At 59.9% G+C, this 54,838-nt stretch carries 60 protein-coding genes (1 of these 60 cut by a window edge); 44 read left to right on the top strand and 16 right to left on the bottom strand.

The genetic code is table 11. The features are described from left to right. From QK296_RS19285 to recX, 13 genes are all read left to right on the top strand, one after another. Nucleotides 1-515: the end of a tail protein gene (locus tag QK296_RS19285; protein ID WP_032877508.1), read on the top strand. It extends 652 nt beyond the left edge of the window; the window shows 515 of its 1,167 coding nt (coding positions 653-1,167); the start codon falls outside the window, past its left edge; the stop codon is at nt 513-515. Continuing rightward, nucleotides 515-1,021 (top strand): phage major tail tube protein, encoded by a 507-nt coding sequence (locus tag QK296_RS19280; protein WP_003189025.1) that lies wholly within the window; start codon nt 515-517, stop codon nt 1,019-1,021. The genes QK296_RS19285 and QK296_RS19280 overlap by 1 nt, the downstream gene beginning before the upstream one ends. A gap of 181 nt (nt 1,022-1,202) precedes the next feature. Then, nucleotides 1,203-1,775, top strand: a complete 573-nt coding sequence (locus QK296_RS19275) for a phage tail assembly protein (protein WP_282391191.1) — start codon at nt 1,203-1,205, stop codon at nt 1,773-1,775. Nucleotides 1,776-1,902: 127 nt separating this feature from the next. Further along, nucleotides 1,903-3,732, top strand: a complete 1,830-nt coding sequence (locus QK296_RS19270) for a phage tail tape measure protein (protein WP_282391190.1) — start codon at nt 1,903-1,905, stop codon at nt 3,730-3,732. Then, complete coding sequence (locus tag QK296_RS19265) at nt 3,732-4,115, top strand: phage tail protein (protein WP_003189031.1); 384 nt, start codon at nt 3,732-3,734, stop codon at nt 4,113-4,115. Before QK296_RS19270 ends, QK296_RS19265 begins: the two co-directional genes overlap by 1 nt. After that, the gene (locus QK296_RS19260) at nt 4,108-4,320 is read left to right on the top strand and encodes a tail protein X (RefSeq protein WP_032893283.1); all 213 of its coding nucleotides are present in this window, start codon (nt 4,108-4,110) and stop codon (nt 4,318-4,320) included. The genes QK296_RS19265 and QK296_RS19260 overlap by 8 nt, the downstream gene beginning before the upstream one ends. Nucleotides 4,321-4,329: 9 nt before the next feature. Beyond that, on the top strand, nt 4,330-5,346 hold the full coding sequence (locus tag QK296_RS19255; protein ID WP_282391189.1) for a contractile injection system protein, VgrG/Pvc8 family: 1,017 nt from the start codon (nt 4,330-4,332) through the stop codon (nt 5,344-5,346). 63 nt (nt 5,347-5,409) lie between these two features. Next, entirely contained in the window at nt 5,410-6,171 is a 762-nt protein-coding gene (locus QK296_RS19250) for an N-acetylmuramoyl-L-alanine amidase (protein ID WP_282391188.1), read from the top strand. Between the two features lie 42 nt (nt 6,172-6,213). Beyond that, complete coding sequence (locus QK296_RS19245) at nt 6,214-6,771, top strand: glycoside hydrolase family 19 protein (RefSeq protein ID WP_003189037.1); 558 nt, start codon at nt 6,214-6,216, stop codon at nt 6,769-6,771. Next, a complete protein-coding gene (locus QK296_RS19240) occupies nt 6,759-7,253 on the top strand; it encodes a lysis system i-spanin subunit Rz (RefSeq protein WP_003189039.1) in 495 nt (164 codons plus the stop codon). The genes QK296_RS19245 and QK296_RS19240 overlap by 13 nt, the downstream gene beginning before the upstream one ends. An 81-nt stretch (nt 7,254-7,334) precedes the next feature. After that, nucleotides 7,335-7,835, top strand: a complete 501-nt coding sequence (locus QK296_RS19235; protein WP_003189041.1) for a CinA family protein — start codon at nt 7,335-7,337, stop codon at nt 7,833-7,835. 83 nt (nt 7,836-7,918) lie between these two features. Continuing rightward, the gene (gene recA / locus QK296_RS19230; RefSeq protein WP_003189042.1) at nt 7,919-8,977 is read left to right on the top strand and encodes a recombinase RecA; all 1,059 of its coding nucleotides are present in this window, start codon (nt 7,919-7,921) and stop codon (nt 8,975-8,977) included. A gap of 8 nt (nt 8,978-8,985) precedes the next feature. Further along, the gene (gene recX, locus QK296_RS19225) at nt 8,986-9,453 is read left to right on the top strand and encodes a recombination regulator RecX (protein WP_003189043.1); all 468 of its coding nucleotides are present in this window, start codon (nt 8,986-8,988) and stop codon (nt 9,451-9,453) included. Nucleotides 9,454-9,514: 61 nt separating this feature from the next. Here the strand turns inward: recX and QK296_RS19220 are convergent, their stop codons facing one another. Together QK296_RS19220 and QK296_RS19215 are read right to left on the bottom strand one after the other, a co-directional pair. Then, nucleotides 9,515-10,627, bottom strand: a complete 1,113-nt coding sequence (locus QK296_RS19220; protein ID WP_003189046.1) for a TIGR00730 family Rossman fold protein — start codon at nt 10,625-10,627, stop codon at nt 9,515-9,517. A 294-nt stretch (nt 10,628-10,921) separates the two neighbouring features. Beyond that, entirely contained in the window at nt 10,922-11,356 is a 435-nt protein-coding gene (locus QK296_RS19215; RefSeq protein ID WP_003189047.1) for a PA3611 family quorum-sensing-regulated virulence factor, read from the bottom strand. A gap of 178 nt (nt 11,357-11,534) precedes the next feature. On the opposite strand from QK296_RS19215, the gene QK296_RS19210 reads away from it, so the two are divergent. The 3 genes from QK296_RS19210 to QK296_RS19200 all read left to right on the top strand — a co-directional run bounded on the left by QK296_RS19210 (nt 11,535) and on the right by QK296_RS19200 (nt 13,594). Next, on the top strand, nt 11,535-12,254 hold the full coding sequence (locus QK296_RS19210; RefSeq protein ID WP_034135794.1) for a tRNA-uridine aminocarboxypropyltransferase: 720 nt from the start codon (nt 11,535-11,537) through the stop codon (nt 12,252-12,254). A gap of 251 nt (nt 12,255-12,505) precedes the next feature. After that, nucleotides 12,506-13,156, top strand: a complete 651-nt coding sequence (gene erdR, locus QK296_RS19205) for a response regulator transcription factor ErdR (protein WP_003189050.1) — start codon at nt 12,506-12,508, stop codon at nt 13,154-13,156. A gap of 75 nt (nt 13,157-13,231) precedes the next feature. After that, entirely contained in the window at nt 13,232-13,594 is a 363-nt protein-coding gene (locus QK296_RS19200) for a diacylglycerol kinase (RefSeq protein ID WP_003189051.1), read from the top strand. A gap of 3 nt (nt 13,595-13,597) precedes the next feature. Here the strand turns inward: QK296_RS19200 and QK296_RS19195 are convergent, their stop codons facing one another. Beyond that, complete coding sequence (locus tag QK296_RS19195; protein WP_003189054.1) at nt 13,598-14,524, bottom strand: LysR family transcriptional regulator; 927 nt, start codon at nt 14,522-14,524, stop codon at nt 13,598-13,600. A 125-nt stretch (nt 14,525-14,649) separates the two neighbouring features. Here QK296_RS19195 and fpr point away from each other — a divergent pair, with 125 nt between their 5' ends. After that, entirely contained in the window at nt 14,650-15,429 is a 780-nt protein-coding gene (gene fpr, locus QK296_RS19190) for a ferredoxin-NADP reductase (protein WP_003189055.1), read from the top strand. A 182-nt stretch (nt 15,430-15,611) separates the two neighbouring features. Here fpr and tsaA read toward each other — a convergent pair whose 3' ends face one another. From tsaA to QK296_RS19155, 7 genes are all read right to left on the bottom strand, one after another. After that, nucleotides 15,612-16,307 carry a tRNA (N6-threonylcarbamoyladenosine(37)-N6)-methyltransferase TrmO gene (gene tsaA, locus QK296_RS19185; RefSeq protein WP_282391187.1) on the bottom strand — a complete coding sequence of 232 codons (696 nt, stop codon included), beginning with the start codon at nt 16,305-16,307 and terminating at the stop codon, nt 15,612-15,614. Between the two features lie 3 nt (nt 16,308-16,310). Next, nucleotides 16,311-16,772 carry a DUF1456 family protein gene (locus QK296_RS19180; protein ID WP_003189058.1) on the bottom strand — a complete coding sequence of 154 codons (462 nt, stop codon included), beginning with the start codon at nt 16,770-16,772 and terminating at the stop codon, nt 16,311-16,313. Between the two features lie 68 nt (nt 16,773-16,840). Continuing rightward, nucleotides 16,841-17,551: an rRNA pseudouridine synthase gene (locus QK296_RS19175; RefSeq protein ID WP_003189059.1), complete on the bottom strand. Its 711-nt coding sequence runs from the start codon at nt 17,549-17,551 to the stop codon at nt 16,841-16,843. A gap of 222 nt (nt 17,552-17,773) precedes the next feature. After that, nucleotides 17,774-18,244, bottom strand: coding sequence for a GNAT family N-acetyltransferase (locus QK296_RS19170; protein WP_057711497.1), 471 nt, complete (start codon nt 18,242-18,244; stop codon nt 17,774-17,776). Between the two features lie 100 nt (nt 18,245-18,344). Further along, nucleotides 18,345-19,673, bottom strand: a complete 1,329-nt coding sequence (gene rimO / locus QK296_RS19165; protein WP_169855583.1) for a 30S ribosomal protein S12 methylthiotransferase RimO — start codon at nt 19,671-19,673, stop codon at nt 18,345-18,347. 193 nt (nt 19,674-19,866) lie between these two features. Continuing rightward, entirely contained in the window at nt 19,867-20,202 is a 336-nt protein-coding gene (locus tag QK296_RS19160) for an addiction module antidote protein (protein ID WP_003189062.1), read from the bottom strand. After that, the gene (locus tag QK296_RS19155; protein WP_003189063.1) at nt 20,199-20,522 is read right to left on the bottom strand and encodes a type II toxin-antitoxin system RelE/ParE family toxin; all 324 of its coding nucleotides are present in this window, start codon (nt 20,520-20,522) and stop codon (nt 20,199-20,201) included. Before QK296_RS19155 ends, QK296_RS19160 begins: the two co-directional genes overlap by 4 nt. 33 nt (nt 20,523-20,555) lie before the next feature. On the opposite strand from QK296_RS19155, the gene QK296_RS19150 reads away from it, so the two are divergent. From QK296_RS19150 to QK296_RS19135, 4 genes are all read left to right on the top strand, one after another. Continuing rightward, a complete protein-coding gene (locus QK296_RS19150; RefSeq protein WP_133298353.1) occupies nt 20,556-20,738 on the top strand; it encodes a hypothetical protein in 183 nt (60 codons plus the stop codon). Between the two features lie 193 nt (nt 20,739-20,931). Then, on the top strand, nt 20,932-22,833 hold the full coding sequence (locus tag QK296_RS19145) for a potassium transporter Kup (protein WP_034135790.1): 1,902 nt from the start codon (nt 20,932-20,934) through the stop codon (nt 22,831-22,833). A gap of 135 nt (nt 22,834-22,968) precedes the next feature. Further along, complete coding sequence (locus QK296_RS19140) at nt 22,969-24,075, top strand: NADH:flavin oxidoreductase/NADH oxidase (RefSeq protein ID WP_003189065.1); 1,107 nt, start codon at nt 22,969-22,971, stop codon at nt 24,073-24,075. 303 nt (nt 24,076-24,378) lie between these two features. Continuing rightward, nucleotides 24,379-24,564, top strand: a complete 186-nt coding sequence (locus QK296_RS19135) for a hypothetical protein (protein WP_003189066.1) — start codon at nt 24,379-24,381, stop codon at nt 24,562-24,564. A 54-nt stretch (nt 24,565-24,618) separates the two neighbouring features. Here the strand turns inward: QK296_RS19135 and QK296_RS19130 are convergent, their stop codons facing one another. After that, nucleotides 24,619-26,244 (bottom strand): glucan biosynthesis protein D, encoded by a 1,626-nt coding sequence (locus QK296_RS19130; RefSeq protein WP_003189068.1) that lies wholly within the window; start codon nt 26,242-26,244, stop codon nt 24,619-24,621. A gap of 304 nt (nt 26,245-26,548) precedes the next feature. Here QK296_RS19130 and QK296_RS19125 point away from each other — a divergent pair, with 304 nt between their 5' ends. The 15 genes from QK296_RS19125 to QK296_RS19055 all read left to right on the top strand — a co-directional run bounded on the left by QK296_RS19125 (nt 26,549) and on the right by QK296_RS19055 (nt 42,915). Then, the gene (locus tag QK296_RS19125) at nt 26,549-27,256 is read left to right on the top strand and encodes a tellurite resistance TerB family protein (RefSeq protein ID WP_014717192.1); all 708 of its coding nucleotides are present in this window, start codon (nt 26,549-26,551) and stop codon (nt 27,254-27,256) included. 210 nt (nt 27,257-27,466) lie between these two features. Beyond that, nucleotides 27,467-29,089, top strand: coding sequence for a methyl-accepting chemotaxis protein (locus QK296_RS19120; protein ID WP_003189070.1), 1,623 nt, complete (start codon nt 27,467-27,469; stop codon nt 29,087-29,089). Next, complete coding sequence (locus QK296_RS19115) at nt 29,089-29,601, top strand: chemotaxis protein CheW (protein WP_003189072.1); 513 nt, start codon at nt 29,089-29,091, stop codon at nt 29,599-29,601. Before QK296_RS19120 ends, QK296_RS19115 begins: the two co-directional genes overlap by 1 nt. Then, nucleotides 29,598-30,860, top strand: coding sequence for a CheR family methyltransferase (locus QK296_RS19110; RefSeq protein WP_282391186.1), 1,263 nt, complete (start codon nt 29,598-29,600; stop codon nt 30,858-30,860). Before QK296_RS19115 ends, QK296_RS19110 begins: the two co-directional genes overlap by 4 nt. Further along, on the top strand, nt 30,857-31,558 hold the full coding sequence (locus QK296_RS19105) for a chemotaxis protein CheW (protein WP_003189074.1): 702 nt from the start codon (nt 30,857-30,859) through the stop codon (nt 31,556-31,558). The genes QK296_RS19110 and QK296_RS19105 overlap by 4 nt, the downstream gene beginning before the upstream one ends. Further along, nucleotides 31,555-33,834, top strand: coding sequence for a hybrid sensor histidine kinase/response regulator (locus QK296_RS19100; RefSeq protein WP_094774785.1), 2,280 nt, complete (start codon nt 31,555-31,557; stop codon nt 33,832-33,834). The genes QK296_RS19105 and QK296_RS19100 overlap by 4 nt, the downstream gene beginning before the upstream one ends. Continuing rightward, the gene (locus tag QK296_RS19095; RefSeq protein ID WP_003189079.1) at nt 33,831-34,841 is read left to right on the top strand and encodes a chemotaxis response regulator protein-glutamate methylesterase; all 1,011 of its coding nucleotides are present in this window, start codon (nt 33,831-33,833) and stop codon (nt 34,839-34,841) included. The genes QK296_RS19100 and QK296_RS19095 overlap by 4 nt, the downstream gene beginning before the upstream one ends. A gap of 52 nt (nt 34,842-34,893) precedes the next feature. Further along, a complete protein-coding gene (locus QK296_RS19090) occupies nt 34,894-35,895 on the top strand; it encodes a PleD family two-component system response regulator (RefSeq protein ID WP_034135786.1) in 1,002 nt (333 codons plus the stop codon). 237 nt (nt 35,896-36,132) lie between these two features. Continuing rightward, nucleotides 36,133-37,228, top strand: a protein-coding gene (prfB, locus tag QK296_RS19085) for a peptide chain release factor 2 (RefSeq protein ID WP_096001736.1) whose coding sequence is annotated in 2 segments (ribosomal slippage) — nt 36,133-36,204 and nt 36,206-37,228 — 1,095 coding nt in all. Because the reading frame shifts where the segments join, the coding sequence is not laid out codon by codon here. Nucleotides 37,229-37,307: 79 nt separating this feature from the next. Then, nucleotides 37,308-38,810, top strand: coding sequence for a lysine--tRNA ligase (lysS, locus tag QK296_RS19080; protein ID WP_003189082.1), 1,503 nt, complete (start codon nt 37,308-37,310; stop codon nt 38,808-38,810). A 143-nt stretch (nt 38,811-38,953) separates the two neighbouring features. Then, complete coding sequence (locus QK296_RS19075; RefSeq protein ID WP_003189083.1) at nt 38,954-39,670, top strand: TetR family transcriptional regulator; 717 nt, start codon at nt 38,954-38,956, stop codon at nt 39,668-39,670. Nucleotides 39,671-39,722: 52 nt separating this feature from the next. Continuing rightward, on the top strand, nt 39,723-41,000 hold the full coding sequence (locus QK296_RS19070; protein WP_003189084.1) for a flavohemoglobin expression-modulating QEGLA motif protein: 1,278 nt from the start codon (nt 39,723-39,725) through the stop codon (nt 40,998-41,000). Between the two features lie 147 nt (nt 41,001-41,147). Continuing rightward, on the top strand, nt 41,148-42,053 hold the full coding sequence (locus tag QK296_RS19065; RefSeq protein WP_034135785.1) for an alpha/beta hydrolase: 906 nt from the start codon (nt 41,148-41,150) through the stop codon (nt 42,051-42,053). After that, on the top strand, nt 42,050-42,376 hold the full coding sequence (locus QK296_RS19060; protein ID WP_003189087.1) for a hypothetical protein: 327 nt from the start codon (nt 42,050-42,052) through the stop codon (nt 42,374-42,376). The genes QK296_RS19065 and QK296_RS19060 overlap by 4 nt, the downstream gene beginning before the upstream one ends. Before the next feature lie 125 nt (nt 42,377-42,501). Beyond that, nucleotides 42,502-42,915 carry a hypothetical protein gene (locus QK296_RS19055; protein WP_169855394.1) on the top strand — a complete coding sequence of 138 codons (414 nt, stop codon included), beginning with the start codon at nt 42,502-42,504 and terminating at the stop codon, nt 42,913-42,915. A 778-nt stretch (nt 42,916-43,693) separates the two neighbouring features. Here the strand turns inward: QK296_RS19055 and QK296_RS19050 are convergent. Continuing rightward, entirely contained in the window at nt 43,694-43,936 is a 243-nt protein-coding gene (locus QK296_RS19050; RefSeq protein ID WP_281913302.1) for a hypothetical protein, read from the bottom strand. An 80-nt stretch (nt 43,937-44,016) separates the two neighbouring features. Between QK296_RS19050 and QK296_RS19045 the strand changes: the two genes are divergently transcribed. Next, the gene (locus tag QK296_RS19045; RefSeq protein WP_137204987.1) at nt 44,017-44,496 is read left to right on the top strand and encodes a hypothetical protein; all 480 of its coding nucleotides are present in this window, start codon (nt 44,017-44,019) and stop codon (nt 44,494-44,496) included. A gap of 74 nt (nt 44,497-44,570) precedes the next feature. Here the strand turns inward: QK296_RS19045 and QK296_RS19040 are convergent, their stop codons facing one another. The 3 genes from QK296_RS19040 to QK296_RS19030 all read right to left on the bottom strand — a co-directional run bounded on the left by QK296_RS19040 (nt 44,571) and on the right by QK296_RS19030 (nt 46,466). Next, nucleotides 44,571-45,356, bottom strand: a complete 786-nt coding sequence (locus QK296_RS19040; protein ID WP_003189093.1) for an OmpA family protein — start codon at nt 45,354-45,356, stop codon at nt 44,571-44,573. A gap of 56 nt (nt 45,357-45,412) precedes the next feature. Then, nucleotides 45,413-45,838 carry a DUF4398 domain-containing protein gene (locus QK296_RS19035; protein WP_003189094.1) on the bottom strand — a complete coding sequence of 142 codons (426 nt, stop codon included), beginning with the start codon at nt 45,836-45,838 and terminating at the stop codon, nt 45,413-45,415. 283 nt (nt 45,839-46,121) lie between these two features. Continuing rightward, nucleotides 46,122-46,466 (bottom strand): pilin assembly protein, encoded by a 345-nt coding sequence (locus tag QK296_RS19030; protein ID WP_120247592.1) that lies wholly within the window; start codon nt 46,464-46,466, stop codon nt 46,122-46,124. A gap of 196 nt (nt 46,467-46,662) precedes the next feature. Here QK296_RS19030 and ppc point away from each other — a divergent pair, with 196 nt between their 5' ends. The 6 genes from ppc (at nt 46,663) to QK296_RS19000 (ending at nt 53,045) form a co-directional block, all read left to right on the top strand. Further along, nucleotides 46,663-49,308 (top strand): phosphoenolpyruvate carboxylase, encoded by a 2,646-nt coding sequence (gene ppc / locus QK296_RS19025; protein WP_282391185.1) that lies wholly within the window; start codon nt 46,663-46,665, stop codon nt 49,306-49,308. Nucleotides 49,309-49,588: 280 nt separating this feature from the next. After that, entirely contained in the window at nt 49,589-50,236 is a 648-nt protein-coding gene (adk, locus tag QK296_RS19020) for an adenylate kinase (protein WP_003189104.1), read from the top strand. Nucleotides 50,237-50,326: 90 nt separating this feature from the next. Beyond that, nucleotides 50,327-51,013 (top strand): tRNA (adenosine(37)-N6)-threonylcarbamoyltransferase complex dimerization subunit type 1 TsaB, encoded by a 687-nt coding sequence (gene tsaB, locus QK296_RS19015; protein ID WP_003189106.1) that lies wholly within the window; start codon nt 50,327-50,329, stop codon nt 51,011-51,013. Nucleotides 51,014-51,173: 160 nt separating this feature from the next. After that, nucleotides 51,174-51,476, top strand: a complete 303-nt coding sequence (locus QK296_RS19010) for a hypothetical protein (RefSeq protein ID WP_032893222.1) — start codon at nt 51,174-51,176, stop codon at nt 51,474-51,476. Continuing rightward, a complete protein-coding gene (locus QK296_RS19005; RefSeq protein WP_003189109.1) occupies nt 51,476-52,336 on the top strand; it encodes a DUF72 domain-containing protein in 861 nt (286 codons plus the stop codon). The genes QK296_RS19010 and QK296_RS19005 overlap by 1 nt, the downstream gene beginning before the upstream one ends. Nucleotides 52,337-52,346: 10 nt before the next feature. Next, complete coding sequence (locus QK296_RS19000; protein ID WP_169855397.1) at nt 52,347-53,045, top strand: extensin family protein; 699 nt, start codon at nt 52,347-52,349, stop codon at nt 53,043-53,045. Between the two features lie 3 nt (nt 53,046-53,048). Here QK296_RS19000 and QK296_RS18995 read toward each other — a convergent pair whose 3' ends face one another. Continuing rightward, a complete protein-coding gene (locus tag QK296_RS18995) occupies nt 53,049-53,669 on the bottom strand; it encodes a hypothetical protein (RefSeq protein WP_003189113.1) in 621 nt (206 codons plus the stop codon). A 96-nt stretch (nt 53,670-53,765) separates the two neighbouring features. Here QK296_RS18995 and QK296_RS18990 point away from each other — a divergent pair, with 96 nt between their 5' ends. Continuing rightward, nucleotides 53,766-54,548 (top strand): class I SAM-dependent methyltransferase, encoded by a 783-nt coding sequence (locus tag QK296_RS18990; RefSeq protein WP_044272264.1) that lies wholly within the window; start codon nt 53,766-53,768, stop codon nt 54,546-54,548. Nucleotides 54,549-54,838: the final 290 nt, after the last annotated feature.

Genomic DNA, 54,838 nt, shown 5'->3' with positions numbered 1-54,838 from the left:
AGGTCAAGCAGTGGGAAAGCCCGGGTAATCAGGTGACCTTCGCCGAGGACGTTTCCCGCGTGGTCGAGTACAACATCCTCGACACCTCCACCGAAGGCGACCTGCTCAACCGATACGGCGTGAGCTACTACGCCCGCACCATCCTCGGCGGCTTCTCGCTGCTGGGTAACCGCTCCATCACCGGCAAGTTCATCAGCTACGTCGGCCTGGAAGATGCCATCAGCCGCAAGCTGGTCAAGGCCGGCCAGAAAGCCATGGCCAAGAACCTCACCAAGTCCTTCATGGACCAGGAGGTCAAGCGCATCAACGATTGGCTGCAAACCCTGGTGGCCGACGAAACCATTCCCGGCGGCAGCGTGTACCTGCACCCGGAACTGAACAGCGTCGAGAAGTACAAGAACGGTACCTGGTTCATCGTCATCGACTACGGCCGCTACGCGCCGAACGAACACATGGTTTATCAACTCAACGCCCGCGATGAAATCATCGAGCAGTTCCTGGAGGACGTTCTCTAATGTTTACCAACCGAGTCAGACAGGCCATTGCGGCCACCCTTCAAGGCCTGCCGTTGTCCGCAACCGTAGAAGAGTTCACCCCGCCGAAGATCGAGTTCGACATGGAAGCCATGTCCGGCGGGCGCTTTATTGCCGAGGAAATGGCCAAGAGCGGCAAGGTGCTCAATGCCAAGCTGGTGCTGCAAGGTGCCGGCCCGGAAATCATGCTGGCCCTGGGCGTGCGCATGGGCGACGACATTTTGCTGAACGTGCGTGAAGCCGGTCAGGACCAGGACGGCAAGACCTACTTCACCTACCACACCGTCGGCGGCAAGCTCAAATCCCTGGAGGAGGCGAAGCTGAAAATGGGCGACAAGGCCACCACCACGCTGGAGCTGTCCTGCCGTACCTACAACCGTCTGGAAAATGGCATTTCGGTGATCGACATCGATGTACGCACCCAGAAGTTTGTGCTCAACGGCGTCGACATTCTTGGCGATGCGCGCCGTGCCGTGCTGATGCCTTAAAGATGACTGCTATCTAAGGCGGGCACGATCAATGTGGGAGCTGGCTTGCCTGCGATGCAGGCGACTCGGTGTATCTGGTGTATCGAGTGGATGCTATCGCAGGCAAGCCAGCTCCCACACGGACCGCGCGCAGATTTAGATTTGCGGTGCTTTTCAACACTGCTCAACAAGGAATTGCCCCATGGCCTGGATGCCACCGTTGCACATCCTGCTGTCCCCGATCACCGCCGATACCGGTGCGACGATCCAGCAGGTTCAGCTCAAACCGTTGTTCTACGCCGCGCAAAAAGACGCGCTGGCCCGGGCCGGTGATGACGAGGACGACCAGTTCTTCGAACTGGCGAAACTCGCCACCGACCTGTCGGAAAAAGAGCTCGACCAACTCAAGCGCCCGGACTACGTAAGCATTGCTCAATACGTACACGAAATGTCGACGCGGCCGGCTTCGTTCTTTTTGAATGAGCACGAAGCGACGCCCCACGATCAGCCTGTCCCTCTGCTCTTGCCCCTGGAAGCCGCTGGCCGAACCCTCACCGAACTGCCCCTGGAAATGCCGGCCCTGCGCGCCACCAAGGTGATGAAAAAACTCGCCACCAACAAAGAGCGCGCCGAGTTCATCACCGCCCATTGCACCGGCCTGATGATCCCCGACCTGGCCGGTTTGACCGTGCCCGACTGGACCGAACTGCAGGAGCGTATCGACGATTTTTTAAATCAACCGGCGGCCTTCTTTCGCAGCGCGACATCGAAGTAATCCTCGATGTGGTGCCGCTGATCTACTCGGTCAATGAGGCGGAGATCCTCGACTGGGACGCCGGAAAAGCATTGCGCCGCTACGACATTGCGATCACTCGCCTTGGCGTCAAACAGGAGTAAGCGAGATGCAGGACAATTATTCGCTCGCCTATGCCGTCGCCAGGAATGGCCGGGATGCGTTCGGCAGTACAGACGGCGCACATGACGCCGATATCCTCAGCCCTGGCGCGTTATCGGTTGGCAGCTCAACCCCGTCAACAGATTTGGCTGCCTTGTCCGGAACCGTTGCCGCACTCACCAGCGCAACGCTCAAACTTGATGAGCTCGCACTGTCGCTCGGCTCATTGCGTGAGGGTGTGGATTCTCTCGACACGGCGCTGTCGTCGCTGAGGGCAATTGAGGTGCGTTCATCCAAGCTGGGTGAGCAGGCAGAATCGAAGACAGTGTCTGAATCCGCTTCGACTACCTCAGAGAATTTGCGCCATACCCGCGAGGCCATGACGCTGGGCACCGCGCAGATAATCGACCTGGCAAGTGCGCTGCAGCACTCAGGCAGCCAACTGAAGTTTGATAAAACCGCAACGTCGGAAAAGTCGATCAAGGTGCTGCGCGAGGAGTCCAGCGAAAGCGGCAAACGTTTCTCTACGACCCTGGATGCCACGCCGGTATTGGGCGAAGCGCTTTGGCTGAAAGCCAAGACGGGCCTGATGGACAGCGCCAGTGACGTGGCTAAAGATTCACCGGCTCTGGCGGGCGCGATTAAAACGGCTGGAGCTATTACGCCGGTGTTTTCCAGCTTTTTTTCAAGTGTGGGAGACACGATAAAAAACCGCGTTGCTGGCAACGTGGTTGATGCGACGCTGGGTAAGCTTCCCGGCGTTGGCAAGCTGTTCAAGGATGGCGGTTCTGCGAAAGATAAATCGTGCTGTTGTGCGACGGCCACTCAGCACCCCATCGAAAGTCCTCGTTCGCGCTCGCAGGGCTCGCGCGGGAAAAAGAGCCCTCGTCAGTCGAAGTCGCAAAAAAAGCAGAGCGCTCAAAACACTCAGCGCGCGCAGATCAGGCAGCGAAAACAGCCGCTAGTGCCCAGAACAGCCTCGACCAAACGATCGCCTGCCAGCAAAAAAGGCGGTGTATTTTCCAGGCTGCTAACTAGCCTCGAACGTGATGCAAAGGCATTGTTACCTGCGCCGTTCTTAGGCTTCGATGCGGGGCGGGCGGTTCAAAGGTTGCAACCGCGTGCGGTCGTGGCGAACCGTCCAAGCAAGAGCAGGTCTTCAGGCCAGTCGACAGCGAGCAGAGGCCCTGTGCTGATCGAGGCAGTAGAGCGCAAGCTTATCCCCATGTCTTCCGAAGGCCGGGTAACTACTGCTGCGCCCCATACTAGCCATTTCAGTCGTGAGGCTTTGCCTGGCCCGCTGAAGATGCCTTCCAACCCGCTAGGCACAGTGAACAAATTGGGAGTGGCCGGTGCTCGCCGCCTTGGCCCGATGAGGTACGCCGACACTGCTTTGGATGTGATTCAGGGCGTACGCAACGGGGATGCCAAGGCAGTCGGGACTGGCCTGAGCAGCGCCGGTGGCGCCTGGGCCGGAGCGTCCGCTGGCGCCGCGCTCGGTACCCTGGTTTTCCCCGGTGTCGGCACCGCAATCGGCGGCGCCATCGGTGGCCTGCTGGGCAGCGAGGCGGGCAGTTGGCTGGGTGACAAGGTGTTTGGCGCAAATGATCGCCTACCTGCGCCCAACGCGCTGAGCAAGGAACTCAACAGTGCCCGTACCGACAATGTCCAGGTCACGCTCTCACCGAGCATCCAGATTACCGGCGTTAACCCCGCGGACGCTCAGCAGGTGGTCAATCAGGTGATCCAGGCCCTGCAATTTCAGTGTGTGCCGATGGTCACTGATTCCCTGGGCATTCGACGCAACGCGGCATTGGCCGATCCAGGAGGTGATTGATGCGACAACAAATGGTACTGGGCGACTTTATTTTCGGGTTATCCCGAGGGTTCGCCTATTCCACACTGACCCGCAACAGCGATGGCGGTTGGAGCGACCTGGCGATTATCGCCAGCAAACCCCAGTCGCGGCAGAACGGCCAGAAGCTGGAAAAACTCACGTTCAGCGGCACAGCCATGCGCGCCACTGGCATGCAGCGCCTGGACGAATTGCGCGCTTTGCAAAATGCGCGAGCGCCGTTGCCGCTGGTGGATGGCATCGGCCGCAACTGGGGCCTGTGGCGTATCAACTCGGTAGTGGAAGCCCAAAGCAATGTGATCGATGACGGCACCGCCATGGTCATGAACTGGACCCTTGAGCTGGAGGAATTCGTCAATGCGTAGAGTGCGAAGTATTGCCGGTGACTCGGTCAACCTGTTGCTCTACCGCGAGTTGGGCCGTTGCGATGACGCCGCCGAAGAAACCCTTTGGCGCTTGAACCCCGAACTCGGCGAATACGGCCCGGTACTGCCAGCCGGTGTCTGGGTGATTGTGCCTGAGATACAAGCACGACCGGCTGCCATGCGGCCCGTTCTGGCCTGGGATTGAGGAGGCTGCATGGCACAGGAATTTACGCCGATCGTGGAGTTCTACGGCGCCAACGCGGCGCTGCTCAATCAACGCTTGATGCACTGGAGCCACACCGACGCTGCAGGCATCGAGACCGATCGACTGGAACTGACCCTTAATATCGAAGGGTTGGAAGGCTTGCCCAGCCTCAGTGGCAAGATCGGCCTGCGCGTCGGATATAAGGAAACGGGGCTGGTGGAAAAAGGCGAATTTGTGATCACTCAGCGAACCCCGGTGCTGTTTCCGATGCGCCTGATGATCGTCGCCACCGCCGCGCCCTTCAGCGTGGTGGATAAAAGCGGCTACCGCCAGCGCCGTTCCGCCAGCCATGGGCCGACCACCTTGGGCGCCTTGTTTCGCCAACTGGTCAGCCGTCATGGTTTTTCACCGCGTGTGGCACCGACGTTGGACGGTATTGCGATTGAGCATATCGACCAGTCAAACGAAAGCGACATGGCCTTCATCACCCGCCTGGCCAAGCGTTACAACGCGGTCACCAAGCCGTTCAACGAGCTTTATGTGCTGGCCGAAGCGGGGCAGGCCAAATCACTCACCGGCCAGCTATTGCCCGAAGTGAAGTTATCCGTGACACGCGACAACCGCCCGGGAGAGCAGGCCTTTATCACCGCCAAACTTGATGAAAAATCACGCTCCAAATACATGGGCAGCCGCGTCAGCTGGTGGGACGCCGCCGCCGGCAAGCAGCGCGTGGTCCAGGTCGGGATTGCCCCGTTCAAGACCTTGCGCCAGCCCTGCCAGAACGAAGCCGAAGCCCGTGCCGTGGCCGAAGGCGAACTGCGTCGCGTGGGCCGTGAAGGCTTGAAGTTACAGATCGATTGCCCAGGTAACCCGTTGCTGGCGGCCGAAGGGTTGCTGATGCTGGATGACACCTGGCCTGTGTACATGCAGGGGCGCTGGTCGATCACCAAGGTGACCCACGTTGGTGATCCAGCGACGGGATATCGCAGTTCGATCATCGCTGGTGGTTTGGCGGAACAGGCCTGACGCGCATTGTTCAGACCCGCTTAAGCCCCCCAACAACGTACTTATAGGAAAGAGGTCTGTTCCATGTATACGATTGACTACAACGCGTATCGCACTCTTAAACCCTACGGCAAACGCGTACGCTTCTTAGTGTTGCATTACACTGCCCAGGATTTTTCTGAGTCGATAAAGTCTCTGGCCACCGGCGCTGCAAGTGCTCATTATCTGATCCCGGATCCAACAGATTCGAGCTACATTGCCGCGGGTCACAAAGGGCAGAAAATTTTCAACTTGGTGGCGGAAGAGGACCGTGCGTGGCATGCGGGCGTTAGCCAGTGGGCCGGACGCTCAGGCTTGAATGATACCTCTATCGGTATCGAGATCGTCAATCAGGCCACGGATGTCGACGGTGTATTCACGTTCCCCGACTACGAGGCTTCACAAATCCTAGCCCTCAAGCAATTGGCGATTAATATTCTGCAACGTTACCCGGACATGACGCCGAAAAACGTGATCGCCCATTCAGATATTGCAGTCGGTCGCAAATCAGACCCGGGTCCGAAGCTTCCCTGGAAAGAACTTGCTGAGGCCGGTATTGGCGCTTGGTACGACGACTCAATCAAACACAAATACCTTCGGCGGTTCAATTGCCAAATGCCTGGGCGCGAGCAAGTGGTCGAGGCTTTTGCCAGCTATGGCTACGGCATTGATGCGCCCGCCTCTGATGTGTTCTTTAGTGCGTTGGTACGTGCTTTTCAACTGCACTTTCGCCCTGAAAACTATAACGGTGTGCTTGATGCAGAAACGTGCGCGATTTTGTATGCACTGAATGAAAAATACGCTTGAGTCGTGTTTCATTTAACACTCGACTTCAGGGAGGAGGGCTGCATGGTTGTGTCTGAGCAACAGCTAATTAAAGTGTTACCAAGCTCCCGCCTTAAAGCGGGAGTTTTCATTTCGGTCTTAAACACGGCCATGTCTCGTTACCAAATCACCACACCCCAGCGCACTGCCGCATTCCTTGCCCAAGTGGGCCATGAGTCGGGTCAGTTGTTCTATGTCCGCGAACTGGGCAGTGATCAATACCTGAGCAAATACGACACAGGCACCTTGGCGGCGCGCCTGGGCAACACCCCAGAAGCGGACGGTGATGGGCAAATGTATCGGGGCAGGGGGCTGATCCAGATAACCGGGCGTCGCAATTACATGGCGTGCAGCCAAGCGCTGTTCGGTGACGATCGCCTGCTGCGACAACCAAAATTGTTGGAGCAGCCACAATGGGCCTGCGAATCCGCAGCCTGGTTCTGGCAAAGCAACGGCCTCAACGAGCTCGCCGACAAAGGCCAGTTCACCACCATCACCCGCCGCATCAACGGCGGCCTCAATGGCCTGGACGCCCGTTTGCAATTGTGGGCGCGGGCGAAGGCGGTGCTATGCGTTTCCTAGGCGCGTTTGGCTTGATCGGTGTGTGTCTGCTCATGGCGCTTGTGTGGCAGGTGCAGGCATGGCGATACGGGGCGCAGTTGGAGCTGCAATCAGTCCGACATGCACAGGCGCTCAGCCAGCAAAACCAGGCAATCCTCCACCAGCAACAGGCCGAACAGACCAAACGCCAGGCCCTTGAACAACAGCTCTCTACTAGTGACCATCAATACATTCAGGAATTGAACGATGCCCAACGCAACCAAGCTGCTCTGCGCGACCGCCTGTCCACTGCTGATGTGCGGCTGTCAGTCCTTCTCGCCACCGTCGCCAGTGGCTGCACAGTGCCTGCCGCCCCCAGCGCCGGCGGCGTGGTTCATGCAGCCTCGCGAGCCCGACTTGACCCGGCGCATGCTCAGCGAATTATCCGCATCACCGACGACGGCGATAACGCCCTGATCGCCTTGCGTGCTTGCCAGGCCTACGTGCAGGCCGTCGCGCATTAGTCTCTTGATGCACTCTGTGTCTTGCATGGTCGATGGGCTCCTGTAGGGTAGGCAAACCCCCGCCCATTCTTGGAGACGACCGTGAAGGAAATCACTCAACTGGCTGCCGAACTGGGGCGCCGTTTGCAGGTGCTCAGTGCCCACGTCACCACTGCCGAGTCCTGTACCGGCGGCGGTATTGCCGAAGCCATCACGCGGATCCCGGGCAGTTCGGCCTGGTTCGAGGCGGGCTATGTCACTTATTCCAACCGGCAGAAGACCCGGCAACTGAATGTGCCGGAAAAGCTGTTTGCCAAAGTCGGGGCCGTCAGCCAGGAAGTGGTGGAAGCGATGGCCCGCGGCGCGCAGGAAAAAAGCCTGGCGCGGTTTGCCGTGGCGGTCAGTGGGGTCGCGGGCCCCGATGGCGGTTCGCCGGACAAGCCGGTGGGTACCGTTTGGCTGGCCTTTGCCGTGGGCGACGAAATTACGGCCGAGCTTGCGCACTTCCCCGGCAACCGCGACGAGGTCCGCCGACAAACGGTAAAAGCCGCGCTGGAGGGCTTGTTGCGACGAGCTGCAGCAGAAATAGACAATCAGGGGTAGGCGATCACCGATCTTTGTGGAACAATACTGTCTACTTATACAGGTGTTGGCCGTCAGGCCTTATTGATTACGTGAGGACTTTAATGGACGACAACAAGAAGAAAGCCTTGGCTGCGGCCCTGGGTCAGATCGAACGTCAATTCGGCAAGGGTGCCGTAATGCGTATGGGCGATCACGACCGTCAGGCGATCCCGGCTATTTCCACTGGCTCTCTGGGTCTGGACATCGCACTCGGCATTGGCGGCCTGCCAAAAGGCCGTATCGTTGAAATCTACGGTCCTGAATCTTCCGGTAAAACCACCCTGACCCTGTCGGTGATTGCCCAGGCGCAGAAAATGGGCGCCACCTGTGCGTTCGTTGATGCCGAGCACGCCCTGGATCCTGAGTACGCCGGCAAGCTGGGCGTCAACGTCGATGACCTGCTGGTTTCCCAGCCGGACACCGGCGAGCAAGCCCTGGAAATCACCGACATGCTGGTGCGCTCCAACGCCATCGACGTGATCGTGGTCGACTCCGTGGCGGCCCTGGTGCCCAAGGCTGAAATCGAAGGCGAAATGGGCGACATGCACGTGGGCCTGCAAGCCCGCCTGATGTCCCAGGCGCTGCGTAAAATCACCGGTAACATCAAGAACGCCAATTGCCTGGTGATCTTCATCAACCAGATCCGTATGAAGATCGGCGTGATGTTCGGCAGCCCGGAAACCACCACCGGTGGTAACGCGCTGAAGTTCTACGCCTCTGTCCGTCTGGATATCCGCCGTACCGGCGCGGTGAAGGAAGGCGACGAGGTTGTTGGTAGCGAAACCCGCGTCAAGGTTGTGAAGAACAAGGTAGCGCCGCCATTCCGTCAGGCAGAGTTCCAGATTCTCTACGGTAAGGGTATTTACCTGAACGGCGAGATGATCGACCTGGGCGTACTGCACGGTTTCGTCGAGAAGTCCGGTGCCTGGTATGCCTACAACGGCAGCAAGATCGGTCAGGGTAAGGCCAACTCGGCCAAGTTCCTGGCGGATAACCCGGATATCGCTGCCACGCTTGAGAAGCAGATCCGCGACAAGCTGCTGACTGCCGCGCCAGATGTAAAAGCGGCTGCCAACCGTGAGCCGGTTGAAGAAGTGGAAGAAGCCGACACTGACATCTGAAGCAAACGATGACTGTTGTACTTGATACACTCGTCGCCGTTCGGCGCACTGCGATGGACCTGCTCGCTCGCCGCGAGCATGGTCGAGTCGAGCTGACACGTAAGCTGCGTCAGCGCGGCGCAGAGCCTGAGATGATAGAAACAGCCCTCGACCGGTTGACGGAAGAAGGGCTGTTGTCGGAAGCCCGTTACCTTGAAAGTTTTGTGTCTTACCGCGCACGTTCCGGTTACGGCCCTGCGCGGATTCGTGAAGAACTGAGCCAACGTGGCCTGCAACGTGCCGATATCGACCTCGCGCTACGTGAGTGCGGTATCAGTTGGCAGTCGCAATTGGAGGAAACCTGGCGTCGCAAGTTTGCGGGCCACCTTCCAATTGATGCCAGGGAGCGTGCGAAGCAAGGTCGTTTCTTGAGTTATCGCGGGTTTTCGATGGACATGATCAGCCGCTTATTGAGCGGTCGGGATATGGACGACTGAACGCCAAAAAAACAAAGGCCCACTATGAAAATAGTGGGCCTTTTTTTTCGCCTGTAAAAAATCACGCTGTCTCTGGCGTCATCCGTTGCTGCGCCTTGCCCTGAGCCTGTGCCCAGTTCTCCGGCAGGTTGATGTAATCCACCAACTCCCGCAGCCGCCCCTGATCGCGACCGTTGAAATTGAACACCAGGCGCGTCAAATGGCTGAATCTCGGTTCGTCATGGTCTTCGCCGGTATAGGCGAGTTGCTGGAACTCGCCACTGAGCCGCAGGCTGGCAAACGCTTGTTGCATATGGGCCAGGGCGCGCTCACTCAGCGGATGATTCATGCGCACTACGAACTCACGCTTAAGCCAACGGGTGGAGTGGAAGTTGGCGTAGAACTGGTTGATTTCGTCCACGGCCTCTTCGGCGCTGTACACCAGGCGGACCAGTTTGAGGTCGGTGGGCAGGATATAGCGATTGGCTTCCAACTGGCCGCGGATGAAGTCCAAGGCGCCTTGCCAGAACCCACCGCCCGGCGCATCCAGTAGCACGACCGGCACCAGCGGGCTTTTGCCGGTTTGGATCAGGGTCAGCACTTCCAATGCCTCGTCGAGGGTGCCGAAACCGCCAGGGCACAACACCAGCGCGTCGGCTTCTTTGACGAAGAACAGCTTGCGGGTGAAGAAGAAGTGGAATGACAGCAGGTTTTCGGTGCCATCAATGGTCGGGTTGGCGTGCTGTTCAAAGGGCAGGGTGATATTGAACCCCAGGCTGTGCTCCAGGCCCGCGCCTTCGTGGGCTGCGGCCATGATGCCGCCACCGCCGCCGGTGATGACCATCAGGTCGGAACGTGCGAGCGCGGCACCCACTTCTCGGGCCAGCGCATACAAGGGGCTTTCCACTGGTGTACGCGCCGAGCCGAATACCGTGACTTTGCGCCGGCCCTTGAACTGTTCGAGAACGCGAAAGGCATGGTCCAATTCGCGGATGGCGCGCAGGGTGATTTTGGCGTTCCAGCGGTCACGGTCGTCCTGGGCCATGCGCAGGACGGTGAGGATCATGTCTCGATAAAGAGGGATATTCGGACTGTTGGGAGCGATCAACTGAATTTGTGCGTCGACCTGCTGAGTAAGGTCGGTCCCGTTTTCTTCAAAATGACGAAGCAGCAAATCATTCGATTCATAAGGCATTCAATTTCTCCTTTCTTTACAGGGCCTGGTAGTCGACGAGAACGTCGCTTGGGCCACGACACTGCTTGTGTCGCGGCATGCCGCAGGAGGGCAGGCCTTTTTTGTCCTGAAAATATGACAGAGCAGCATTAAAAACTGTGGTGGGCGGGTAGCCGGGCTAAACGGATGATGGGCCGAAAAACCCTTGGCTGGCAACCGCTTATTGGTGGCTCATTACGCAGTTCAGTCGCAGGCAGCAAACGCAGCACGGGCGTGCGCGCCGCTGGACAGCGGCGCCGGAGGGGCAAGCAGAGGTTACTTTTTCTTCTTCGCCGGAGCCGGGCAATCGGACTCTGCAAACTTGACCGAAGCCACCGGGCGATTGGTCTTGTTCTCGGTGATTTCATAGCGCATCACTGCGCCCTTGGCCATCAGCTCGCGATAGCCTGGGTTGGTGCACACACTGCGCCCCAGCTGGAAATACACAGCCTTGGGGTTGGCGCGCATCTGTTCGGCACGGTCAGGCAGCACGCTGAGGTGATCGATCAACTGCATGCCTTCAACGGTGTAGGCGACTTCCAGGGTTTTTTCATCGATTTCCCGGGGCAGGTCCTTGTTGCTTTCGGCCGCGACGCTTTGCAGCTTCTTGTTCATTTGAGCCTCCAGCAGCGAGGCCGCATGGGCGCCCATAGGCAAGACCAGCGCAAGGGCGACGGATGGGGCAACAAGGCGCAGCATGGAACGCAGCATGAAACTCTCCTGATTCGGTTACTGGTGCATAGACCAGCCACTGGGCTGTGCGTTCAGTGGCGCGCAATTATAGGTGAGCCCTTGCCACTACAGCCAGGCGTATCGCTGGTAAACTGCGGGACTTCTGTTTTTCACGAGTTTGTTCCGTGTCGATTTCCTTTTCTTCGCCGCGTGCCCGATGAGCCACGCCGTCTCCCGTTTGCGTACCCAGCGTCTGGCGCGTGCCGTCAGGCCGTTTCTCAATCGGGGTTCGCGTGCTGAACGCTGTCCCGGCTGTCGGGTCATTCCTGAATACTGCCTATGTGCCTGGCGGCCGCAGGTAGAAGCCAAGTCGGCCATGTGCCTGTTGATGCATGACGTAGAGCCGATGAAACCCAGCAACACGGGCTGGCTGATCGCCGATGTCATACACGACACCACCGCGTTCGCCTGGTCGCGTACCGAAGTCGACCCCGAGCTGCTCAGGTTGCTGGCCGACTCGCAGTGGCAACCGTATATCGTATTTCCCGGCGAATTCGTGGCGCCGCAACGGGTGGTCAGTGAAGTGTGCGTGGATGTGGGCAAGCGCCCGCTGTTCATTCTGCTGGACGGTACCTGGAGCGAAGCGCGCAAGATGTTTCGCAAAAGCCCCTACCTGGAACATTTACCAGTGCTGAGCCTGGCGCCCGAGCAGCTGTCGCGTTACAAGCTACGGCGCTCTAAGCGTGATGACCATTTCTGCACCGCCGAGGTGGCGGCGCTGTGCCTGGAGCTGGCTGATGACCTGGGCGCCAGCGAAGTGCTGGATGCCTACCTCGATGTGTTCAGCACCCACTACCTGGCTGCCAAGTTCCAACTGCCATTGGATGCTGCGGACGCCGTGCATACGCGCCTCGCACCCTACATCCCGGCGGGATAACCAGACGACGTTTGCATGATGGCACTGTAAGCCCGCAACCCGCTAAAATCCCCACGGGCGTAGTGCTTGACCCTCCAGGCTACGCTGGGCATGCTGTGCGCCGATTGGGTGCAACCGTGAATTATCGACGTCGTTTCATGTGTTTTTGACGTTGAGCGGGCCCTGTGGCGATCGCTGCCTGGCCGTCGCCTCGTGTATTGGTGAACCCTGAACCCATCAAGGCTCCCATAAAAAACAGGATCATTTAACCAATGGCCACATACGAAATCCTGATTGCCGATGACCACCCGCTGTTTCGCAGCGCGCTGCATCAGGCCGTAACCCTGGGCCTTGGCCCCGATGTACGTCTGGTCGAAGTGGCCAGCATTGCCGAACTGGAAGCCCGCCTCACCGAAAAATCCGACTGGGACCTGGTATTGCTCGACCTGAACATGCCGGGTGCCTACGGTTTCTCCGGGTTGGTGCTGTTGCGTGGGCAATATCCGCAAATACCGGTGGTGATGGTGTCGGCCCAGGAAGAAGCCGATGTGGTGGTGCGTTCCAAAGAGTTTGGCGCCAGCGGTTTCATTCCCAAGTCCAGCGCGATGGAAGATATCCAGAAAGCCGTGCGTACGGTGTTGGACGGCGATGTGTCCTGGCCACCCCAGGCGTTTGAAGAAATCAATGTGTCCGATGAAGCCAAGGCCGCCCGCGATGGCCTGGCCAGCTTGACGCCCCAGCAGTTCCGGGTATTGACCATGGTTTGCGAAGGGTTGTTGAACAAGCAGATTGCCTACGAGTTGAGTGTGTCCGAAGCGACCATCAAGGCCCACGTTACGGCGATTTTCCGTAAGTTAGGCGTGCGTACGCGCACCCAGGCGGCGTTGCTGCTGCAGCAACTTGAGTCTATCTCGCAACATTAAGTTACAGCCGCTTCACGCTTTTTTGACTTTGCGTGATCTAGCTTCCCCACTTCTTTGGTTCAGTTGCCTACATCTATGTCGCCTTTCAAGGGTCAAACCGGTATCAAACGTATCTTCAACGCAGGGGGCTATTCCCTGGATGGCCTGCGTGCAGCTTTCACTGGCGAGGCGGCATTCCGCCAGTTGGTATTGTTGAACGTCATCCTGATCCCCCTGAGCTTTTTCCTGCAGGTCAGCCGGGTTGAACGGGCGCTGCTGATTGCAGTGTGTTTGTTGGCGCTGATCGTTGAATTGCTCAACTCAGCGGTAGAAGCGGCCATTGACCGTATCTCCCTGGACCGCCACCCGCTGTCGAAGAACGCCAAGGACATGGGTAGTGCCGCGCAGTTCGTGGCACTGACCATGATCACCCTGGTATGGGCCGTGATCCTGATCTGACGATCACGCGATACTCGGCAGCACGATCTCGTCGCTGCGCTGCACCCCAGCGGTGAAGGCGCGGCACAGTTCGAGAAACTCGCGCATCGCCGAGGTCTGGTACTTCTGCTTGTGCCAGATGAAGTAGAACTGCCGGGCCAGGTCCAGGTCCGGGGTTTCCACCGGCACCAGGCTGCCACGGCGGAAGGCATCGCGCAGCGCCAGCCGCGAAATGCAGCCAATCCCCAAGCCTGACTCCACGGCCCGCTTGATTGCCTCCGTGTGTTCCAGTTCCAGGCGGATATTGAGTGCGCTGCGGTGATGACGCATGGCCTGGTCGAAGGTCAGGCGCGTGCCCGAGCCTTGTTCCCGCAGGATCCACGCTTCGTGGGTCAATTCGTCCATGGTTGCCACGCCGCGCTTGGCCAAATGATGCTGAGGGGCGCAAAACACCACCAGCTCATCTTCTACCCAGGTTTGCACCTCGATATCCGGATGGCTGCAGTCGCCTTCGATTAGACCCAGGTCAATTTCGTAATGGGCAACCTGATGCACGATATGCGCAGTGTTCTGCACATGCAGCTTTACCTGGCTCTCGGGGTGTTGCTGCATGAAGCTGCCAATCAACAGCGTCGCCAGGTAATTGCCGATGGTCAGCGTGGCGCCGACCGCAAGGGAGCCGAAGCCGGACTTGCCGTTGAGCAGGTCTTCGATCTCCTTGGCCTGGTCCAGCAGCGCAACGGCCTGGGGCAACAGTTGGTGACCGAGGGCGTTGAGGCTCAGGCGTTTACCGGCGCGGTCGAATAATTGGCAGCTAGATTGACGCTCCAGCTCGGTAATCGAGGTGCTGGCGGCGGATTGAGATAAGGCCAGAAGGCCAGCAGCGCGCGAGACGCTTTCTTGCTGGGCGACGGCGACGAAAACTTGCAGTTGACGGAGAGTAAATCGCATATCGATATAACCGATAACCCTTATCTTAATAATCCAGTTAACAGATATTGTCGCCGCCATTAGAATGCTGTGCAATTGCGCATCCTTACCTTTGGCGCAGACCCATTTCCAGGAGTTCCCCGTACATGAGCAACATGAACCACGAGCGTGTCCTCAGTGTTCATCACTGGAACGACACTCTGTTCAGCTTCAAGTGCACCCGCGATCCGGGCCTGCGCTTCGAGAACGGTCAGTTCGTGATGATCGGCCTGCAACAGCCCAACGGCCGCCCGCTCATGCGCGCTTACTCCATTGCCAGCCCGAACTGGGAAGAGCATCTGGAGTTCTTCAGCATCAAGGTGCCCGATGGCCCGCTGACTTCCCAGTTGCAGCATCTGAAGGAAGGCGACGAGATCATCATCAGCAAAAAACCGACAGGCACCCTGGTACTTGACGATTTGAAGCCGGGCAAGCATCTGTATCTGCTCAGCACCGGCACTGGCCTCGCCCCATTCATGAGCGTGATCCAGGACCCAGAGACCTACGAGCGTTTCGAAAAAGTCATCCTGTGCCACGGCGTGCGCTACGTCAACGAAGTCGCCTACCGCGAATTCATCACCGAGCACCTGCCGCAGAACGAGTTCTTCGGCGAGGCCCTGCGTGACAAGTTGATCTACTACCCGACCGTGACCCGCGAGCCGTTCGAAAACGAAGGCCGCCTGACCGACCTGATGCGCAGTGGCAAGCTGTTCAGCGACATCGGCCTGCCGCCGATCAACCCCGAGGACGACCGCGCCATGCTGTGCGGCAGCCCAAGCATGTTGGACGAGACCAGCGAAGTGTTGAACAGCTTCGGTCTCAAGGTTTCGCCACGGATGCGTGAGCCGGGTGACTACCTGATCGAGCGTGCGTTCGTCGAAAAGTGACCTCGGGTCACCTGTAGGAGCGAGCTTGCTCGCGAAGAACGTCAACGATAACGCTGGCATCTTGACTGAACGCGGTGCCTGTTCGTTTTTCGCGAGCAAGCTCGCTCCTACAGTTGAATGCGTTTGCAAAGAAAAGCCCGCGTTGCCTGTGAAGGCAACGCGGGCTTTTTCGTTTGTGCGATTTACTGCGCCGAAACCACTTCCAGCACACAAATCATCCCCGGCTCCGGGTAGTGCCAGCGCACATCCACGTCCCAGAAGCGCACACCGTATTCACGCTCAGGGCCGGGCGTTTGGTAGGCCGGTCGCGGATCTTGCGCCAGGCATTGATCAATCAACTCTACCAACGGTTCACCAAGGCGCTGCGCATGGCCTTGCGCCTGTTGCAGTGCAGCCTTGAGCCATTGCACGCCGATCAGTTCGGGCGCATCGCTGGCGATGTGGTTGGTGGCCGCATCAACGCTATCGGCATAGGGCACATACGGTTTGATATCCAGCACCGGCGTGCCATCGAGCAAATCTATACCGGATATCCACAGCCGCCCCGGCTCCACCTTGTCCAGTTTCACCACCGACTGGCCGATGCCATTGGGACGATGGGTCGCACGGGTAGCAAATACACCCATGGAGGTATTGCCCCCCAGGCGTGGCGGGCGCACTTTCAGGCGTGGCTTGTCTTCCAGGGTTTGGTGGAACAGGAACAGCAGCCACACATGGCTGACCTGCTCCAGCCCCTGCACCGCCTCACCCTGGTCGAACGGCGCCACCAACTCCAGCACGCCGCGGGCAGCCGGCGCCAACTGCGGTTGGCGCGGGATGGCGAACTTCTCCTTGAAGCAAGAGCGCACGAAGCCGACCGGGGAGACCTGATAGCTCATGGCTTAAGCACGAACCCGCAGGGTCAAGCCCTTGAGGAAGTTGCGCAGCAACTGGTCGCCACAGGTGCGGTAGTTGGTGTGGCCGAACTTGCGGAACAACGCGCTCAGCTCTGGCTTGGACACCGGGAACTCCGCCGCCTTGAGGATTGCATGCATGTCGTCTTCCTTCAGTTCGAAGGCCACACGCAGCTTTTTTAGGATGATGTTGTTGGTCACCGGGGTTTCGATTGGTTGCGGCGGGCGGCTTTCGTCCTTGCCGCGCTTGAAGATCACCAGGCCGTCAAGGAAGTGCGCCATGACGTCATCCGGGCAGAACACGAAGCCTTCTTCCTCATCTTTTTTGAGGTAGGTCAGCAGGTCTTCCTTGGTCACGTCCATGCCGCCGAGCTTGATGATCTCGACCATCTTGTTGTCGCTGATGTCGAGCATGTAGCGCACGCTGCGCAGTACGTCGTTGTGAATCATGGTGGGCAATCCTGGTATTCAACGGATGACACCGCCGGAATCAGGCGGTGTCGGGAAAAGGGAACGGCTTAAAACTTTTCTTTGCCGGACAGGTAACGCCATTGGCCCACCGGCACCTTGCCGATGGACACGCCGCCGATACGGATACGGCGGATGGCGATGACTTTCAGGCCAACGGCTTCGCAGAACAGCGCGATCACGCCGGGTTGCGGGTTTTTCATCGCAAAGCGTAGGCGGTTTTCGTTCTGCCAGCTGGCTTTGACGGCAGGCAGCTCTTTGCCTTTGTAGGTCAGGCCGTGGTTCAGGCGGTTGAGGCCGTGGGCAACCATGTCGCCTTCGACTTCCACCACGTATTCCTGCTCGATCTTGGCGGCATCGGCGGTCAACTTGCGCAGAATCTTCCAGTCCTGGGTGAACACCAGCAGGCCACTGGCCTTGGCTTGCAGGTCGGCGCTGGCGCTCAGGCGCAGAAAGTGCCCCTTGAGCGGGCGCTTGCCGAAGCGGTGTTCTTCAGAGAGGGTATCGGCGCTGATCGAGGCCATGGCGGTTTCAGCATCCACGCCTGCGGGGGCGTGCAGCAGGATGGTCACCGGCTCTGGCGCGGTGGCTTTGGCCTCTGGGTCCAGCTCGACTTTCTCGTCAGTGACCTTGAACTGCGGCTCGTCGATCACTTCGCCGTCCACCGAGACCCAGCCGCCTTCGATAAACAGCTCAGCCTCCCGACGGGAGCAACCGACCAGTTCGATAAGGCGTTTGGAGAGGCGTATGGGGTCAGTCATGACAAGGGCCGTAACAAAAGGGGGCCACTATTGTACCTGCCTGGCGCCGGTTAATCCCGGCTCCATTTCAGCGCATGTGCCCTAACAATTATTTAACTGACGCAACACGGGCCAAATGTGGGAGCTGGCTTGCCTGCGATGGCGGTATACCAGCACCGGATGGGTAGACTGACCCGACGCCTTCGCAGGCAAGCCAGCTCCCACAGTTTGTACGGGATGATTTCAGGCATTACGGGCCTGTTGCTGCTGGCGCAGACGCAGGTGCAACAACGGATAAGGCTGCCCAAGCCCATCATGTTCTGTTCGCCCGATCACCTCGAAGCCTTGCTTGAGATAAAATCCCAAGGCCTGGGGGTTCTGTTCGTTGACGTCCAGTTCATCGGCATTCATGTGTTCGATCGCGTAACCCAGCAATTGCCGGCCCAGCCCCTGGCCACGGTAGTGCGGGTCGATAAACAGCATTTCCACCTTGCCCGCCGACACGCCGGCGAATCCGTTGATGCGTTGGCGCGAGTCCTTGGTGCAGATCAGCATCACCGCATCGAGGTAGCGGGTCAGCACCAGGTTTTTCAACATGTCGATATAGCTGTCCGGGAGGAAGTCGTGGGTGGCGCGTACCGAGTCCTCCCAGATCTGCACCAGGCGCGCGTAGTCGCTGGTTCTAGGTGTGTGAATCACCGAATGCTGACGCATACCCGCTGTCCCTTGCTGTATTCGGGGTTGATGGGCAATACGATAGACCTAAAAAAGCCCCGCATCTTCTCAGAGGCGGGGCTTTTTTATCATCGGGCGATCAGTCGCGCTTTTCGGCCCACAAGTCGTACTCGTCGGCGTCGGTCACGGTGCACCACACTTTGTCACCCGGCTTCAGGCCGCTGGCATCGTCGATAAACACGTTACCGTCGATTTCAGGGGCGTCAAAGAAGCAGCGGCCCACCGCGCCTTGCTCGTCGACTTCATCGATGAGCACTTCGATTTCCTTGCCGATGCGCAGTTGCAGGCGTGCCGAGCTGATGGCCTGCTGATGCGCCATGAAGCGCTCCCAGCGGTCTTGCTTGACGTCGTCCGGCACCACGGCCAGGTCCAGCAGGTTGGCCGGAGCACCTTCCACCGGCGAGTACTGGAAGCAACCGACGCGGTCCAGCTGCGCTTCGGTCAGCCAGTCCAGCAGGTACTGGAAGTCTTCTTCGGTCTCGCCGGGGAAGCCGACGATGAAAGTGGAGCGGATGATCAGCTCCGGGCAGATCTCGCGCCAGTTCTTGATGCGTGCCAGGGTCTTGTCTTCGAACGCCGGGCGTTTCATCGCCTTGAGCACTTTCGGGCTGGCGTGCTGGAACGGGATGTCCAGGTACGGCAGGATCTTGCCGGCGGCCATCAACGGGATCAACTCGTCCACGTGCGGGTAAGGGTAAACATAGTGCAGGCGCACCCACACGCCCAGGCTGCTAAGGGCTTCGCACAACTCGGTCATGCGGGTTTTCACCGGCGCGCCATTCCAGAAACCGGTGCGGTATTTCACATCGACGCCGTAGGCGCTGGTGTCCTGGGAGATCACCAGCAGCTCCTTGACGCCAGACTTGACCAGGCGCTGGGCCTCGTCGAGCACGTCACCCACCGGGCGGCTCACCAGTTTGCCGCGCATCGACGGGATGATGCAGAAGCTGCAGCTGTGGTTGCAGCCTTCCGAAATCTTCAGGTACGCGTAGTGGCGCGGGGTCAGCTTGATGCCTTGAGGCGGCACCAAGTCGATCAGCGGGTTGTGATCCTGGCGTGGCGGCACCACCTCGTGCACAGCGTTGACCACCTGCTCGTACTGCTGCGGGCCGGTCACGGCCAGCACGCTCGGGTGCACGTTGCGGATATTGCCTTCTTCCACCCCCATGCAGCCGGTCACGATGACCTTGCCGTTTTCCTTGATGGCTTCGCCGATCACTTCCAGGGATTCGGCTTTGGCCGAGTCGATGAAGCCGCAGGTGTTGACCACCACCACATCGGCGTCCTGGTAAGTGGACACGACGTCGTAGCCTTCCATACGCAATTGCGTGAGGATGCGCTCGGAGTCGACAAGCGCCTTCGGGCAACCCAGGGAAACAAAGCCAACCTTGGGGTTGGCTTTTGCGATGGTGGTGGACATGTCTAACCTCGGTATTGAATGACGCTGCCGGTCGTGCACGACAAGGCAACGGATGGGCGCTTGGTGCGCCTCTGATCAAAAAGTGCGCAATTCTATCGGCGGGCAGCGCACTTGACCAGCTTTATGCAGGGAAATGCGACGAGTGCTGTATCGGGGCATTCTTACAGCCGTTACCACTCTCTTAAGCCCGGACGTCTTGCTCTGCGCGGTGCGATACAACTTTAGACATGCCCACACCTAACGCCTGAAGCACTTTCAGGAGAGTGGAGAGCTTCGGGTCGCCGCCGACGGCGATGGATCTGTAGAGATTTGCTCTATTGAGGCCCGTATTCTGCGACAAGCTGAGCATTCCGCCACGGGCTTCCGCGACTCGGCGGACAGCGACAAGGAAGGCGTCCTCACCACCCGCTTCATCAATTTCCTCAAGTGCGACAGAAAGATATTCGAGAGCAAACGCTTCGTCGTCTCGGAGCATTTCAAGAACGCTATCTTCATGAGAGCGAGTACGAATGGTCATTTTTGCTGCACCTTGTAAGATTTCCAGAGAGCCTTGGCCTGATCGATGTCGTTTTGCTGTCTGGCCTTTGAACCACCACCCAACAGGAAAACAATTTTTCGATCTTGGATTGCGTAATACACGCGAAAGCCAGGTCCGAAGTCGAGCTTCATCTCAAAGACCCCATCACCCACCGGCTCGGTAATTCCAAAGTGACCAAGGGATGCTCGGTCCACTCTGGTGGTGATTCGTGCCTTTGAACGCGTGTCTTGCACGGTATCTAGCCAAGCTTGATAGATATCCACGCCATTGACTGACAGTACATGTTTCACTTCGTACATGCGGAATGTACCTTAAAAGAGACAGGTCGATGATTGAGTTTTTATATCGACCGCGAGCGCCAGACAGTCGGCACGCTTTTTATTGATCAGCAAGCTGGAGTCCCGGCTTACGCCGCTAAGGCAGCTCTACCGAGTCGGGCCAAAAATATACGGCTGACGGTAAATGTGATCAATGCAGGCAAAAAGGCTCCAAAACGCCTTGTCATCTATTACTGACTGCCTAAAACGACACCCAAATCACTTGAGCAGGGAAATGCGACGAGTGCTGCGCTATGCTTCGCGCCGTTGCACACGGGTAAAGCCCTTGGGTCAATAAAACGTCTGTTACGAGAAGTAAAACAGCGCATGCTAGGGTCAGCTTAGAAGCGCTGTTTATAAAAGACCTCAGGTCAAAGGGCAGGAGTGGTTGATGGGTCAGGCAAGTAGTCAGGCAGCAGGTGCCGAGCATTCAAAAGCCAAGCCGATTGGCATGCTGGTGGCGGCGGTCGGGGTGGTTTATGGCGATATCGGGACCAGCCCGCTCTACACCCTTAAAGAGGTGTTCAACGGCGGTTATGGGGTGCAGGTCAACCATGACGGCGTCTTGGGGATCCTGGCGCTGATCTTCTGGTCGCTGATCTGGGTGGTGTCGATCAAGTATGTGCTGTTCGTGCTGCGTGCCGACAACCAGGGCGAGGGCGGCATCATGGCCCTCACCGCGTTGGCCCGGCGAGCTGCCGGGAAGCACACGAAATTGCGCAGTTTCCTGGTGGTATGTGGCCTGTGTGGCGCGGCGCTGTTCTACGGCGACAGTATGATCACCCCGGCGATTTCGGTGTTGTCGGCCATCGAAGGCTTGGAACTGGCGTTCGACGGCCTGGAAAAATGGGTGGTGCCCATTGCCTTGGTGGTGCTGGTGGCGCTGTTCCTGATCCAGAAACACGGCACCGACCGCATCGGCAAGCTGTTCGGCCCGGTGATGGTCACCTGGTTCCTGGTGTTGGGCGGCCTGGGGGTGTATGGCATTCTGCAGCAACCCGAAGTGCTCAATGCTCTGAACCCGGCATGGGGCGTGCGCTTCTTTATGGTGCACCCCGGTATTGGCGTGGCGATCCTCGGCGCGGTGGTATTGGCATTGACCGGCGCCGAAGCGTTGTACGCCGACATGGGCCACTTCGGCCGCAAACCCATTGCCCGTGCGTGGTTTCTGCTGGTGCTGCCGGCGCTGGTGCTCAACTATTTCGGCCAGGGCGCGATGCTGCTGGGCGATCCGGAGGCGGCGCGCAACCCGTTCTACCTGCTGGCGCCAAGCTGGGCGCTGGTGCCGTTGGTGGGCTTGTCCACCATGGCCACGGTGATTGCTTCCCAGGCGGTGATTTCCGGCGCGTTCTCGTTGACCCGCCAAGCGATCCAGTTGGGTTACATACCGCGCATGCATATCCAGCACACCTCCAGTGCCGAGCAGGGCCAGATCTACATCGGTGCGGTGAACTGGTCGTTGATGGTCGGCGTGATCCTGCTTGTGTTGGGCTTCGAATCCTCCGGTGCCCTGGCCTCGGCCTATGGTGTCGCCGTGACGGGCACCATGCTGATGACCACCATCCTGGTATCGGCGGTCATGCTGCTGCTGTGGAAATGGCCACCGGTGCTGGCCGTGCCGCTGTTGCTCTGCTGCCTGTTGGTGGACGGTCTGTTCTTCGCCGCCAACGCGCCGAAGATCCTCCAGGGCGGCGCCTTCCCGGTATTGGCGGGGATCGTGCTGTTTGTGCTGATGACCACCTGGAAGCGCGGCAAGCAATTGCTGGTCGGCCGTCTCGACGAGGGTGGCTTGCCATTGCCGATCTTCATCAGCAGTATCCGCGTACAGCCGCCCCATCGCGTGCAGGGCACGGCGGTGTTCCTCACCGCGCGGCCCGACGCCGTGCCCCATGCGCTGTTGCACAACCTGCTGCATAACCAGGTGCTGCATGAGCAAGTGGTGCTGTTGACCGTGGTTTACGAAGACATTCCACGGGTGCCTTCAGCGCGGCGCTTCGAGGTGGATGCCTACGGCGAAGGCTTCTTCCGAGTGATCCTGCACTTCGGGTTTACCGATGAACCAGACGTGCCCGAAGCGTTGAAGCTGTGCCACTTGGATGAGCTGGACTTCAGCCCGATGCGCACCACCTACTTCCTTAGCCGTGAAACGGTGATCGCCTCGCGCATCAAAGGCATGGCCCGTTGGCGCGAAGTGTTGTTTGCCTTCATGTTGAAAAACGCCAACGGCAACCTGCGGTTCTTCAAACTGCCGGTCAACCGTGTGATCGAGCTGGGCACCCAGGTCGAGATGTAAGGCGCTGCCTACCGGGAGCCGGCAATCGGCTCCCGCTTTCCTTCTGAACCCTGTGCAAACGACGGTTGTCGACTAGGCTGGTAGGAGCGAGCTCGCTCCTACAAAAATGCCTATGAAGCCCAGAAGAGGTGCGCCATGAGTCAGCTGCTCGAACCTTACACCCTGCGCCAATTGACCCTGCTCAACCGCATCGCGGTTTCACCCATGTGCCAATACTCCAGCGACGATGGCCTGGCCAATGACTGGCACCTGGTGCATCTCGGCAGCCGGGCCGTGGGTGGCGCCGGGCTGATTTTTACCGAGGCCACGGCGGTGACCGCCGATGGCCGTATCACCGCCCAGGACCTGGGCCTGTGGAACGACGCCCAGATCGAACCGTTGCGGCGCATCACCCGTTTTATCGCGGCCCAGGGCGCGGTGGCTGGGATCCAGCTGGCCCATGCCGGGCGCAAGGCCAGCACCCATCGGCCATGGATCGGCAAACATGGTAGCGTCAAGCCGGAGGAGGGCGGCTGGGTGCCGGTGGGGCCCTCGCCGATTGCCTTCGACCCCAATCACACGCAGCCCAAGCCACTGGACGAAGGGCAGATCCAGCAAGTGATCGCCGACTTTGTCGCCGCCGCCAAGCGCGCCTTGACCGCAGGCTTTGAAGTGGTGGAAATCCACGCCGCCCACGGGTACCTGCTGCACCAGTTCCTCTCGCCGATCAGCAACCAGCGTCAGGACCACTACGGCGGCTCTTTTGAAAACCGCATCCGCCTGGTGCTGGAAGTGACCAAGGCCGTGCGCGCCGTGTGGCCTGATGAGTTGCCGCTGTTTGTGCGCGTGTCGGCCACTGACTGGGTGGAAGACGGCTGGAACCCGGATGAAACCGTGGAGTTGGCGCGCCGCCTGAAAGATCTGGGGGTGGATCTGATCGACGTGTCGTCCGGTGGCACCGCCGCGAATGCCGAGATTCCTACCGGCCCCGGATACCAAACGCGCTTCGCCGAGCGCGTGCGCAAGGAATCGGGCATGGCCACCGGCACCGTCGGCATGATTACCGAACCCGCTCAAGCCGAGCACATCCTGCGTACCTGCCAGGCCGACATTATTTTCCTGGCCCGCGAACTGCTGCGTGACCCCTACTGGCCACTGCACGCCGACGATGACCTGGGTGGGCGCAAGGCAATCTGGCCGGCGCAATACCAACGGGCGACCCACCGGGATCAGCCGATCCATGAGTCAGACCTGCGGGATTGACCCTGTTCACCTCTGTGCCAAACCCACCCTGACACGGTGGGTTTTTTCTTGCGCGCGTTGTAGGCGTTGCGCAGCCGATATCGACCACCCTGTGAGCAATCGCTGTAGGCTTTTATTACCGACGTTATTTTTTAAGTTAATACTCTAAAAAAATCCCACGAATGATGAGATAGTTTCTACGCTAAGGGTAAGCCCGACTTCTGGCCCAGGGAGACAGGCGGTGGGTCCGCGAAGCCGTTGCGCTTCTCGGGAGTTGGGAAATGGGCACCAGGAGTATTTGACTGATATCAGGAGTAGCGGTCCATGGCCAAGTCCTATGGCGTAGCGGGTGCGGTGGCGTCTTTTCTGAGCCGCCGGATGTCTTTACGGGGTCGAAGGTTGAGTTCAGATGAAATGGAGTTGCTGGCGCAATATCGGGCGCTGACCGAGAGCGATCAGGTGGCGATGCGCTATTTGATTGGCGCGATGAAAAGCGTGTCGCGGTTCTGAGCCAAATCCGATCATTCCCACGTTATTGCGTGGGAATGATCGTGCAGTGTGGCATCAGGTGTACTTGCGCTGTTCTGGCGCAGGCGGGAAGTACTGATACAGCCAGGTTTCACTCAGGGTGCGGTCCTGGGTGCGAATAAACAGGCGTAGCTCGACCGGCTCCACGCTGTCGCTGGTGGGGTACCAGTCGAACAGGATGCGGTACCCTTTGATGTTGTCTAGCACCAGCACGCTGAAGTCCTTCACCTCACCGTGGGAACAGGTCACCACAGGCTCGATGCCAGTGCCCGCCGGCAGGCGATCCAGGCCGCCGCCCTTGAAGTCCACGGCAAAACGCCTGGCCCATACTTTCGGATAATGCTCGCCGGGTGCCCAGCCTTCGGTAAAACCGCCCATGCCCGAACGGGTCGCGTCGACCTGTGCCAGCGGCGTGCTCACTGGCGGCAGTGCGCTCCAGTACAGCTTGTAGCCGTAGTTGAGCGAATCACCGGCGGCCACCGGTTTTTTCGGAGTCCAGAAGGCCACGATGTTGTCCAGGGTTTCACCAGTGGTGGGGATTTCCAGCAGGTCGATCGAGCCTTCGCCCCAGGCCGTGGTCGGTTCAACCCACAGGCTTGGGCGTTTGCTGTACCAGTCGACGGTGTCTTGGTAGCTGGCGAACTCATGGTCGGTCTGCACCAGGCCGAAGCCTTTGGGGTCGGTGTCGGCGAACGCGTTGAATTGCAGCTTGGCCGGGTTGTTCAGGGGCCGGCAGACCCATTCGCCGTTGCCGCGCCACATGGCCAGGCGGTCTGAGTCGTGGATTTGCGGGTGAATGGTGTCGCACATGCGGCGCTCATGGGTGCCGCAGCTGAACATACTGGTCATGGGCGCGATGCCCAGTTGTTCGATGGCGGTGCGCGCATTGATGTGCGCGTCAATCGCCATCACCACTTGGTTGGCCTGGCAGTCGATGTCGAAGCGATAGGCGCCAGTGGCGCTTGGCGAGTCGAGCAGGGCGTAGACCACAAAGCGCGTGGCGTTCTTGTCCGGGGTTTCGAACCAGAACTGCGTGAAATCAGGGAATTCCTCGCGTTTTTTCGCGTAGGTATCAATCGCCAGGCCACGCGCCGAGAGGCCGTACTGGCCGGTGGAATCCACTGCGCGAAAGTAGCTGGCGCCCAGAAACGAGAGCACGTCATGGCGGTCCAGTTCCGGCGCCTTGAACAGCTTGAAGCCGGAGAAACCCAGGTCTCCGGTCAGTTGCTGGGTGTCCACCGTGGTTTTTTCATAGTTGAACAGCGAAGGGCGAAAGTGCACTTCGCGGGCTTCACGGGTCTTGGGGTCGACGCTGTGCATGCGCACCGGCGTCTTGAAGCCCATGCCGACGTGGAAGAACTGCACGTCCAGTTGGCCGTTCAACTCCTTCCACAGCGAATGGTTACGGTCATAGCCGATGGCGTTGAAATTCTGCGGGGTCATGGTGGCCAGGGTCGGCGGCAGCACCTGCTTAGTGTCCTGGTAGTCACGGGTGGCCAATTGCTTGGCCTGGGCCTTGAGCGATTCGAAATCGAACGCCACGGCCTTGCCATCGGCAGCCCGATTACCGGCCCAGGCCTGCGCGGCCAGCAGGCCACTGGCCGACAAACCGGTGTAAGCCGCAATGGCCATGGATGCTTTGAGCAAATTCCTGCGGTGCATAGAGACAACCTGTCGTGAGCAAATCCCGCGCCGTTCCTGGCACGTAGCGGATCAGAAATAACGGTTCGGACATGCCTTCGGCCAAACGCAACGGACAATAAACAGACGCCGGATAGCTTAAGCGGTTCGATGAACAAGGCAAATTGATTGATGGCGGGATGATGGCGTTGTATATGCAACAAGACATTTCCAGCATCGCAGCAGAACGTTACATCTGGAAGCACTCTAGATCGCGGCTTTTTGGCACTTAGTTTTACGCTGGAGGCCTATTGGTCCTACGAACCCAAGTGTCTGGAGGCTACGAATGAATACCCGTGGATTGCTCGATCAACTGCTTAAGTCTGGCCAGGATATGTTGCAAAACAAGGCTGGTGGGCAGCCTAAGTCGAATGACAAGGGCGCCCTCGGCGGCTTGCTCAGCGGTGGCGGGCTCGGCAGCATGCTCGGCGGTGCAGGCGGCGGGGCCCTGGCGGCGGGAGCCATGGGCTTGCTGCTGGGCAACAAGAAGGCGCGTAAATTCGGTGGCAAAGCGCTCACCTACGGCGGCCTGGCCGCACTGGGTGTGATTGCCTACAAGGCTTACGGCAACTGGCAGTCCCAGCAGGCCAGCGCGCCCCAAGGCGAGCCGCAAACCATCGACCGTCTGCCAGCGGCCCAGGTCGAACAACACAGCCAAGGCATTCTCAAGGCACTGGTAGCCGCGGCCAAGGCTGACGGGCATGTGGATGAGCGCGAGCGCGCCTTGATCGAAGGCGAATTTACCAAGCTGGACAATGATCAGGAGTTGCAACACTGGCTACACGCCGAACTCAACAAACCCCTGGACCCCACCGACGTCGCCCGCGCCGCCAGCACCCCGGAAATGGCCGCCGAAATGTACATCGCCAGCGTGATGCTGGTGGACGAAGAAAACTTCATGGAAAAAGCCTACCTGGACGAACTGGCCCGCCAACTGAAACTTGAGCCAGGCTTGAAGCTGGAGTTGGAAAAACAAGTGCGGCTTAACGCATAAACAAGGCCTCACGCCCATCAAAAATGTGGGAGCGGGCTTGCTCGCGAATGCGGTAGACCAGCCACTCTATTTCTGGCTGACTCACCGCATCCGCGAGCAAGCCCGTTCCCACTTTTGCATTCTGTGCACTGCACATCAAAAGCCTTGATAAAAGCGCGCAGCCGCTCAGCTATACTCCCCTCCATTTGAATGGCCCTGCGAGGAATTACTGTGAAGAACTGGACCCTGCGCCAAAGGATTTTGGCGAGCTTTGCGGTAATTATCGCGATCATGCTGCTGATGGTCGTGGTCTCGTATTCGCGCTTGCTGAAAATCGAAATCAGCGAAAACTCAGTGCGGGACGATGCGGTGCCCGGGGTGTTTTTCAGCTCGATGATTCGCAGCGCCTGGGTCGACAGCTACCTGCAAACCCAGGAGTTGGTTGGGATCCACGAGAACCAGGGCATTTCCGAAACCGACAAACAGGACTACAAGTCTTTTGAGGCTCGGCTTGAGCAACATATGGCCAGCTACGCCGGGACGATCAATATCACTCAGGATCGCACCGAATTCGATGCCTTCGAAAAACTGCACCAGAACTACAACCAGATTCTCGCCCAGGTCTTGGCAGCCCATCAGAGCAATAACGCCGCCGAAGCACTGAGGTTGTTTAACGAGCAACTGACCCCCGCCTGGACCGCAGGCCGCATGAAGCTCAATGACATTATCAATGAGAACAAGCAAGTCGCCGACAACGCCACCGCCGCCATCGATGATGCGGTAGCGGCCGCGAAGATCAGCATGGGCGTTTCGCTATTGCTGGCGATTCTCGCCGCCGCGCTGTGTGGCCTGTTGCTGATGCGCGCGATCATGGCGCCGATGCAGCGCATCGTTCAAATCCTCGAAGTCATGCGCACCGGTGACCTGAGCAAGCGCCTGAATCTGGAGCGCAAGGACGAATTCAACGCGGTTGAAACCGGCTTCAACGACATGATGACCGAGCTGACTGCCCTGGTGTCCCAGGCGCAGCGTTCATCGGTGCAGGTCACCACCTCGGTCACCGAGATTGCCGCGACCTCCAAGCAGCAACAGGCGACCGCGACAGAAACCGCAGCCACCACCACCGAAATCGGCGCCACTTCCCGCGAGATTGCCGCCACGTCCAAGGACTTGGTCCGCACCATGACCGAAGTGTCCACCGCCGCCGACCAGGCCTCGGTGGCTGCCGGTTCCGGCCAGCAGGGCCTGGCCCGCATGGAAGAAACCATGCACTCGGTGATGGGCGCCGCCGACCTGGTCAACGCCAAGCTGGCGATCCTCAATGAGAAGGCCGGCAATATCAACCAAGTGGTGGTGACCATCGTCAAGGTGGCCGACCAGACCAACCTGTTGTCCCTGAATGCGGCCATCGAGGCTGAGAAAGCCGGTGAGTACGGGCGCGGCTTTGCCGTGGTTGCCACCGAAGTGCGCCGCCTGGCCGACCAGACCGCTGTGGCGACCTACGACATTGAACAGATGGTGCGTGAGATCCAGTCGGCGGTGTCGGCGGGGGTGATGGGCATGGACAAGTTTTCCGAGGAGGTGCGTCGCGGCATGTCCGAGGTGCAACAAGTGGGCGAGCAACTGTCGCAGATCATCCATCAGGTACAGGCCCTGGCGCCGCGGGTGTTGATGGTCAACGAAGGCATGCAGGCCCAGGCCACCGGCGCCGAGCAGATCAACCATGCGCTGGTGCAATTGGGCGATGCCAGCAGCCAGACCGTCGAATCCCTGCGCCAGGCCAGCTTTGCCATTGATGAACTGAGCCAGGTTGCGGTCGGTCTGCGCAGCGGCGTCTCGCGTTTCAAAGTCTGATGAGCGAGCTCGCGGCTAAACGCGGTGCCGTCCCGGCAGCGAAAAAGGCGTTGTTCCTGGTGTTTCGCATCGGCAACGAACGCTTTGCCCTCAAGGCCACCGAAGTGGCCGAGGTGCTGCCGCGCCTGGCCCTTAAACCCATCGCCCAAGCGCCGTTATGGGTGGCGGGTATCTTCGCCCATCGTGGGGTGCTGGTGCCGGTCATCGACTTGAGCGCGCTGACGTTCGGCACTTCGGCCCAGGCGCGCACCAGTACGCGCCTGGTGCTGGTCAATTACCAACCGCAGCCCTGGAGTGAGGCGCGTTGGCTGGGGCTGATCCTGGAACAGGCCACCGACACCCTGCGTTGCGACCCCGCCGAGTTCCAGCCCTATGGCCTTGACAACCAGCAGGCGCCGTACCTGGGGCCGGTGCGCGAGGATGCCCAAGGCTTGATGCAGTGGATTGGCGTCGCGGATCTGTTGACCGCGCCAGTGCGCGCCTTGTTGTTCTGCGCCGAGTTGAGCCTATGAGCAATGACCCGCGGTTTTTCGCGTTCTTGAAAGAACGCATCGGCCTGGACGTCGCTTCGGTGGGCGAGGCGATCATCGAGCGCGCGGTGCGCCAGCGCTGCCAGTCGTCCCAGTCGCCGTCGGCGGAGGCTTACTGGCAACACCTGCAAACCTCCCATGACGAGCAGCAGGCGCTGATCGAAGCGGTGATCGTCCCCGAGACCTGGTTTTTCCGCTATCCCGAATCCTTTGCAACCCTGGCTCGCCTGGCCCAGGCACGCCTGGCCGAGATCAATCAGATGCGCGCCCTGCGCATTCTCAGCCTGCCGTGTTCGACCGGCGAAGAGCCCTATTCGATTGCCATGGCCTTGCTCGATGCGGGGCTGGCGCCCCACCAGTTCAAAGTACAGGGCATGGACGTCAGCCCGCTGTCGGTGGAGCGCGCGCGGCGGGGCGTGTATGGCAAGAACTCGTTTCGCGGCGCTGACCTTGAGTTTCGCGACCGCCACTTCACTGAAGACGCAGGCAGTTACCGCATTGCCGACCGAGTGCGTGAGCAAGTGCGCCTGCAAGTCGGCAACTTGCTGGACCCGGCACTGCTGGCGAACGAGCCAACCTACGATTTTGTGTTCTGCCGCAACCTGCTGATCTACTTCGACCAGCCGACCCAGAAACAGGTCTTTGATGTGCTCAAGGCGTTGACACACGTGGACGGCGTGCTGTTTATCGGCCCGGCCGAGGGCAGCCTGCTGGGGCGCCACGGTATGCGCTCCATCGGCGTACCGCAGTCCTTCGCTTTCAGTCGGCATGTAGAACCGACCCCGCCGCCAGCACCTCTGGTCAAACCGACGCCCGCGCCGCTGCCGCAGCGCAGGGCGGCGCCGATACCGCTCAAGCCGCGGCCGTTCAGCACGGTCAGCCCCCGCGTGCCACCGGTCAAAGGGGTGCCTACCGATGCCGGGGATTTGCTCAGCCAGATCGCAACCCTGGCCAACGAGGGCAAAAGTGCCGAGGCCCGTGCGGCCTGCGAGCGCTATTTGAGCAGCCACCCACCGGCCGCCCAGGTGTTTTATTGGCTGGGGCTGCTCAGCGATGTGGCTGGCAGCGCCCTGGAGGCCCAGGGGTATTACCGAAAAGCCCTGTATCTGGAACCGCAGCATCCCCAGGCCCTGATGCACCTGGCCGCGTTGCTCGAGTCCCAGGGCAACAGTGCCGGCGCGCGTCGTCTTCAGGCCCGCGCCGCCCGTAGCGAGCGAGCTGACAGTGAGTCCAAACGATGAGTAGCCCTGACGCGCTCGACACCGCAGGCCTGGACCTGACGCTGACCGATACCCAAGCCATTGACGACTGTTGGAACCGCATCGGTATTCATGGCGACAAGTCCTGCCCGTTGTTGGCTGAGCACATCCACTGCCGCAATTGCTCGGTGTATTCCGCCGCCGCCACGCGCCTGCTCGACCGCTACGCACTGCAACAGGACGACCATCACGCGCAGGCAACTGCCGAAGCGGATAACGAGGTGGTCACCCGTTCGCTGTTGATGTTTCGCCTCGGCGAAGAATGGCTCGGCATCGCGACCCGCTGCCTGGTGGAAGTGGCGCCGTTGCAGCCGATCCACTCGCTGCCGCACCAGCGCTCCCGGGCGCTGCTGGGCGTGGCCAACGTACGCGGGGCGCTGGTGGCATGCCTGTCGCTGGTGGAACTGTTGGGCCTGGACAGCACCAGTACCGGCGCCAGCGGCGGGCGGATCATGCCGCGCATGCTGATCATCGCCGCCCAGGACGGGCCGGTCGTCGTACCTGTGGATGAAGTAGACGGCATTCACGCCATCGATGAGCGCACCTTGAAGGCCGCGTCGGTGTCCGGCACCCAGGCCAGCGCACGCTACACCCAAGGCGTGTTGCAGTGGAAAGGCCGCAGCCTGCGCTGGCTGGACGAAGCGCAATTGTTGTCCGCCGTGACCCGGAGCCTCGCATGACCCCCGACCAGATGCGCGATGCCTCGCTGTTGGAACTGTTCAGCCTGGAGGCCGATGCGCAGACCCAGGTGTTGAGCGCGGGCCTGCTGGCGCTGGAACGCAACCCGACCCAGGCCGACCAGCTCGAAGCCTGCATGCGCGCCGCACATTCACTTAAAGGGGCGGCGCGGATTGTCGGCGTGGATGCCGGGGTCAGCGTGGCCCACGTCATGGAAGACTGCCTGGTCAGCGCCCAGGAAGGCCGCCTGTACCTGCAACCTGAACATATCGACGCGTTGCTGCAAGGTACTGACCTGCTGATGCGTATCGCCACCCCGGGCAATGATGTGGGGCCGGCGGATATCGAGGCCTATGTTGCGCTGATGGAGCGCTTGCTCGATCCCTCCCTGCCGATTGCCACGCCCATGCCAAAACCCGAGCCCATCCCGGCGCCGCGGGTTGACGCCTTGCTGCTGGAGCCCGAGCTGGAGCCCGCGCCACCGCTCGGCAGTGAAGCGCCGCGCCAGAACAAGCGCATGACCGAAGGCGGCGAGCGTGTGCTGCGGGTCACGGCCGAGCGCTTGAACAGCCTGTTGGACTTGTCCAGCAAATCCCTGGTGGAAACCCAGCGGCTCAAGCCGTACCTGGCCAGCCTGCAGCGGCTCAAGCGCATTCAGAGCAACAGCTTGCGTGCCCTCGACGCCCTGGATGGCCAGCTCAAATCCCTGGATCTGAACCTGGAAGCCCAGGAAGCCCTGGCCGATACCCGTCGCCTGCTGAGTGAAGCCCAGGCCTTGCTGGCGGAAAAAAACGCCGAGCTGGATGAGTTCGGCTGGCAGGCCGGCCAGCGTGCCCAGGTGCTCTACGACACCGCATTGGCCTGCCGCATGCGACCGTTTGCCGACGTGCTGGCCGGGCAGGTGCGCATGGTGCGTGACCTCGGTCGTAGCCTGGGCAAGCAGGTGCGCCTGGAGATCGAGGGCGAAAAGACCCAGGTCGACCGTGACGTGCTGGAAAAACTCGAAGCGCCGCTCACCCATTTATTGCGCAATGCGGTCGACCACGGTATCGAAACCCCTGAGCAGCGCGTGTTGGCGGGCAAACCGGCGGAAGGCTTGATTCGCCTGCGCGCGTCCCATCAGGCCGGGCTGCTGGTGCTGGAGCTGAGCGATGACGGTAACGGTGTCGACCTCGAGCGCCTGCGCGGCACCATCGTCGACCGGCACCTGTCGCCGGTGGAAACGGCCTTGCGCCTGAGCGAAGAAGAGCTGCTCACGTTCCTGTTCCTGCCGGGGTTCAGTCTGCGCGACAAGGTCACCGAGGTGTCCGGTCGTGGCGTTGGCCTGGACGCGGTGCAACATATGGTTCGCCAGCTGCGCGGCGCGGTGGTGCTGGAACAGACAGCAGGGCAGGGTAGCCGCTTCCATCTGGAGGTGCCGTTGACCTTGTCGGTGGTGCGCAGCCTGGTGGTGGAAGTCGGCGAAGAAGCCTATGCCTTCCCCCTGGCGCATATCGAACGCATGTGCGACCTGGCCCCCGACGACATCGTGCAGTTGGAAGGCCGCCAGCACTTCTGGCATGAGGGCCGGCATGTTGGCCTGGTTGCCGCCAGCCAGTTGCTGCAGCGCCCGCCGGGGCAGACCCCGTCAGATACCTTGAAAGTGGTGGTGATCCGCGAGCGCGATGCCGTGTACGGGATTGCCGTGGAGCGCTTTATCGGCGAGCGCACCCTGGTGGTGTTGCCGCTGGATGATCGCCTGGGCAAGGTCCAGGACATTTCTGCCGGGGCCTTGCTCGATGACGGCGCGGTGGTGTTGATCGTCGACGTCGAAGACATGCTGCGTTCGGTGGATAAATTGCTCAACACCGGCCGTCTGGAGCGCATCGCCCGGCGTAGCCAGCAGGCCACCGAAGCGCCGCGAAAGCGTGTGCTGGTGGTGGACGACTCACTGACGGTACGTGAGCTGCAACGCAAATTGTTACTCAACCGTGGTTATGAAGTTGCCGTTGCGGTCGATGGCATGGATGGCTGGAACGCATTGCGCTCCGAGGACTTCGACCTGCTTATCACGGATATTGATATGCCTCGCATGGACGGTATTGAATTGGTCACACTTTTGCGCCGTGACAGTCGCCTGCAATCGTTGCCGGTGATGGTGGTTTCCTACAAGGATCGTGAAGAAGACCGCCGCCGTGGCCTCGACGCCGGGGCCGACTATTATTTAGCCAAAGCCAGTTTCCATGACGACGCCTTGCTCGACGCCGTGGTTGAACTGATTGGAGGCGCCCGGGCATGAGGATTGCGATCGTCAATGACATGCCTCTGGCGGTGGAAGCCTTGCGTCGTGCCTTGAGTTACGAGCCCGCCCATGAAGTGGTGTGGGTGGCCAGCAATGGCCTGGAAGCGGTGCAGCGTTGCGCCGAGCTGACCCCGGACCTGATCCTGATGGACCTGATCATGCCGGTGATGGACGGCGTGGAGGCGACCCGGCAAATCATGGCCGACACGCCATGCCCGATCGTGATCGTCACCGTCGACCGCCAGGCTAACGTCAGCCGTGTATTCGAAGCCATGGGCCACGGCGCCCTGGATGTGGTGGACACCCCGGCACTGGGCGTGGGCAACCCCAAGGATGCGGCGGCGCCCCTGTTGCGCAAGATCCTCAATATTGGCTGGCTGATCGGCCAGCGCGGCACGCGGGTGCGTGCCGAAACCCCGCCGCAGCGGGTCACCGGCAAGCGTCAACGGCTGGTGGCGATTGGTTCTTCGGCCGGTGGGCCGGCGGCCCTGGAAGTTCTGCTCAAGGGGTTGCCCCGGGATTTCCCTGCCGCCATCGTGCTAGTGCAGCATGTGGACCAGGTGTTTGCCGCTGGCATGGCCGAGTGGCTGAGCAGCGCTTCCGGCCTGCCGGTGCGCCTGGCCTGTGAAGGCGAGCCGCCTCAACCCGGCGTGGTATTGCTGGCCGGCACCAACCACCATATTCGCTTGTTGAAAAATGGCACGCTAGCCTATACCGCAGAACCGGTGAACGAGATTTACCGGCCGTCGATCGACGTGTTTTTCGAAAGCGTCGCCAGCCACTGGAACGGTGACGCCGTCGGCGTCTTGCTCACGGGCATGGGGCGCGACGGCGCCCAGGGCCTCAAGCTGATGCGGGAACAAGGATATTTGACCATCGCCCAGGACCAACAGAGTTCGGCGGTGTATGGCATGCCCAAAGCGGCGGCGGCGATTGATGCTGCTGTTGAAATTCGCCCACTGGATAGAATTGCGCCCCGATTGCTGGAGGTCTTTGCAAAATGAACAAAAATCTCCCGCCGTGCTGGCTTGCAGGTAGTAATTCAGGTGACTGCACATGAATGATTTACAGCTCGACGACTTCAAGACCGACGAAAACGCCGCCATGGTGTTGCTGGTCGACGACCAGGCCATGATCGGTGAAGCCGTGCGGCGTGGCCTGGCCCATGAAGAAAACATCGACTTCCACTTTTGTGCCGACCCGCACCAGGCGATTGCCCAGGCGATCCGCATCAAGCCCACGGTGATCTTGCAGGACCTGGTGATGCCGGGCCTGGACGGCCTCACTCTGGTGCGCGAATACCGCAATCACCCGGCCACCGCGAATATTCCGATCATCGTGCTGTCCACCAAAGAAGACCCGCTGATCAAGAGCGCGGCCTTTGCGGCCGGGGCCAACGATTACCTGGTCAAGCTGCCGGACAACATCGAGTTGGTGGCGCGCATCCGCTACCACTCGCGCTCCTACATGACCCTGTTGCAGCGCGACGCGGCCTACCGCGCGTTGCGCGTCAGCCAGCAACAGTTGCTGGACACCAACCTGGTGCTGCAACGCCTGATGAACTCCGATGGCCTGACCGGGCTGTCCAACCGCCGCCACTTCGACGAATACCTGGAGCTGGAATGGCGCCGCGCCATGCGCGACCAGACCCAACTGTCGCTGCTGATGATCGACGTGGACTTCTTCAAGACCTTCAACGACAGCTTCGGCCACGTCGAGGGCGACGAAGCCCTGCGCAAAGTCGCCAACACCATCCGTGAAGCCAGCAGCCGACCTTCGGATTTGCCGGCGCGCTACGGCGGCGAAGAGTTCGCGCTGGTCCTGCCCAGCACCTCGCCGGGCGGCGCACGCCTGGTCGCGGAAAAACTGCGCATGGCGGTGGCGGCGTTGAAAATCCCGCACATCGCCCCGGCTGAAGGCTCCAGCCTGACCATCAGTATTGGGCTGTCGACGTTGACACCGGTCCAGGGCACGGACTGTCGGCAGTTGATCATGGCGGCGGACAAGGGGTTGTACACGGCCAAGAACAATGGGCGTAATCAGGTGGGCATCGAGTAATCCCACGCGCCGCTCAACCCCTGTGGGAGCTGGCTTGCCTGCGATGGCGGTGTATCCGTCACACAAGTATCGACTGGTACACCGCCATCGCAGGCAAGCCAGCTCCCACATTTGATCTCTATCTGGCTACGGATCGTGTACAAACCCCCGCCTTTTCGGCCAAGCGGGCTGCCGTTTCCAGCCGTTTGCCGTTATACTCGCCGGCTTTCAAAAGTTCGCCAACGAGTGCTGCCCGCCATGGAAATCAACCCGATCCTTAACACCATCAAGGACCTGTCCGAGCGCTCCGAAACTATTCGGGGGTATCTTTGACTACGATCAAAAGCATGAGCGTCTGACCGAGGTCAATCGCGAGCTTGAAGATCCGAGTGTCTGGAACAAACCTGAATACGCCCAGGAACTGGGGCGCGAGCGCGCTGCGCTGGCACAGATCGTCGATACCCTCGACGAACTGAACACCGGCCTGGGTGATTGCCGCGACCTGCTGGACATGGCCGTCGAAGAAAACGACGAAGGCGCAGTGGGCGATGTCGTCGCCGAGCTGGCCCGTCTCGAGGAAAACCTCGCCAAGCTTGAATTTCGCCGCATGTTCAGCCATGAAATGGACCCGAACAACGCCTACCTGGATATCCAGGCCGGTTCCGGCGGCACCGAGGCCCAGGACTGGGCCAACATCCTGCTGCGCATGTACCTGCGCTGGGCCGACAAGCGCGGTTTCGACGCGACCATCATGGAACTGTCTGCCGGTGAAGTGGCCGGTATCAAGGGCGCGACCGTGCACATCAAGGGCGAATACGCCTTTGGCTGGCTGCGCACCGAGATCGGCGTGCACCGCCTGGTGCGCAAGAGCCCGTTCGACTCCGGCAACCGTCGCCACACGTCGTTCTCCGCCGTTTTCGTCTCGCCAGAGATCGACGACAAGGTGGAAATCGAGATCAACCCGGCCGACCTGCGGATCGACACCTACCGTTCCTCCGGTGCCGGTGGCCAGCACGTAAACACCACTGACTCGGCCGTACGTATTACCCACGTACCGACCAATACCGTGGTCAGCTGCCAGAACGAACGTTCCCAGCACGCCAACAAGGACACCGCCATGAAAATGCTGCGGGCCAAGTTGTACGAGCAGGAAATGCAGAAGCGCAACGCCGCTTCCCAGGCGCTGGAAGACACCAAGTCGGATATCGGCTGGGGTCACCAGATCCGTTCGTACGTGCTCGATGCCTCGCGGATCAAGGATCTGCGCACTAACATCGAACGCAGCGACTGCGACAAGGTACTCGACGGCGATATCGACGAATACCTGGAAGCCAGCCTGAAATCCGGCCTCTAATACCCTCTGTGGGAGCGGGCTTGCCCGCGATCCCCCGCCGAAGGCTGGGGGCAACGAACCTGATGGAATATTTAAAGACATGAGCGACCAACAACTCGACCCGCAAGCCCTGCAACAGGAAGAAAACTCCCTGATCGCCCTGCGCAAGGAAAAGCTTGCTGCCGAGCGCGCCAAGGGTAACGCCTTCCCCAACGACTTCCGTCGCGACAACTACTGCGATGCCTTGCAGAAGCAATACGCGGACAAGACCAAGGAAGAACTGGCAGAGGCTGCGATCCCGGTCAAGGTGGCAGGTCGCATCATGCTCAACCGTGGCTCGTTCATGGTGATCCAGGACATGACCGGTCGCATCCAGGTCTACGTCAACCGCAAGACCCTGTCCGAAGAAACCCTGGCCTCGGTGAAAACCTGGGACATGGGCGATATCATCGCAGCCGAAGGCACCCTGGCCCGTTCCGGCAAGGGCGACCTGTACGTCGAGATGACCAACGTGCGCCTGCTGACCAAGTCCCTGCGCCCGCTGCCAGACAAGCACCACGGCCTGACCGACACCGAACAGCGCTATCGCCAGCGTTACGTTGACCTGATCGTCAACGAAGACGTGCGCCAGACCTTCCGCGTGCGCTCGCAAGTCATTGCCCACATCCGCAGCTTCCTGATGCAGCGTGACTTCCTGGAAGTCGAAACCCCGATGCTGCAGACCATCCCGGGTGGTGCCGCAGCCAAGCCGTTCGAAACCCACCACAACGCGCTGGACATGGAAATGTTCCTGCGTATCGCGCCGGAGCTTTACCTCAAGCGCCTGGTGGTTGGCGGCTTCGAGAAAGTGTTCGAGATCAACCGCAACTTCCGTAACGAAGGCGTCTCGACCCGTCACAACCCAGAATTCACCATGTTGGAGTTCTACCAGGCCTACGCCGACTACGAAGACAACATGGACCTGACCGAAGAGCTGTTCCGCGAGCTGGCACAGCTGGTGCTGGGCAGCACTGACGTGCCGTACGGCGACAAGGTGTTCCACTTCGGCGAGCCGTTCGTGCGCCTGTCGGTGTTCGACTCGATCCTCAAGTACAACCCCGAGCTGACCGCTGACGACCTCAACGACATCGACAAGGCCCGTGCCATTGCCAAGAAAGCCGGCGCCAAGGTGCTGGGCTTCGAAGGCCTGGGCAAGCTGCAGGTGATGATTTTCGAAGAGCTGGTGGAGCACAAGCTGGAACAGCCGCACTTCATTACCCAGTACCCGTTCGAAGTGTCGCCGCTGGCCCGTCGCAACGACGACAACCCGAACGTCACCGACCGTTTCGAGCTGTTCATCGGTGGCCGCGAAATCGCCAACGCCTATTCCGAGCTTAACGACGCGGAAGACCAGGCCGAGCGTTTCATGGCCCAGGTGGCCGACAAGGACGCCGGTGACGACGAAGCCATGCACTACGATGCCGACTTCGTACGGGCCCTGGAATACGGCATGCCGCCCACTGCCGGTGAAGGCATCGGCATCGACCGTCTGGTGATGTTGTTGACCAACTCGCCGTCGATCCGCGATGTGATCCTGTTCCCGCACATGCGGCCACAAGCGTAACCGTAGCGAAATCCGAAGCCGCCTTTTATAAGGCGGCTTTTTTATGTGGCCTGTTCAAGTGGTGCTCGTCAGTGATCGTTCCCACGCTCCGCGTGGGAATGCACCCTGTGACGCTCCGCGTCACCTCTAAAGGAAGAAGTGTGGTGAACCGCGTAATAGCTCAAGAAGGTGCCGCCGGCATTGCTGCTGCCGTGGCTGAAAGCGTTCAGTACCAGGGCCGCAAGGCCAGTCGGCGGGGCAGCGAGCAACGCCGGCAAGACATTCTCGATGCGGCCATGCGTATCGTCGTGCGCGATGGCGTGCGGGCCGTGCGTCACCGGGCAGTGGCGGCAGAGGCGGGGGTGCCGCTGTCGGCCACCACCTATTACTTCAAAGACATCGACGACCTGCTCACCGACACCTTCGCCCAGTACGTGGAACGCAGCGCCGCGTTCATGGGCAAGCTGTGGGTACGTAACGAAGGCCTGTTACGCGAAATGGTCGCCTATGGCGACGGCAGCCCGGAGTCGCGCTCGCAACTGGCGGATGACATCGCGCGCCTGACCGCCGACTATGTGCTACGCCAACTGACCAATCGCCGCGAATACCTGATGGCCGAACAGGCCTTTCGCCAGGAAGCCCTGCTCAACCCACGCCTGGCCGAACTGGTACGCTCCCATCAACAGATCTTGTTGCAGGGCACCGGGCAGTTTTTCCAGGTATTGGGTTCCCGTGAGCCGCAGCAGGATGCCAAGGTGTTGACGGCTATCATCAGTCGGATGGAATATCAGGGCCTGTTGGGCGGCGCAGAGCCTCTGACCGGGGAAGAGATGCTTGAAATCCTCAAGCGCTACATGCACCTGGTATTGGCCTCGGTCTGACAGCGTTCGATGAAAGCCTGATAACGTTCAACGTTTAAAGAGGAAGCACCGGGTGGACGATTACCAGCAGACGATACGCACCTTGTCCGATCGCATTGTGCTGGCGCAAACACCGATCCGCGTCCTTGATGCGGTGAAATGGGACGAGAACATTCGCCAGGGATTCCTCAAGGCCAAAGGCAAGGCGATGCCTGCCGTAGACCGTGATTACTACCTGAGCCGGCCGCTGTCGTTCGATTCCAGTGCGGTGAAGCTAGAGTTCCAGAACATCGAGCGCGACATCACTCGACGCCTTGGGCAATTCAGTCCGGTGGGGCAGATCATGCGGCGCATGTGCCGCGAATACCGGATGGTGGTGCGCATGCTTGAAGCGCGCGGCACCGAGGACTTCGGCCTGATTTCCCAAGAGCTGTACGGCGCCGCCTCCGATGCGTTCCACGCTGGCGACCCGACCCTGGCCGACCTTGGCCTGATGCTCTCCGACTACCTCAACAACATCGACGGTCGGGGTGACCTCAAGGACGAAGCCAAGACCCTCACCGCCAAAGATGCGGTCAGCCTGCTGCAAACCCGCCTCAACAAGGTGTTTGGCGAAGCCGAAGAGACCATCCGCGTATTCGAGTCCGACGGCATCGTCGCCGACGCAGCGGCGGGCGCCGACTACATCAAGATCCGCGCCGATGCGATGTTCAACGACCGCGACGTTCGCGCCCTCGAAGTGCATGAAGGGTTGGTGCATGTGGGCACCACCCTCAACGGCCAGAACCAGCCGATCTGCACGTTCCTGTCCAAGGGCCCGCCGTCGTCCACCGTCACCCAGGAAGGCCTGGCGATCCTGATGGAAATCATCACGTTTGCTTCCTACCCCAGCCGCCTGCGCAAACTCACCAACCGGACACGCGCCATCCATATGGTGGAGGAGGGTGCCGACTTCCTGCAGGTGTTTGAGTTCTTCCGCGAGCAAGGCTTTGAAATGGCCGAAAGCTATGGGAATGCCAGCCGGGTATTCCGTGGTTCGGTGCCCACCGGTCTGCCATTTACCAAGGATTTGTCCTACCTCAAGGGCTTTATCATGGTCTACAACTACATTCAGCTCGCCGTACGTAAAGGCAAGCTGGAACAGGTGCCGCTGCTGTTCTGCGGCAAGACCACCCTTGAAGACATGCGCACCCTGCGCCAATTGGTCGACGAAGGCCTGGTGGTGCCGCCCAAGTATTTGCCGGAGCAGTTTCGCGACATGAACGCGCTGGCGGCCTGGATGTGCTTCTCCAACTTCCTCAACCACTTGAGCCTGGACCGGATCGAGGCGGATTACTCCAATATCCTCTGAGCACAGCAATGCTATTTGTAGGAGCGAGCTTGCTCGCGAAGAACGCTCAGGCACCGCGTTTCTTCAGTATTAGCGCGTTATCGTTGACGATCTTCGCGAGCAAGCTCGCTCCTACAGTGGGCGTCAATCACCATGAGGCTTCAACGGATGAGAATCCTCGGCATTTTATGCCTGCTACTCACATTGAACGGCTGCAGCTCCTTACTGTTCTACCCCGAGCCCGGCCTGCCCTTCACTCCGGAAAAAGCCCACCTGCAATACCGCGACGTCACGCTCACCACCGCAGACGGGGTGAAGCTGCACGCTTGGTGGTTGCCAGCCAAAGCGGGTGTGCCACTCAAAGGCACCATCCTGCATTTGCACGGCAACGGCGGTAACCTCGCCTGGCACCTGGGGGGCAGTTGGTGGTTGCCGGAGCAGGGTTATCAAGTGTTGTTGCTGGACTATCGCGGCTATGGGCTGTCGGAAGGCAAGCCATCGTTGCCGGCGGTCTACCAGGATATCGACGCCGCATTCGGTTGGATCGACAAGGCGCCTGAAACCCAGGGTAAACCGCTGATTATTCTCGGGCAAAGCCTGGGCGGTGCACTGGCGGTGCATTACCTGGCAGCCCACCCGGAGCGTCAAGCCCAACTCAAAGCTCTGGTACTGGACGGCGTGCCAGCCAGTTATCGTGACGTAGGACAATTCGCCTTGAGCACTTCCTGGTTAACCTGGCCGTTGCAGGTGCCGCTGTCATGGCTGGTGCCCGACGCCGACAGTGCGATCAATGCCATGCCCCGCGTGACCGGCGTGCCCAAGCTGCTGTTCCACAGCCTGGATGATCCCATCGTGCCGGTGGCCAATGGCATCCGCCTGTATCAGGCCGCACCGCCGCCCAGGGTGTTGCAACTGACCCGTGGCGGCCATGTGCAGACCTTTGCCGATAAAACCTGGCAGACCGTGATGCTGCGTTACCTGGACGACCCGCAGCACTTCAACGGCTTGCGCCGCCTGGGCGAAATTCCGAATTACCCAATTCCTAAAGTTGATTCATCAGAGAGCCCGCAATGAGCGAAGAACGCAACATGATCCCGCTGATTCTCACCGGCATCGGCACCATCATCGGTACCGTTGGCTGCCTGTGGTACTACGGCTACCTGCACTTTGCCAAGCCGGAAGATGCGTTGCTGCTCAGCGACTTCACCATGCTCAAGACCGTGCCGGGTGAGGATTACAAGGTCTCCCTGACCCCAGCGGCGCAAGTGGCGCAGTGCGTTGACGGCGTGTTGGTGATGTTTGATACCGAACAGAAAGGCTTGAGCGGCGTGCTGGTGAACAATAAGAAGCAGGCCGTGCGTTGCATGGGCCAGGAAACCCCGCAGTTGCAACAGTGAGCCTGGGTTTTTGCGTGGTATGAAAAATACCGTTGAGTTTCCCGGTTAGTCGTTCAGGGACCGCCCGAACTTTTATAGGCTGGAACCATCTTCGCTCGTGCGCCACAGATGATGGACTGATTGGTTTGGCTGATCAGTCCACTTTATTTATCACTCTGGAGTACGAGTTTATGGATGGTATTGGCGCAGCACCTTCAGTTGGCGCGGGCAATTCGGGAGGCATCCAGGGACCTTCGCAAGGTCTTGATCAGCAAATTCAGCAGCTCCGGGAGAAAATTCAAGCTAAAAGCGGTGAGGGTTCCCAAGATTCCGGTTCCGGTGGTTCCGGTGGCTCTCAAGGGGCGGGAGGCGCTCAGGGTTCCAATGGCTCCCAAGGCGCTGGTGGGGATGAGAGTCTTGAAGAGTTGCTCAAAAAACTGGTGAAACTGATGGCAGAAGAAAAAGCGGCCCAAGGGGCACAAGGCGGTGAAAGTGGCGCATCGGGCCAAGGCCAAATCCAGATGGGCGGCGGTGAGAGTCAAGGCTCGATCAACTACTGATCGGCAACCCTACAAAAACCCGCCTTTTAGCGGCGGGTTTTTCATATCAGCGGCCTCACGGTCATCATCGCGGATCTCGTAACGAAATTGTTTGGAACCCAATTGCATCAGGTGCCACAAAAGGCAATGTAATTACGCAAAGTGGGGGCGGGAAGCAGTGATAAGAATTGATGCGATTTGCAATATGCTGGCCATGGCCAGGGCGCATCAGGCGTTGGAACGGGCGGATGCGCAAGAACAGGCGCGTAATCAGTTGGCAGGTTGCTCGTCTGATACCTCCTCTCATAACAAAAAGATAACGCCGCCAGATGAAGATACTGATCGCAAGATCAAGTTTCCCTAGTCAAAAAAACCACCTTTACTGGTGGTTTTTTTTCGTTTCAATCTTATCCATCAGCGATAGACGACCGGCTTGGGCGACCAACAGGTGAGCCCCTACTTATATCAGGATTATACCGTTGGGAACTGATAGACGTAGCCGACCACTCTTATAGTTGCCAGGAGTTTAAACCTGGACGTGTGGGAAATCATTTGGAGTCAAGGAATGAGGTTAGATTCATTTTTCAATACAGCGCTCACGAATACCATGGGGGTCATGTCCAATACATGGAACGCTGTCACGGGGCAGCGTATGGGGTGGAGATACCCTCAAGTGGGTAAAACCTATAACTACAATCACTATCAATCGAGTCGGCGTCCACGGTATGCCGGAACTCAACCTTTGAATCGTGGAACCGTTCGCTACATGGGGCCACCACCGCGTACTCAGGCGACGGCTTCACAGCCGCCTACGATCAACTACGTGACCTATGTATTCAATACTAATTATGTGACGGTCGGTGGCGTAAAATCGGCGCAAGTGGGTGTGCACATCAATAACGGTAATAACAGCATGAATGACGGTAACTTCGGCAATTACGGCAATAACGGTAATAGCGGAAGCCACAGTGGTTATTCCAATCACGGCAGTAACGGCAATCGTCAATTGACCTCCAGGCATAGGCCGGTCGGTAATGGCCATGCTCGGCGCCTTCAAGATTGAAACAAACAATGTGACTGCGTTGCTGTGCATATTTTGATGTGGTTTTTAGAGTGTTCGCAGTGGAACTGCTCGCAGCGATTCTCCACTTAAAGGGACGATGCACTGCGCAGCATGCAGCTTATGTGTCGTCAATGCATACACTATTATTAAATTTTGACAGGGAAGATAAGATGACTCATCTATTTGGTTCGCGACCTGCACAGTATGTTGCTTGGCCTCCACGTTATGCTGAAGAGCAACCCCGCCATTCCACACCGGGTCAGCGGGTGTGGGGAAGTGGCGGCAACAATGGCAATTATGGTAACTATGGCAATAACGGCAATAGCGGGCGGTGCAGTCACTATGAAAACCATGGGCGCAACGGCAATGACATGATGGGCGCGCCGGGGAACTACCGTCACTTTGAAGGCTATAGTAATTACGGCAGTTACGGTAACTATGGTAACTACGGAAATAACGGCAACTCGGGCGATTCCAGCCGTTACATCAATTCTGGCCAGAACGGCAACCGCAGCAGCTTCAGATACTTCAATGACTAAAGCTTGAATGCGCTTTCATGAACGGCAACGAAAAAGCCCCGCCTAAAGGCGGGGCTTTTTTACCAGGCTATTGATCAGTTAGCGACGGAAGACCGTGGCTTGACCGGCTGGTTGTCGTTGGAGATGGTCACTTCAACGCGACGGTTCATGGCGCGGCCGGAAACGCTGCCGTTATCGGCAACCGGGTATTCCTTGCCGTAACCCTGGGTCACGATGCGCGAGATATCCACGCCTTGCTGAGCCAGTGCACGTTGAACGGAAGCGGCGCGACGCTCAGACAGGCTCTGGTTGTACGAGTCGGAACCGGTGCTGTCGGTGTAGCCTTCGACAATCACTTTACGGTCTGGGTTATCGCGCAGGAACTGAGCCAGCTTGGTGATGTTCACCAGGCCGCTGGATTTCAGGTCGGACTTGTTGGTGGCGAACAGCACGTCACCGAACGTTACCAGAGTGCCGCGATCGGTTTGCTTGGCGTTCAAGCTGTTTTGCAGTTGCTTGATTTGCGCATCACGGGCGTCCAGCAGGGCGCGGGCACGTTCGTCACCGGCGTTTTTCAGCTTGGCTTCGGATTCGCGCAGGACGATGGTGTCCTTGGCCACTTCAACGCGCTGGTTGGTCAGGTAGGCCAGTTGGTCGACTTTCTTCTCGTCTTCTTTGTCGCGGTAGGCCTTGTCAGCCTTGTCCAGCCAGTCGCTGGCATCTTTGGTTTCCAGCGCGGCCAGCTTGGTGGCTTGCGGGTTGGTTTGCAGGGACGAGAAATTGGTCCGCGCATTTTCCAGGTTCGCGTTCGGCGGGGTGGAGCAGGCCGCCAAGGCAACGCTCATCGCCAGCAGGGCAGGGATCATCAATTGTTTACGCATAGTCGTGTCGTCCTTTCAATTCGATATCAGGTGCGATGCAGTCAAGAGGCTGCGGCTTACTTCTGCATGATTGCAGCTGGGCGCATGCCTTCTTTACGCAGTTCGTCAACAGCCTTCTGGGAGTCCTTCACAGCCTGTTGAGCCTTGGCAGCCTGGGCTTTACGCTCAGCGACGCGGGCATCCCACTCGGCTTGTTCAGCCAGTTGGCGAGCCTTGTCGTAGTTCTTGTCGTGCATGGCAATCTCAGCTTCTTTGAGCTTGTCCTGGGCCGACTTCATTTCCACCGCCGCGTACTCGGTGCCGCCGGCGCTGACTGCGCTGTTGACGGCCGATTGGGTTACGGCGTACTGCTCGGTTGGAGGGTTGCCGGCGCAGCCAGCCAGAACGAAGCTGGTGCCGATTGCCAGCGCGGCCAATTTGAGCCCGCGCAGATGGTTAAACGAGGATTTGGCAGTGCTGGTGTTCATCGTCTTCAACTCCATTGGATAACTCCTGAAAAACATCAAAATCCATCGGGGCGTATCGATTTCGGGCCCGTCGATAAAGCACATGGCGTCCGTTCAAACGACCGTTCCACACGTGATGGCTACTGGCTGTGACCGGAGGCTTTTTTCAAAAGTTCAGCGGATATGGCGATTTGCCTAAAAAAATATCTGACTGACTGGTCAGTGTTTGAAAAATGGAACTTTCGCGGCGCGCGGCGGTACCTCCGGGCCCGTAAAAGGCCCGGAATACGTGGGTTTAATTGACGTCAATAAATGTTTATCAGTGCTTTTGTTCGTCAGTAGCGGCCGACAAATCGTGCAAGTGGCGACGGGATAACGTGAGAAAACGTGGTGTGGGGCCGACGTCTTCATACAGCGGGTCACCCTCTTCATCGGTGGCAATCACCTGCTGGCCCTGGATGTAAGGAAAGCTGGCTTCCAGCTCTTCCAGGGCGGCGCCGATCAGCTCGCCCAGCAGTTCTTCAACGTGGCGCTTGGGGTACATCTCGGCAATGGCCGCCAGCCGGGCGGCGGCTTCCACATCCAGATGAATCGCGTATTCAGTCTTGGTCAAACGACCCTTGGCGGTTTCTTCCCAATGCTGGGCCAGTTCTCGAATTTTCATGGCTACCTCAATAAAGCCTGCGAGGGCAGGCGGTGATGAGTGACCAGCCGCCTGCGGAATAACGCGGCGACCTACCGTTGAGACTAGCTGTAAGCGCCAATGTTTAAAGTCGTTTGCGTTCGGCCTTGTCAGAAACCGACGTCGGCGGCACTCTGAACCCCCTGCGCGTCCCGGATTTCTGGCTGGAGATTGGCTGATGAGTGATATCGATGCACGCTTGCGTGAGGATGTTCACCTGCTGGGTGAGCTGTTGGGCAACACCATTCGAGAGCAGTACGGCGAGGCTTTCCTCGAAAAGATCGAGCAGATCCGCAAAGGCGCCAAGGCCGACCGTCGCGGAGCCGTTTCAGAGAAAACCGCTGGCGATGAGTTGAGCGCCAGCCTCAACCAGTTGCAGGAGCAGGAGTTGCTGCCCGTGGCCCGGGCCTTTAACCAATTCCTCAACCTGGCCAACATTGCCGAGCAATATCAGTTGATTCATCGGCGCGATGAGTCGCAACCCGCGCCGTTCGAATCCCGGGTCTTGCCAGAGTTGCTGGCCCGTCTGCAAAGCGAGGGGCACAGCAATGAATCCCTGGCCCGGCAATTGGCGCGGCTGGACATCGAACTGGTGCTCACCGCCCACCCCACCGAAGTGGCCCGCCGCACGCTGATCCAAAAATACGACGCCATTGCTGCGCAACTGGCTTTGCAGGATCACCGTGACCTCACCACCGCCGAGCGCGAGCAGATTCGTGAGCGCTTGCAACGCTTGATCGCCGAAGCCTGGCACACCGAAGAAATCCGGCGCGTGCGCCCCACGCCGGTGGATGAAGCCAAATGGGGCTTTGCGGTGATCGAGCATTCGCTGTGGCACGCCATCCCCAATTACCTGCGCAGGGCCGACCAGGCCCTGCACGCCGCCACCGGCCTGCGCCTGCCCCTGGAGGCAGCGCCGATTCGCTTTGCTTCGTGGATGGGCGGCGACCGTGACGGCAACCCGAACGTCACCGCGCCGGTCACTCGCGAAGTGCTGTTGCTGGCGCGCTGGATGGCGGCGGATTTGTATCTGCGCGACATTGATCGGCTGGCTTCCGAGCTGTCGATGCAACAGGCCAGCCCGGCGCTGCACGCCAAAGTCGGCGACAGCGTCGAACCTTATCGGGCCTTGCTCAAGCAACTGCGTGAACGCCTGCGCGCCACGCGCCAGTGGGCCCACACCTCGTTGACCAGCACCACCCCGGCACCGGCCGACGTGTTGCAGAACAACCGCGACCTGCTCGACCCGCTGCAGATGTGCTACCAGTCCCTGCACGAATGCGGCATGGGCGTGATCGCCGATGGCCCGCTGCTCGACTGCCTGCGCCGTGCCGTGACGTTCGGCCTGTTCCTGGTGCGCCTGGATGTGCGCCAGGACTCCAGCCGTCACTCGGCGGCCATGACCGAAATCACCGATTACCTGGGCCTGGGGCGTTATGAGGACTGGGATGAAGAGGCGCGTATCAGCTTCCTGACTCAGGAACTGACCAATCGTCGGCCGTTGCTGCCGGGTTACTTCAAGCCGTCGGCGGACACTGCCGAGGTGCTCAATACCTGCAAGGAAATCGCCGCCGCACCGGCCGCATCACTAGGGTCGTATGTCATCTCCATGGCCGGCGCTGCGTCGGATGTGCTGGCGGTGCAACTACTGTTGAAAGAGTCGGGCGTTCAACGGCCGATGCGCGTAGTGCCGCTGTTCGAGACCCTGGCCGACCTGGATAACGCAGGGCCAGTGATGGAGCGCCTGCTGCAACTGCCGGGTTACCGCGCGCGCTTGCAGGGCCCGCAGGAAGTGATGATTGGCTACTCGGATTCGGCCAAGGACGCCGGCACCACGGCCGCCGCCTGGGCGCAGTACCGCGCCCAGGAACGCCTGGTGGATATCTGCCGCGAGCAACAGGTGGAGCTGTTGTTGTTTCACGGTCGCGGCGGCACCGTTGGTCGTGGCGGCGGCCCGGCGCACGCGGCCATCCTGTCTCAGCCGCCGGGCTCGGTGGCGGGGCGTTTCCGTACCACTGAACAGGGCGAGATGATTCGCTTCAAATTCGGCCTGCCGGATATCGCCGAGCAGAACCTCAATCTCTACCTGGCTGCGGTACTGGAAGCTACCCTGTTGCCGCCGCCGCCTCCCGAGCCTGCCTGGCGTCACCTGATGGACGAATTGGCGGCAGACGGTGTCAGGGCTTACCGCGCCGTGGTCCGGGAAAATCCGCAGTTCGTCGAGTACTTCCGCCAGTCCACGCCGGAGCAGGAGTTGGGCCGTTTGCCTTTGGGCAGCCGCCCGGCCAAACGTCGTGCAGGCGGGATTGAAAGCTTGCGCGCCATCCCCTGGATCTTTGGCTGGACCCAGACGCGCCTGATGCTGCCCGCCTGGCTCGGTTGGGAAGCGGCACTGAGCAAGGCGCTGGAGCGCGGTGAAGGTCAATTGCTGGGGCAGATGCGCGAGCAGTGGCCGTTCTTTCGCACGCGCATCGACATGCTGGAGATGGTGCTGGCCAAGGCCGATGCCGATATCGCCCGTCTTTATGATGAGCGCCTGGTGCAGCCGGACCTGCTGGCATTGGGTGCGCACTTACGCGACCTATTGTCGCAGGCGTGCAACGTGGTGCTTGGCCTGACCGGCCAGTCGCAGCTGCTGGCCCATAGCCCCGACACCCTGGAGTTCATCCGCCTGCGCAACACCTACCTCGACCCCCTGCACCTGTTGCAGGCCGAGTTGCTGGCACGTTCCCGTCAGCAGGAGGCTGCGCAAGACAGCCCTCTGGAACAGGCGCTGCTGGTGTCCGTGGCCGGTATTGCGGCCGGTTTGCGCAACACCGGTTGAGGTTTTTTGCGTGTACTCAATGGCTTGCGGATAAGCCGCGACGACCGCCCGGAAACGGGCGGTCGTCGTTTGAGGGGGTGGGTTGCGCTCAGGCACACCCTGGCGCTGACGCATGTGCGGCGCGGGTTTCTCCTACTTTTGGCGGCTTGTATGGTGAGGGCCCGCTGTGTATCTTGATCAGCCTTTGGCCGTTTGATCGGCCTAGAACCACATTTTTACGAGATTGGCCCCACGCGGCGAATCCGAGCGTCATCTCTATAAAAAATTGAGGAGCACATCGATGCGCGTCATTCTGCTGGGAGCTCCCGGGGCCGGTAAAGGTACTCAGGCAAAGTTCATCACTGAAAAATTCGGCATTCCACAAATCTCCACCGGCGACATGCTGCGTGCGGCCGTCAAGGCTGGCACCGAGCTGGGCCTGATCGCCAAGAGCGTGATGGACAGCGGCGGCCTGGTCTCCGACGACCTGATCATCAACCTGGTCAAGGAACGCATCAGCCAGGAAGACTGCAAGAACGGTTTCCTGTTCGACGGCTTCCCACGCACCATTCCCCAGGCTGAAGCCCTGGTGAAGGCGGGCGTGGAGTTGGACGCCGTGGTCGAGATCGCAGTTGAAGACGAAGAGATCGTTCAGCGCATTGCTGGCCGTCGCGTTCACGAAGGCTCGGGCCGCGTGTACCACATCGTCTACAACCCGCCGAAAGTCGAAGGCAAGGACGATGTCACCGGCGAAGACCTGGTGCAGCGTAAAGACGACACCGAAGAAACCGTGCGTCATCGCCTGTCGGTCTACCATTCCCAGACCAAACCCCTGGTGGACTTCTACCAGAAGCTGTCCGCAGCCCAGGGCAAGCCGAAGTACAGCCACATCCCAGGTGTGGGCTCGGTAGAGGCCATCACCGCCAAGGTGCTGCAAGCACTGAGCTGATCCTGTGATCGGCGGCACAGACAACGGCCCGCTTGCGGGTCGTTGTTGTTTATACTGGCGCACTTTTTTCCGACTTGGACACCGACACCGATGAGCACCCTGCTGGCCCTGGACACCGCGACTGAAGCTTGCTCCGTTGCCTTGCTGCACGATGGCAAGGTCACGAGCCACTACGAGGTGATCCCGCGCCTGCACGCGCAGAAATTGTTGCCGATGATCAAGCAACTGCTTGAAGACGCCGGTACCACCCTGGCGGCGGTGGATGCCATCGCGTTTGGCCGTGGCCCCGGTGCATTCACTGGCGTGCGCATCGCTATTGGCGTGGTGCAGGGCCTGGCTTTTGCCCTGGAGCGTCCGGTGTTGCCAGTGTCCAACCTTGCGGTACTGGCCCAGCGCGCGTTGCGTGAGCACGGGGCGTCGCAGGTGGCAGCGGCCATTGATGCGCGCATGGATGAAGTCTACTGGGGTTGCTACCGTGAGACCGCAGGCGAAATGCGCCTGGTCGGTGCCGAAGCGGTGCTGGCCCCCGAAGCGGCGCAGTTGCCCGCTGATGCCAGCGGCGATTGGTTCGGTGCCGGCACGGGCTGGGGTTATGGCGAACGCATCAAGATGACGTGTACGCAGCAGGACGCGGCGATGTTGCCCCACGCTGAAGACCTGCTGGCGTTGGCGCGTTTCGCATTCGAGCGCGGCGAAGCGATTGCGGCGGACCAGGCCGCACCGGTGTATCTGCGCGATAAAGTCGCACAAACCAAGGCCGAGCGCGGGATTATTTGACGCCAGAAATGTGGGCATTGCGCGGCAAATTTCTCCAATCGTCAGAATTTGCCTGGGTTTTTAAACCTTTTACAAATTATGTGTTCTAGTTATCACCAGAGCATTTGCGCGCCATGGAAAGTGCCGCTAAATTGCCATCATTGATACCGAGTCTGCATGTATGCGTATAGACGGTTTTTCCTCACAGTCCTATCCCCTCAAGCGTAAGCCGCGCAAGGCGAGCGTGACGGTAGACGAATCCGTCGAGGATTCACCGGACTTCATCGAAGTACACACCGATACGCCTTCCAAAGCGCAAGGCGCCGCGAGTGCACGTATCAGCGGCGTTCCTGCCCGTCAGCAAGACATGGTCTTTCCCCGTTCCATGAGCAAAAGCGTTGCCACCGCCCTGGCCAGCTACCTGACCACCGCCGGCTTTGTCGAATGGGATATGGAAGTGCTGGGTCTCGATATCCATATCTGATGCGTTTGCCTTATTACATCGGCTGCCCGTCTTGGAGTGAAAACGCCTGGCGCGAGTACCTGTATCCGGTTGATGCACGCTCCAACGATTACCTCGGGCTCTATTCCCAGGTCTTCAACGCCGTTGAAGGCAATACCACTTTTTACGCTCGCCCCTCGGCCGCCACTGTGCAGCGCTGGGCCGAAATCATGCCTGACGACTTTCGCTTCACCGCCAAATTCCCCGGCGATATCAGCCATGCTGGCGATTTGCGTGAACAATTGCCGGCGGCAGAAAGCTTTGTCGGCTTGATGAGCCCGTTGGGTGAGCGCGTTTCACCGCTGTGGTTGCAACTCTCAAAGGGCTTTACGCCGCCACGCCTGGCGGAGCTGGCTGGATTTCTCGATGGCATCGATCGACCGCTGGCCGTGGAGGTGCGTCATGAACAGTTCTTCGCCAAGGGTGATGCTGAGCGCATGCTCAACCGCCTGTTGCGCGATCGCGGTGTCGAGCGCATCTGCCTCGATCCACGTGCCCTGTTCAGTTGCACTTCCACCTCGGAAGCAGTGCTGCATGCCCAGTCCAAAAAGCCCCGGGTGCCACCGCGCCCAGCGGCACTGACGCAGTTTCCCCAGGTGCGCTTCATCGGGCATCCGGACCTTGAGGCCAATGACCCGTTCCTGATTCCATGGGTGGAAAAGATCGCCAGTTGGATCGAAGAAGGCCGCACGCCCTATATGTTCCTGCACACGTCGGACAACCGTCTGGCGGCACAGCTGGCGCTACGCTTCCACGCCAAGCTGATGGTGCGCCTGCCAGGTTTACCGCCGCTGCCCACCTTGCATCGAGAACCCGTGGCGGAGCAGCTCGGGCTACTTTGAGGATTTAGCCGTGGGTGTGGTCAAGGCGTTGAGTGTGTTGCTGGTGCTGGTGGGCGCCTTTACGCTGGCTGTCTGGCGCGGTTGGGTGCCGATGCCGTCTGAGTGGAACCCCTGGGCGCCTTTGGATGTGCGAGCGAGCCCCAACCTGTTGACGCGCTACAAGCTCAGTCGTTTACAGGATGATCCGGCGTTGTGTGACCAGGTACTGAACACCTCCGGTTTGCGCGTGAGTCGCCAGGCTGATACATCGGCCGATGCGGCGTGCCCCTTGCGCAATGTCCTGCGTGTGCAGGGCGCTGACGTGGCTTTGAGCAGCAGCTTTCTCGCCAGTTGCCCGCTGGCGGTGGCGTTCGCGTTGTTCGAGCGCCACAGCCTGCAACCGGCGGCCCAGGCCGTGTTTGGCCAAGCGGTGAGCCGCGTCGAGCATTTGGGCAGTTTTGCCTGCCGTAATATCTACAATCGCGCCGACGGGAGGCTCAGCCAGCACGCCTCGGCCAATGCCCTGGATATCGCCGGTTTTCGCCTGGCGGATGGGCGCAGCATCAGCGTGCTCAAGGATTGGCCAGGGCAGGGCGACGGCGCGCGTTTCCTGCGCTTGGTACGCGATGGCGCCTGTGATGATTTCAACGTGGTGTTGAGCCCGGACTACAACGCCGCCCATCGCAACCATTTCCATCTGGACATGGGGCGTTGGTGGGTGTGTCGCTAAGGTTCAGGCGGCCAGGCGCAGGTTGTGGGTCACTAGCGGGCGCGCCCAGTAGTAATCGAAATCCAAGGCCTTTTGCTGCGCCAGCAATTCTTCTTCAGGGTACGGCGTGGCGGCCGGTGGCAGCAGGTCCAGCTCGAATTCGGCAATTGGCAGGTGCAGGGGGCGTGGTTGTGGCGCCGGGCCTGGCTCGGGTAGCGGTTGGCCGGCGTTCAGCACAACGGGGCGCACCCACTCGCTCTCAAACGCTTGTTGGCGTTGCTGGGCGACTATTTCTTCTTCCGGGAACGGCGTCGCGGCCGGTGGCAGCAGTTCGGTTTCGAACTCGGCAATCGGCAGGAACAGTGGCTCAGGTGGCACGATCTCGGCGTCTTTCACATCGCACTCACGCTGGGTGAGGATCTGCGCCAGCAGGTCGGCGCCTTCGCGGGGTTCTACCGCCGGGTCTGCCGGGGCAGGCGCCTTGGCGGCGAGCGCGTCTGGCGTTTCACCCAGCTGCTCGGCCAACGCTCGGGCGAAGAAGTCCTGCCACACATGACTCACCCCAGCCAGCGCTTGGGTATTGCGCAGGCCATAGTGGTTGTGGGTCGGCAGTACACCGATGGAAAGGGGAAGAATGTCTGACATTTTTCTCGGTCGACGCTCAGCTCTGGCAAAATACCTGACTGTGATTTTTATCGGCCGTTGTTTGCCGATCCTTAATATTTTTGAGCGTGGCGATTGATGAACGAACAACCAGCGGCCAGCCGCATCCAGGTCCAAGCCTTGGCTGACAGTTTCCAGGCCCGCGCCGAACACTGGGCTTCGCTGCTGGGGTTGCCTCTGCAGGTGGCCGATGCGGATTTTTCCCTGCAAGTGGGGGAGCACGGCTTGCAGTTGCAACAGCTTGGGCCTGATGCGCCAGGGCCGGTGCGGGTCGACTTTGTCGAAGGCGGCGCGGCGCATCGGCGGTTGTATGGCGGCGGCAGCGGGCAGATGATCGCCAAGGCGGTGGGCATCGCCCAGGGCGTGCGCCCGCGGGTGCTGGACGCTACGGCGGGCTTGGGCAAGGACGCGTTCGTGCTGGCCAGCCTCGGGTGTGAGATGAGCCTGATCGAGCGCCAGCCGTTGATCGGCGCCTTGCTCGAAGATGGCTTGGCCCGCGCTGCCGAGGATTTTGAGGTGGCGCCGATTGTGGCGCGCATGAAGTTGCTCAAGGGCAACTCCATCGACGTGATGCTCAATTGGCAGGGGGAGCCGCCCCAGGTGATCTACCTGGACCCGATGTTTCCGCATCGTGAGAAAACTGCGTTGGTGAAGAAGGAAATGCGCCTGTTTCGGCCGTTGGTGGGTGATGATCCGGATGCACCGGCGTTGCTCGCGGCGGCTCTGGCGCTGGCCAGCCATCGTGTGGTGGTCAAGCGGCCGCGCAAGGCGCCCTGTATTGAGGGGCCGAAGCCGAGCCATGCGTTGGATGGCAAGTCCAGCCGCTACGACATTTATCCCAAGAAGGCGCTCAAGGCTTAAGCGGCAAGCAACAGCGCTCATCTTGCTGATGCGGCGAGCTCCAAATGTGGGAGGGGGCTTGCCCCCGATGGCTGCCTGACAGCCGACAACTATCTCCCTGACACCCCGCAATCCAAATGTGGGAGCTGGCTTGCCTGCGATGACGGCCAGCTAGCCGACACCTATCTACCTGACACCCCCCTATCCAAACTGTGGGAGCGGGCTTGCTCGCGAAGGCGGCCTGGCAGTCAACACCGTTGGATCGTGTACATATCCATTCCTGCGGTAACGGCCACTTAGGGTTCCGCCCT

The sequence above is a fragment of the Pseudomonas sp. AL10 genome, from assembly GCF_029960685.1.
Taxonomy (GTDB): Bacteria; Pseudomonadota; Gammaproteobacteria; order Pseudomonadales; family Pseudomonadaceae; genus Aquipseudomonas; species Aquipseudomonas lactis.
The sequence above is the reverse complement of the archived record's forward strand: the minus strand, read 5'-3'. Positions and strand labels throughout refer to the sequence as shown.

Excerpts from the sequence above, each read along its gene's own strand:
- QK296_RS19280 (WP_003189025.1), top strand. The coding sequence starts at position 515 with ATGTTTACCAACCGAGTCAGACAGGCCATTGCGGCCACCCTTCAAGGC.
- QK296_RS19275 (WP_282391191.1), top strand. The coding sequence starts at position 1,203 with ATGGCCTGGATGCCACCGTTGCACATCCTGCTGTCCCCGATCACCGCC.
- QK296_RS19270 (WP_282391190.1), top strand. The coding sequence starts at position 1,903 with ATGCAGGACAATTATTCGCTCGCCTATGCCGTCGCCAGGAATGGCCGG.
- QK296_RS19265 (WP_003189031.1), top strand. The coding sequence starts at position 3,732 with ATGCGACAACAAATGGTACTGGGCGACTTTATTTTCGGGTTATCCCGA.
- QK296_RS19260 (WP_032893283.1), top strand. The coding sequence starts at position 4,108 with ATGCGTAGAGTGCGAAGTATTGCCGGTGACTCGGTCAACCTGTTGCTC.
- QK296_RS19255 (WP_282391189.1), top strand. The coding sequence starts at position 4,330 with ATGGCACAGGAATTTACGCCGATCGTGGAGTTCTACGGCGCCAACGCG.
- QK296_RS19250 (WP_282391188.1), top strand. The coding sequence starts at position 5,410 with ATGTATACGATTGACTACAACGCGTATCGCACTCTTAAACCCTACGGC.
- QK296_RS19245 (WP_003189037.1), top strand. The coding sequence starts at position 6,214 with ATGGTTGTGTCTGAGCAACAGCTAATTAAAGTGTTACCAAGCTCCCGC.
- QK296_RS19240 (WP_003189039.1), top strand. The coding sequence starts at position 6,759 with ATGCGTTTCCTAGGCGCGTTTGGCTTGATCGGTGTGTGTCTGCTCATG.
- recA (WP_003189042.1), top strand. The coding sequence starts at position 7,919 with ATGGACGACAACAAGAAGAAAGCCTTGGCTGCGGCCCTGGGTCAGATC.
- recX (WP_003189043.1), top strand. The coding sequence starts at position 8,986 with ATGACTGTTGTACTTGATACACTCGTCGCCGTTCGGCGCACTGCGATG.
- QK296_RS19220 (WP_003189046.1), bottom strand. The coding sequence starts at position 10,627 with ATGCCTTATGAATCGAATGATTTGCTGCTTCGTCATTTTGAAGAAAAC.
- QK296_RS19215 (WP_003189047.1), bottom strand. The coding sequence starts at position 11,356 with ATGCTGCGTTCCATGCTGCGCCTTGTTGCCCCATCCGTCGCCCTTGCG.
- QK296_RS19210 (WP_034135794.1), top strand. The coding sequence starts at position 11,535 with ATGAGCCACGCCGTCTCCCGTTTGCGTACCCAGCGTCTGGCGCGTGCC.
- erdR (WP_003189050.1), top strand. The coding sequence starts at position 12,506 with ATGGCCACATACGAAATCCTGATTGCCGATGACCACCCGCTGTTTCGC.
- QK296_RS19200 (WP_003189051.1), top strand. The coding sequence starts at position 13,232 with ATGTCGCCTTTCAAGGGTCAAACCGGTATCAAACGTATCTTCAACGCA.
- QK296_RS19195 (WP_003189054.1), bottom strand. The coding sequence starts at position 14,524 with ATGCGATTTACTCTCCGTCAACTGCAAGTTTTCGTCGCCGTCGCCCAG.
- fpr (WP_003189055.1), top strand. The coding sequence starts at position 14,650 with ATGAGCAACATGAACCACGAGCGTGTCCTCAGTGTTCATCACTGGAAC.
- tsaA (WP_282391187.1), bottom strand. The coding sequence starts at position 16,307 with ATGAGCTATCAGGTCTCCCCGGTCGGCTTCGTGCGCTCTTGCTTCAAG.
- QK296_RS19180 (WP_003189058.1), bottom strand. The coding sequence starts at position 16,772 with ATGATTCACAACGACGTACTGCGCAGCGTGCGCTACATGCTCGACATC.
- QK296_RS19175 (WP_003189059.1), bottom strand. The coding sequence starts at position 17,551 with ATGACTGACCCCATACGCCTCTCCAAACGCCTTATCGAACTGGTCGGT.
- QK296_RS19170 (WP_057711497.1), bottom strand. The coding sequence starts at position 18,244 with ATGCGTCAGCATTCGGTGATTCACACACCTAGAACCAGCGACTACGCG.
- QK296_RS19160 (WP_003189062.1), bottom strand. The coding sequence starts at position 20,202 with ATGACCATTCGTACTCGCTCTCATGAAGATAGCGTTCTTGAAATGCTC.
- QK296_RS19155 (WP_003189063.1), bottom strand. The coding sequence starts at position 20,522 with ATGTACGAAGTGAAACATGTACTGTCAGTCAATGGCGTGGATATCTAT.
- QK296_RS19145 (WP_034135790.1), top strand. The coding sequence starts at position 20,932 with ATGGGTCAGGCAAGTAGTCAGGCAGCAGGTGCCGAGCATTCAAAAGCC.
- QK296_RS19140 (WP_003189065.1), top strand. The coding sequence starts at position 22,969 with ATGAGTCAGCTGCTCGAACCTTACACCCTGCGCCAATTGACCCTGCTC.
- QK296_RS19135 (WP_003189066.1), top strand. The coding sequence starts at position 24,379 with ATGGCCAAGTCCTATGGCGTAGCGGGTGCGGTGGCGTCTTTTCTGAGC.
- QK296_RS19130 (WP_003189068.1), bottom strand. The coding sequence starts at position 26,244 with ATGCACCGCAGGAATTTGCTCAAAGCATCCATGGCCATTGCGGCTTAC.
- QK296_RS19125 (WP_014717192.1), top strand. The coding sequence starts at position 26,549 with ATGAATACCCGTGGATTGCTCGATCAACTGCTTAAGTCTGGCCAGGAT.
- QK296_RS19115 (WP_003189072.1), top strand. The coding sequence starts at position 29,089 with ATGAGCGAGCTCGCGGCTAAACGCGGTGCCGTCCCGGCAGCGAAAAAG.
- QK296_RS19110 (WP_282391186.1), top strand. The coding sequence starts at position 29,598 with ATGAGCAATGACCCGCGGTTTTTCGCGTTCTTGAAAGAACGCATCGGC.
- QK296_RS19105 (WP_003189074.1), top strand. The coding sequence starts at position 30,857 with ATGAGTAGCCCTGACGCGCTCGACACCGCAGGCCTGGACCTGACGCTG.
- QK296_RS19100 (WP_094774785.1), top strand. The coding sequence starts at position 31,555 with ATGACCCCCGACCAGATGCGCGATGCCTCGCTGTTGGAACTGTTCAGC.
- QK296_RS19095 (WP_003189079.1), top strand. The coding sequence starts at position 33,831 with ATGAGGATTGCGATCGTCAATGACATGCCTCTGGCGGTGGAAGCCTTG.
- QK296_RS19090 (WP_034135786.1), top strand. The coding sequence starts at position 34,894 with ATGAATGATTTACAGCTCGACGACTTCAAGACCGACGAAAACGCCGCC.
- lysS (WP_003189082.1), top strand. The coding sequence starts at position 37,308 with ATGAGCGACCAACAACTCGACCCGCAAGCCCTGCAACAGGAAGAAAAC.
- QK296_RS19065 (WP_034135785.1), top strand. The coding sequence starts at position 41,148 with ATGAGAATCCTCGGCATTTTATGCCTGCTACTCACATTGAACGGCTGC.
- QK296_RS19060 (WP_003189087.1), top strand. The coding sequence starts at position 42,050 with ATGAGCGAAGAACGCAACATGATCCCGCTGATTCTCACCGGCATCGGC.
- QK296_RS19050 (WP_281913302.1), bottom strand. The coding sequence starts at position 43,936 with ATGGCCATTACCGACCGGCCTATGCCTGGAGGTCAATTGACGATTGCC.
- QK296_RS19040 (WP_003189093.1), bottom strand. The coding sequence starts at position 45,356 with ATGCGTAAACAATTGATGATCCCTGCCCTGCTGGCGATGAGCGTTGCC.
- QK296_RS19035 (WP_003189094.1), bottom strand. The coding sequence starts at position 45,838 with ATGGAGTTGAAGACGATGAACACCAGCACTGCCAAATCCTCGTTTAAC.
- QK296_RS19030 (WP_120247592.1), bottom strand. The coding sequence starts at position 46,466 with ATGAAAATTCGAGAACTGGCCCAGCATTGGGAAGAAACCGCCAAGGGT.
- ppc (WP_282391185.1), top strand. The coding sequence starts at position 46,663 with ATGAGTGATATCGATGCACGCTTGCGTGAGGATGTTCACCTGCTGGGT.
- adk (WP_003189104.1), top strand. The coding sequence starts at position 49,589 with ATGCGCGTCATTCTGCTGGGAGCTCCCGGGGCCGGTAAAGGTACTCAG.
- tsaB (WP_003189106.1), top strand. The coding sequence starts at position 50,327 with ATGAGCACCCTGCTGGCCCTGGACACCGCGACTGAAGCTTGCTCCGTT.
- QK296_RS19010 (WP_032893222.1), top strand. The coding sequence starts at position 51,174 with ATGCGTATAGACGGTTTTTCCTCACAGTCCTATCCCCTCAAGCGTAAG.
- QK296_RS19005 (WP_003189109.1), top strand. The coding sequence starts at position 51,476 with ATGCGTTTGCCTTATTACATCGGCTGCCCGTCTTGGAGTGAAAACGCC.
- QK296_RS18995 (WP_003189113.1), bottom strand. The coding sequence starts at position 53,669 with ATGTCAGACATTCTTCCCCTTTCCATCGGTGTACTGCCGACCCACAAC.
- QK296_RS18990 (WP_044272264.1), top strand. The coding sequence starts at position 53,766 with ATGAACGAACAACCAGCGGCCAGCCGCATCCAGGTCCAAGCCTTGGCT.